General features: G+C 35.4%; 58 protein-coding genes and 1 riboswitch (1 of these 59 running past the window's edge). Of the genes, 36 read left to right on the top strand and 22 right to left on the bottom strand.

What is annotated here, in order from left to right; translation table 11 throughout:
* The 3 genes from FLUTA_RS00285 to FLUTA_RS00275 form a co-directional block, all read right to left on the bottom strand.
* Positions 1–330, bottom strand: the 5' portion of a protein-coding gene (locus FLUTA_RS00285; protein ID WP_013684843.1) for a hypothetical protein. 213 nt of this gene lie to the left of the window's left edge; the window shows 330 of its 543 coding nt (coding positions 1–330); it begins with the start codon at positions 328–330; the stop codon falls past the left edge of the window.
* A gap of 156 nt (positions 331–486) precedes the next feature.
* Entirely contained in the window at positions 487–1,281 is a 795-nt protein-coding gene (locus FLUTA_RS00280) for a T9SS type A sorting domain-containing protein (protein ID WP_013684842.1), read from the bottom strand.
* Positions 1,282–1,402: 121 nt separating this feature from the next.
* Positions 1,403–1,873, bottom strand: coding sequence for a DUF4199 family protein (locus FLUTA_RS00275; protein WP_013684841.1), 471 nt, complete (start codon positions 1,871–1,873; stop codon positions 1,403–1,405).
* Positions 1,874–2,029: 156 nt separating this feature from the next.
* Between FLUTA_RS00275 and FLUTA_RS00270 the strand changes: the two genes are divergently transcribed.
* Complete coding sequence (locus FLUTA_RS00270) at positions 2,030–3,190, top strand: tetratricopeptide repeat protein (protein WP_013684840.1); 1,161 nt, start codon at positions 2,030–2,032, stop codon at positions 3,188–3,190.
* Here the strand turns inward: FLUTA_RS00270 and FLUTA_RS00265 are convergent.
* From FLUTA_RS00265 to FLUTA_RS00255, 3 genes are all read right to left on the bottom strand, one after another.
* Positions 3,187–3,828 (bottom strand): DUF2306 domain-containing protein, encoded by a 642-nt coding sequence (locus FLUTA_RS00265; RefSeq protein WP_013684839.1) that lies wholly within the window; start codon positions 3,826–3,828, stop codon positions 3,187–3,189. The genes FLUTA_RS00270 and FLUTA_RS00265 overlap by 4 nt on opposite strands.
* A gap of 13 nt (positions 3,829–3,841) precedes the next feature.
* Positions 3,842–4,642, bottom strand: a complete 801-nt coding sequence (locus FLUTA_RS00260) for a hypothetical protein (RefSeq protein WP_013684838.1) — start codon at positions 4,640–4,642, stop codon at positions 3,842–3,844.
* Positions 4,643–4,755: 113 nt separating this feature from the next.
* On the bottom strand, positions 4,756–5,613 hold the full coding sequence (locus tag FLUTA_RS00255) for a hypothetical protein (RefSeq protein WP_013684837.1): 858 nt from the start codon (positions 5,611–5,613) through the stop codon (positions 4,756–4,758).
* Between the two features lie 174 nt (positions 5,614–5,787).
* Between FLUTA_RS00255 and FLUTA_RS00250 the strand changes: the two genes are divergently transcribed.
* Genes FLUTA_RS00250 through FLUTA_RS00235 form a run of 4 tightly spaced genes read left to right on the top strand, consistent with a single transcriptional unit; the run spans position 5,788 to position 8,827 of the window.
* On the top strand, positions 5,788–6,450 hold the full coding sequence (locus tag FLUTA_RS00250; RefSeq protein WP_013684836.1) for a DUF4290 domain-containing protein: 663 nt from the start codon (positions 5,788–5,790) through the stop codon (positions 6,448–6,450).
* Between the two features lie 2 nt (positions 6,451–6,452).
* Positions 6,453–7,760 (top strand): UDP-N-acetylglucosamine 1-carboxyvinyltransferase, encoded by a 1,308-nt coding sequence (gene murA / locus FLUTA_RS00245; protein ID WP_013684835.1) that lies wholly within the window; start codon positions 6,453–6,455, stop codon positions 7,758–7,760.
* Positions 7,761–7,768: 8 nt separating this feature from the next.
* Positions 7,769–8,284 carry a TlpA family protein disulfide reductase gene (locus FLUTA_RS00240; protein WP_013684834.1) on the top strand — a complete coding sequence of 172 codons (516 nt, stop codon included), beginning with the start codon at positions 7,769–7,771 and terminating at the stop codon, positions 8,282–8,284.
* Positions 8,285–8,338: 54 nt separating this feature from the next.
* Positions 8,339–8,827, top strand: a complete 489-nt coding sequence (locus tag FLUTA_RS00235) for a methionine-R-sulfoxide reductase (protein WP_013684833.1) — start codon at positions 8,339–8,341, stop codon at positions 8,825–8,827.
* A gap of 185 nt (positions 8,828–9,012) precedes the next feature.
* Here FLUTA_RS00235 and FLUTA_RS00230 read toward each other — a convergent pair whose 3' ends face one another.
* Positions 9,013–9,903 (bottom strand): LysM peptidoglycan-binding domain-containing protein, encoded by an 891-nt coding sequence (locus tag FLUTA_RS00230; protein ID WP_013684832.1) that lies wholly within the window; start codon positions 9,901–9,903, stop codon positions 9,013–9,015.
* 200 nt (positions 9,904–10,103) lie between these two features.
* Here FLUTA_RS00230 and prmC point away from each other — a divergent pair, with 200 nt between their 5' ends.
* From prmC to ligA, 4 genes are all read left to right on the top strand, one after another.
* Positions 10,104–10,958, top strand: a complete 855-nt coding sequence (gene prmC / locus FLUTA_RS00225; RefSeq protein ID WP_013684831.1) for a peptide chain release factor N(5)-glutamine methyltransferase — start codon at positions 10,104–10,106, stop codon at positions 10,956–10,958.
* Positions 10,959–11,003: 45 nt separating this feature from the next.
* Positions 11,004–11,435 carry a (4Fe-4S)-binding protein gene (locus FLUTA_RS00220; protein WP_013684830.1) on the top strand — a complete coding sequence of 144 codons (432 nt, stop codon included), beginning with the start codon at positions 11,004–11,006 and terminating at the stop codon, positions 11,433–11,435.
* Positions 11,436–11,564: 129 nt separating this feature from the next.
* Positions 11,565–13,250, top strand: a complete 1,686-nt coding sequence (locus FLUTA_RS00215) for an RluA family pseudouridine synthase (RefSeq protein ID WP_013684829.1) — start codon at positions 11,565–11,567, stop codon at positions 13,248–13,250.
* A gap of 208 nt (positions 13,251–13,458) precedes the next feature.
* Positions 13,459–15,471 (top strand): NAD-dependent DNA ligase LigA, encoded by a 2,013-nt coding sequence (gene ligA, locus FLUTA_RS00210; protein ID WP_013684828.1) that lies wholly within the window; start codon positions 13,459–13,461, stop codon positions 15,469–15,471.
* Here the strand turns inward: ligA and FLUTA_RS00205 are convergent.
* Complete coding sequence (locus FLUTA_RS00205) at positions 15,463–15,789, bottom strand: hypothetical protein (RefSeq protein ID WP_013684827.1); 327 nt, start codon at positions 15,787–15,789, stop codon at positions 15,463–15,465. The two genes, ligA and FLUTA_RS00205, sit on opposite strands and share 9 nt — an antisense overlap.
* Before the next feature lie 166 nt (positions 15,790–15,955).
* Between FLUTA_RS00205 and dapA the strand changes: the two genes are divergently transcribed.
* The 16 genes from dapA to FLUTA_RS00125 all read left to right on the top strand — a co-directional run bounded on the left by dapA (position 15,956) and on the right by FLUTA_RS00125 (position 30,041).
* Positions 15,956–16,831 carry a 4-hydroxy-tetrahydrodipicolinate synthase gene (dapA, locus tag FLUTA_RS00200; protein WP_013684826.1) on the top strand — a complete coding sequence of 292 codons (876 nt, stop codon included), beginning with the start codon at positions 15,956–15,958 and terminating at the stop codon, positions 16,829–16,831.
* Positions 16,832–16,878: 47 nt separating this feature from the next.
* Positions 16,879–17,742: a hypothetical protein gene (locus FLUTA_RS00195; RefSeq protein ID WP_013684825.1), complete on the top strand. Its 864-nt coding sequence runs from the start codon at positions 16,879–16,881 to the stop codon at positions 17,740–17,742.
* 10 nt (positions 17,743–17,752) lie between these two features.
* The gene (locus FLUTA_RS00190; protein ID WP_013684824.1) at positions 17,753–18,223 is read left to right on the top strand and encodes a hypothetical protein; all 471 of its coding nucleotides are present in this window, start codon (positions 17,753–17,755) and stop codon (positions 18,221–18,223) included.
* Positions 18,224–18,345: 122 nt separating this feature from the next.
* Entirely contained in the window at positions 18,346–19,353 is a 1,008-nt protein-coding gene (locus FLUTA_RS00185) for a DHH family phosphoesterase (protein ID WP_013684823.1), read from the top strand.
* Positions 19,350–19,862: an FKBP-type peptidyl-prolyl cis-trans isomerase gene (locus tag FLUTA_RS00180; RefSeq protein ID WP_013684822.1), complete on the top strand. Its 513-nt coding sequence runs from the start codon at positions 19,350–19,352 to the stop codon at positions 19,860–19,862. The genes FLUTA_RS00185 and FLUTA_RS00180 overlap by 4 nt, the downstream gene beginning before the upstream one ends.
* Positions 19,859–20,731, top strand: coding sequence for an FKBP-type peptidyl-prolyl cis-trans isomerase (locus FLUTA_RS00175; RefSeq protein ID WP_013684821.1), 873 nt, complete (start codon positions 19,859–19,861; stop codon positions 20,729–20,731). Before FLUTA_RS00180 ends, FLUTA_RS00175 begins: the two co-directional genes overlap by 4 nt.
* 183 nt (positions 20,732–20,914) lie before the next feature.
* The gene (locus FLUTA_RS20375; protein ID WP_013684820.1) at positions 20,915–21,868 is read left to right on the top strand and encodes a M23 family metallopeptidase; all 954 of its coding nucleotides are present in this window, start codon (positions 20,915–20,917) and stop codon (positions 21,866–21,868) included.
* Between the two features lie 84 nt (positions 21,869–21,952).
* Positions 21,953–22,768 carry a patatin-like phospholipase domain-containing protein gene (locus FLUTA_RS00165; RefSeq protein ID WP_013684819.1) on the top strand — a complete coding sequence of 272 codons (816 nt, stop codon included), beginning with the start codon at positions 21,953–21,955 and terminating at the stop codon, positions 22,766–22,768.
* Positions 22,769–22,971: 203 nt separating this feature from the next.
* Entirely contained in the window at positions 22,972–23,760 is a 789-nt protein-coding gene (locus FLUTA_RS00160) for an outer membrane protein assembly factor BamD (RefSeq protein ID WP_013684818.1), read from the top strand.
* 22 nt (positions 23,761–23,782) lie between these two features.
* On the top strand, positions 23,783–24,100 hold the full coding sequence (locus FLUTA_RS00155) for a DNA-directed RNA polymerase subunit omega (RefSeq protein ID WP_013684817.1): 318 nt from the start codon (positions 23,783–23,785) through the stop codon (positions 24,098–24,100).
* 9 nt (positions 24,101–24,109) lie between these two features.
* A complete protein-coding gene (coaBC, locus tag FLUTA_RS00150; protein ID WP_013684816.1) occupies positions 24,110–25,312 on the top strand; it encodes a bifunctional phosphopantothenoylcysteine decarboxylase/phosphopantothenate--cysteine ligase CoaBC in 1,203 nt (400 codons plus the stop codon).
* Positions 25,305–26,204 carry a type IX secretion system protein PorD gene (porD, locus tag FLUTA_RS00145; protein WP_043023535.1) on the top strand — a complete coding sequence of 300 codons (900 nt, stop codon included), beginning with the start codon at positions 25,305–25,307 and terminating at the stop codon, positions 26,202–26,204. The genes coaBC and porD overlap by 8 nt, the downstream gene beginning before the upstream one ends.
* A complete protein-coding gene (recN, locus tag FLUTA_RS00140; RefSeq protein WP_013684814.1) occupies positions 26,204–27,850 on the top strand; it encodes a DNA repair protein RecN in 1,647 nt (548 codons plus the stop codon). Before porD ends, recN begins: the two co-directional genes overlap by 1 nt.
* An 85-nt stretch (positions 27,851–27,935) precedes the next feature.
* A complete protein-coding gene (locus FLUTA_RS00135) occupies positions 27,936–28,334 on the top strand; it encodes a DUF423 domain-containing protein (RefSeq protein ID WP_013684813.1) in 399 nt (132 codons plus the stop codon).
* Positions 28,334–29,107: an MBL fold metallo-hydrolase gene (locus tag FLUTA_RS00130; RefSeq protein ID WP_013684812.1), complete on the top strand. Its 774-nt coding sequence runs from the start codon at positions 28,334–28,336 to the stop codon at positions 29,105–29,107. The genes FLUTA_RS00135 and FLUTA_RS00130 overlap by 1 nt, the downstream gene beginning before the upstream one ends.
* 124 nt (positions 29,108–29,231) lie before the next feature.
* Positions 29,232–30,041 (top strand): enoyl-ACP reductase FabI, encoded by an 810-nt coding sequence (locus FLUTA_RS00125; RefSeq protein ID WP_013684811.1) that lies wholly within the window; start codon positions 29,232–29,234, stop codon positions 30,039–30,041.
* A 60-nt stretch (positions 30,042–30,101) separates the two neighbouring features.
* Here the strand turns inward: FLUTA_RS00125 and FLUTA_RS00120 are convergent, their stop codons facing one another.
* A complete protein-coding gene (locus FLUTA_RS00120; RefSeq protein WP_013684810.1) occupies positions 30,102–31,028 on the bottom strand; it encodes a hypothetical protein in 927 nt (308 codons plus the stop codon).
* A gap of 83 nt (positions 31,029–31,111) precedes the next feature.
* On the opposite strand from FLUTA_RS00120, the gene FLUTA_RS00115 reads away from it, so the two are divergent.
* On the top strand, positions 31,112–32,053 hold the full coding sequence (locus FLUTA_RS00115; protein WP_013684809.1) for a hypothetical protein: 942 nt from the start codon (positions 31,112–31,114) through the stop codon (positions 32,051–32,053).
* Positions 32,054–32,072: 19 nt separating this feature from the next.
* Here FLUTA_RS00115 and FLUTA_RS00110 read toward each other — a convergent pair whose 3' ends face one another.
* From FLUTA_RS00110 to FLUTA_RS00070, 9 genes are all read right to left on the bottom strand, one after another.
* Entirely contained in the window at positions 32,073–32,840 is a 768-nt protein-coding gene (locus FLUTA_RS00110) for a YdcF family protein (protein WP_013684808.1), read from the bottom strand.
* Positions 32,841–32,929: 89 nt separating this feature from the next.
* Positions 32,930–34,879, bottom strand: coding sequence for a T9SS type B sorting domain-containing protein (locus tag FLUTA_RS00105; RefSeq protein WP_013684807.1), 1,950 nt, complete (start codon positions 34,877–34,879; stop codon positions 32,930–32,932).
* A 7-nt stretch (positions 34,880–34,886) separates the two neighbouring features.
* On the bottom strand, positions 34,887–35,342 hold the full coding sequence (locus tag FLUTA_RS00100) for a hypothetical protein (RefSeq protein ID WP_013684806.1): 456 nt from the start codon (positions 35,340–35,342) through the stop codon (positions 34,887–34,889).
* A gap of 311 nt (positions 35,343–35,653) precedes the next feature.
* Positions 35,654–36,481: a thiol-disulfide oxidoreductase DCC family protein gene (locus FLUTA_RS00095; RefSeq protein ID WP_013684805.1), complete on the bottom strand. Its 828-nt coding sequence runs from the start codon at positions 36,479–36,481 to the stop codon at positions 35,654–35,656.
* 68 nt (positions 36,482–36,549) lie between these two features.
* Positions 36,550–37,047, bottom strand: a complete 498-nt coding sequence (locus FLUTA_RS00090) for a GbsR/MarR family transcriptional regulator (RefSeq protein ID WP_013684804.1) — start codon at positions 37,045–37,047, stop codon at positions 36,550–36,552.
* 46 nt (positions 37,048–37,093) lie between these two features.
* On the bottom strand, positions 37,094–38,074 hold the full coding sequence (locus tag FLUTA_RS00085) for a T9SS type A sorting domain-containing protein (RefSeq protein WP_013684803.1): 981 nt from the start codon (positions 38,072–38,074) through the stop codon (positions 37,094–37,096).
* Positions 38,067–39,128 carry a YncE family protein gene (locus tag FLUTA_RS00080; protein WP_013684802.1) on the bottom strand — a complete coding sequence of 354 codons (1,062 nt, stop codon included), beginning with the start codon at positions 39,126–39,128 and terminating at the stop codon, positions 38,067–38,069. The genes FLUTA_RS00085 and FLUTA_RS00080 overlap by 8 nt, the downstream gene beginning before the upstream one ends.
* Positions 39,118–41,052: a TonB-dependent receptor plug domain-containing protein gene (locus FLUTA_RS00075; protein WP_013684801.1), complete on the bottom strand. Its 1,935-nt coding sequence runs from the start codon at positions 41,050–41,052 to the stop codon at positions 39,118–39,120. Before FLUTA_RS00075 ends, FLUTA_RS00080 begins: the two co-directional genes overlap by 11 nt.
* Positions 41,053–42,000, bottom strand: a complete 948-nt coding sequence (locus tag FLUTA_RS00070) for a DUF4465 domain-containing protein (protein WP_013684800.1) — start codon at positions 41,998–42,000, stop codon at positions 41,053–41,055. It lies immediately after the preceding gene.
* Between the two features lie 145 nt (positions 42,001–42,145).
* Positions 42,146–42,342, bottom strand: a riboswitch (cobalamin riboswitch).
* Between the two features lie 248 nt (positions 42,343–42,590).
* Here FLUTA_RS00070 and FLUTA_RS00065 point away from each other — a divergent pair.
* From FLUTA_RS00065 to FLUTA_RS00050, 4 genes are all read left to right on the top strand, one after another.
* Entirely contained in the window at positions 42,591–43,223 is a 633-nt protein-coding gene (locus FLUTA_RS00065) for a tetratricopeptide repeat protein (protein WP_013684799.1), read from the top strand.
* A 9-nt stretch (positions 43,224–43,232) separates the two neighbouring features.
* A complete protein-coding gene (ribH, locus tag FLUTA_RS00060; protein ID WP_013684798.1) occupies positions 43,233–43,724 on the top strand; it encodes a 6,7-dimethyl-8-ribityllumazine synthase in 492 nt (163 codons plus the stop codon).
* 66 nt (positions 43,725–43,790) lie between these two features.
* Positions 43,791–45,176, top strand: coding sequence for a phosphoglucosamine mutase (glmM, locus tag FLUTA_RS00055; protein WP_013684797.1), 1,386 nt, complete (start codon positions 43,791–43,793; stop codon positions 45,174–45,176).
* Between the two features lie 197 nt (positions 45,177–45,373).
* Positions 45,374–47,044, top strand: coding sequence for a DUF4139 domain-containing protein (locus tag FLUTA_RS00050; RefSeq protein ID WP_013684796.1), 1,671 nt, complete (start codon positions 45,374–45,376; stop codon positions 47,042–47,044).
* A gap of 100 nt (positions 47,045–47,144) precedes the next feature.
* On the opposite strand, the gene FLUTA_RS00045 is transcribed toward FLUTA_RS00050, so the two are convergent.
* Positions 47,145–47,456, bottom strand: coding sequence for a DUF983 domain-containing protein (locus FLUTA_RS00045; protein WP_245545460.1), 312 nt, complete (start codon positions 47,454–47,456; stop codon positions 47,145–47,147).
* A gap of 359 nt (positions 47,457–47,815) precedes the next feature.
* Here FLUTA_RS00045 and FLUTA_RS00040 point away from each other — a divergent pair, with 359 nt between their 5' ends.
* The 3 genes from FLUTA_RS00040 to FLUTA_RS00030 all read left to right on the top strand — a co-directional run bounded on the left by FLUTA_RS00040 (position 47,816) and on the right by FLUTA_RS00030 (position 51,760).
* A complete protein-coding gene (locus FLUTA_RS00040) occupies positions 47,816–50,035 on the top strand; it encodes a C25 family cysteine peptidase (protein ID WP_013684794.1) in 2,220 nt (739 codons plus the stop codon).
* Positions 50,036–50,152: 117 nt separating this feature from the next.
* Complete coding sequence (locus FLUTA_RS00035) at positions 50,153–51,376, top strand: BaiN/RdsA family NAD(P)/FAD-dependent oxidoreductase (RefSeq protein ID WP_013684793.1); 1,224 nt, start codon at positions 50,153–50,155, stop codon at positions 51,374–51,376.
* A gap of 3 nt (positions 51,377–51,379) precedes the next feature.
* Positions 51,380–51,760 carry a hypothetical protein gene (locus FLUTA_RS00030; protein ID WP_013684792.1) on the top strand — a complete coding sequence of 127 codons (381 nt, stop codon included), beginning with the start codon at positions 51,380–51,382 and terminating at the stop codon, positions 51,758–51,760.
* On the opposite strand, the gene FLUTA_RS00025 is transcribed toward FLUTA_RS00030, so the two are convergent.
* Positions 51,761–52,699 (bottom strand): M20/M25/M40 family metallo-hydrolase, encoded by a 939-nt coding sequence (locus FLUTA_RS00025; protein WP_013684791.1) that lies wholly within the window; start codon positions 52,697–52,699, stop codon positions 51,761–51,763. It lies immediately after the preceding gene.
* Positions 52,683–53,315: an IMPACT family protein gene (locus FLUTA_RS00020; RefSeq protein ID WP_013684790.1), complete on the bottom strand. Its 633-nt coding sequence runs from the start codon at positions 53,313–53,315 to the stop codon at positions 52,683–52,685. Before FLUTA_RS00020 ends, FLUTA_RS00025 begins: the two co-directional genes overlap by 17 nt.
* Positions 53,316–53,567: 252 nt before the next feature.
* Here FLUTA_RS00020 and FLUTA_RS21495 point away from each other — a divergent pair, with 252 nt between their 5' ends.
* The 3 genes from FLUTA_RS21495 (at position 53,568) to FLUTA_RS22010 (ending at position 56,146) form a co-directional block, all read left to right on the top strand.
* A complete protein-coding gene (locus FLUTA_RS21495) occupies positions 53,568–53,726 on the top strand; it encodes a hypothetical protein (RefSeq protein WP_013684789.1) in 159 nt (52 codons plus the stop codon).
* Between the two features lie 119 nt (positions 53,727–53,845).
* Positions 53,846–55,450: a S41 family peptidase gene (locus FLUTA_RS00015; RefSeq protein WP_043023532.1), complete on the top strand. Its 1,605-nt coding sequence runs from the start codon at positions 53,846–53,848 to the stop codon at positions 55,448–55,450.
* Between the two features lie 117 nt (positions 55,451–55,567).
* On the top strand, positions 55,568–56,146 hold the full coding sequence (locus tag FLUTA_RS22010; RefSeq protein ID WP_083800516.1) for a thiopeptide-type bacteriocin biosynthesis protein: 579 nt from the start codon (positions 55,568–55,570) through the stop codon (positions 56,144–56,146).
* Between the two features lie 55 nt (positions 56,147–56,201).
* On the opposite strand, the gene dnaA is transcribed toward FLUTA_RS22010, so the two are convergent.
* Positions 56,202–57,632, bottom strand: coding sequence for a chromosomal replication initiator protein DnaA (gene dnaA / locus FLUTA_RS00005; protein ID WP_013684786.1), 1,431 nt, complete (start codon positions 57,630–57,632; stop codon positions 56,202–56,204).
* Positions 57,633–57,671: the final 39 nt, after the last annotated feature.

Below are 57,671 nucleotides of genomic sequence, written 5' to 3'. Positions count from 1 at the left end.
GAATAAACCTAAATGAGGTAGTAAGCCTATTTTCATTTCGCTTCTCCAATATCCGATATCGAATGAGATTCGTTGGCCAAAATGAGTTGAATAATTCCTGAAATAAGTTACTCCATTATAGCTTAAAGAATAAATGCAACCTGTTTTTTTAGTGAGATTTGGAACGGTTACCATGTTTACTCCTAAATTCAATTCGTTGGCTATTCGATATCCGTAAGATAACTCTCCACCGAAGTTTAGTGATCGAATTTTAGGCTCTTGAGCATTAGATATTCCGTTGAATGAAACGACAACTAAAATAGTTAAACTCAATTTGGTGTAAATCATCATTCAAATGGCATTTTATAGATTTCAAAGTATAAATCTACTTCGAACCCAGTTATTAAAGCCATCGAAATTGTAAAACAATGTAAAAGTCATACAAAAAAAGCCAAATGAATCTTGAATTCGTTCGGCTTTTTTGATTGATTAGGGGTTAACGAAATATTATTCGAGATGTATCCTTCTGCGGGTAAATCGTCCGCTTTTGTCTGTGATTTGAACGATGTATATGCCCGTTTCTACTTCCATTGGAAGCATCTGTTTTCCACTGAATGATTCTTGAAACACATTTATTCCTTGTGAATTGAATAAATGAACGACGAAGTTTGAATCTTCATTTCCAAGATCAATGTGAAGTTGATTGGCAGATGAATAAATGATTGCATCAAGATTTGATAAAGGAGGAACATTCAACATTTGAGTAGTGTCGACTTCAATTCGCACATAATTGAACCAAAGTAGAACAGAATCTCCACGCAATAAGTTCGCATAGAAATAGAGGGAATTGTGACCTTCCAAATTGGAGTAGGGAATGGTAATGCTTAACTGATCGGAGGCAAATTCATCATACAATGAATGATTAAGGCTATCTGCAAATAGTCCATCTGAAAATGCGGCATAATGGATTGTTCCAACACTATCTGGGAGATTCATTTCCAAATAAATACGAACCGAAGCATAGTTTTCCAAACCAGCAATTTGCTTATACATACCAGCACTTCCCGCGCCAAAACCAGATTGGTAGTAAAGTATTTTTAGTTTATTGGAATCATTCCACGCACCTGTTATACAGATGTTGTTATTTGTACCTGGAGCACTAGAGAAATAATGACGTTCTTCCCAGTCTTCGTCTAAGCTGTTACTTGTGCCTGCACCTCCTTCGTAAAGAGTTACCCATTGGGAATAACCTGAAAAATTGAAAGAAAAGATGAAAGCGATGATGTAGGTAATTCTAGTCATAAACAAAAAAAAATGTTGTTACAAGTCGTAACGAACAGTCTTCGATTATGGTTGGGAAACAGGCATAAAAAAACCGAGTGAATTTGATACATTCACTCGGTTTATTCTTGTTTTAGCTAGTTTATTCTTTCAGTGCTTCTACTGGAACACAGGTATTATCTGGTCTTCTCTCATTCCAATACATCACAACGATAAACGATACGGCTAATGCAGAACCCATTCCCTCAAAGAACAAAACTGCTGCTGCTTGATCAATCGTAACGTCATTGTTCCAAAATATTCCTCCATCAAAATGGGTTATAAAATCGGGCTGAATGAAATTGGCATAAATGACAAAACTCACCACAGATAATATGACCGTTATGGCATTGGCTAGAATCAAGGAGCCAAAAGCATAGAGATAATTGTCGTCTGGTTCAAGCTGACGATTTCTCTTAGCCAGTTTATTGGTGAAATAAAACACAATAAAGACATTTAATAATCGTAGATAACCTACATTTTCTAATGAGAATAATTTCACTAGTAGAAATAGTATTGCAATCCCAGCAAAACTATAGATCCCATATCTGATGGGTTGATATCGAGTGTTCATAACCTTACTATTTTGAATGAGTTAAGAAATTACACAAAAAGGAGCTGGTATCCAATTATTTAACATTTTAAAACAGTTTGTAGGATTCATCAATTTTCGAAGTTTTAGGGTTTCATCACTAAAGATTTTCTTACATTAGTACCTTAATTCAGTACCATGAAAACCTTCAGTTTGATCTTTCTATTCGGCGCAATTTTGTTTTCTTGCGGTAATCCAGCAACGAATAAATCAGTGGGAAACACGCTTTCTAATCCAATGGAACAAATTCGTTTAGGTAAAAGCGATTTATTCAATGGGGAGAAAGTACGCTTGTTTTTATATCAGAATCCTACTGAAAGTAAAGAATCGAACAAATTGTTTTTAGCTGCTTTGGACGAATTCAAGAACAAGAAGAATTTAATTTCAGCTAGTGAAGGTTTTATGGCTTCCATTGCAGCGTATCCAAATGCGAAGTCTTACTATGAATTGGGAAATGTCTACATGGAAACGAAAAATTACCAAAGAGCTTTGGATGCTTATTCCTTGGCTGAAAAGTTGGGATATGAACCTTTTGCTAAAGTGATGTTCAACGTTGCGTGCGCTTATTCGCAATTAGAAAACTTTCCCATGAGTGCAGATTATTTGCAATATGCTATTCAAGCGGGATATTCCAATATCGATAACATTGAAAAAGATACCGATTTAGCGAAATTAAGAGAAGAAGATCCTTCGTTATTCAAACGCAATTTGGATTTGGCTTTAGCAGGAATGTCTGACATTGAGAATTTACTTTGGTTGCAGTTTAAACGCAATTTTATACAAGCTACTTTTCCATTGAATATGAATTCGGATCAAGGGAAAATGGTTTTTGATGATAAGAATCGTATTTCGTATGATTTCGAACGATTTGTTGCTGAAATGCGTGATGAACGTTTCTCGCGAGAAGTCAGTAAAGGATTCTTTCATTTTGTGCAAGTTGCAGATAAAAAAGACTTTGTAGCATTGATTTATATCGTAAGGGATGAATTTAACGGAGACGATTCTCCACTGACCTATCGCTTGGTGACTTTCACAAAGACGGGAAAGATTATTGATAAAAAGGAAATTGCGGGACGAGAAGATTATTCGGAACTGTTGAAGACGTGTGTATTTCAAAAAGATCTTTCGTTTACCATTACCAATTACGAAACGACGTTCCAAAAAGACCCAAACGAAGAGGGGTATTATGACAATCCGATTGTTTCTAAAAAGAAAATCGATACAGAGAAATACCGAATTGATACATCTGGAAAGATTGTTTTCATCGAAGGAAAGCCGCTTGCAGAAACTCCAGCTTAATGATTTGAAAGGATACAGTTTACCAATCCGCGTTTAATCAAGATCTCTGCTACAAGTAGATTTGGAATCCAGCTTGCCCAAGAAAGTAAAATGTATAAGTCAACGGGGTTTAGAGTCAACTGAAAGACATTGAAGAGATAAGAATAAAGACGCAATGAAACTGCTGATAAAGTGAGTGCATAACTGCGAACCATCCATTTTCCATGTTTTTCGTATTCCTTTTTCCGAAGGTAATAATACCCCAAAAAGGTGCTTCCCAACCAAAGAATACTCAGAAGAACAAAACTAGTTTGTGCTGGATATCCTCCATTTGCATAAAAAGACATCACCAAAGCCGCAGGTCCTGAGATTAGAAGAGTTGTTACGAGGTAAACAAATCCAGAAATTCGATGAATTCGAGTGTATTTGTTTAAGATTGTTTTACTGAATTGAAACAACCCGCTTATAATGATTAAAATACTACTGAAAACATGAATATAAAAGCTATATCGCCAATGTTTGATGTGATAAATCAATTGTTTGGTTTTCAGAAAATCAACTCCACGGCTTATTTCCAGGTACGGAATCGACAATAACAGCAAAAGATAAGAAGCATACAAAATTCCGATGACGAAAAAGATCCATGCTGTTTTTTTCATTCAAGGGCTAGGATTAAAAGATGTCAGGATAAATAATGAGTTCATTCGGACCTTCAAAACTAGGTATATTGTCTTCGTCCTGCTTTAGTTTGAATTTCATACTGCGTTCCTTGAACAAAGCGTTTTTAGACCATTCGATCACCAGGGTCTTTTTGTCCGTAAACTTCCAGGATCCGTTGATGATTTCCAGCTGCTCATTTTCCTGTCCTTCCGGATAATAGGAGAAGCGTACAATGCCGTTTTCTTTGAATTCCACATTGCCGACACCCAGATTGGCATAAGAGAAAAACTCCATGAAACTGTTTTCACTGAATTCGCCACCCTCGTAAATGCTTTTTGAGTCATCATTTTTGGTAATTTGCTGCTTTTTTAGCTTGAATTTTTTAGATGAAATCTTCGGGTTGTTCGCTGTCCAGCTTGCATTTACACTGCCGTCTTTCTTCGAAATAGTCAGAACAAAAATTCCGTCATATTGATTGTCTCCGGGCTCATTTAATGTCAGTTCGAAGGCTTCTTTTTTTTGAACAACAGATCCGCTGATATTCCGCTGCAATCCCTTGTGAATGTTATAACCGATTGCTTTTTTGTCATTCACATACGTCAGAACAATATTGATAAAACCATCACCAAAATCGCCTGTATACATTCCGCGTAGTGTATCAAAATTTGTTTCTGGAAACCATTCTTCCACTTTTAGTGAATCTGCAGCATTTTTTTCAACAGTTGAAGTTGTTTTAGTTTCTGTTTCGGAAGAACAAGAAACGGCTAATAACAAAGAGCTTATTCCAATAAATAGCGCGAAAGTTGTTTTCATAATGCAATTAATTAGGGCTAAAATAACCTTTAAAATGAAATGTTATAACTTAATAAAAACAAAAGTCGGAATTAATATTCCGACTTTTGTTAATTCATGAGTGAGCTATAATGTTACCCTTCAATATAAAAACTTAATGTAGCATAGGATGGCATAAAAGGATCTACAAGTGATGAGCCATATCCACTTGTGATTTTATCTTGATCGATATATCCTGAGGGCATTGCTGGGCCCACATAATTCACAGCTTTTCTATAATAAATTATATCTGCTCCTGACGTAAAGTTCGGGAAGCTAGCATATGATCCTACTGGCATTTTGAAACATCTCACATCCAAGTTGTTTTGGTAAGTCATTGTTTCACTAAAAAATTCTCCACTAGCATTTTTAAGAGTCCACTTACAATTGTTTGCTCTCAAATAGTATAAACATCCAGGATTCCAATACCTGTAAGTACTATAAATACTAACTATTGCAACTGTACCTCCAATATCGAATTGATGAACATTACTCAAGCTGTAGAAGAAAACTGTTGATTTAGTTTGAACTTTATCCTGAATTTTGAATTCATACCTTTTCCCTTTCTGGCGGTCAAAAGTGAAATCTGTCCAGTCAAAAAACATTCCTACAGAAGAAGAGGATTCTTCTTCTAAGATGGGATGTAAATCTTCTTTCTTAGAATCACTTGAAGTAATTTCTTCCAGGATAATTTTCATTTGCTCAAGTTTTGCAACATATTTATTTAAATAGGCTTCATCATTTGAAGTCACTTTCAGTGTTACAAAGCCATTTTTAGCTGATTCACCAGGGATTTTAATCGTTTTAGAAAATTTATCTTGACGAACCTCAGGATCATGATTTTCTGTTTGTATGATAGGTTTATTTGCTTTGATTTCTTCTTTTTTACATGAAGATAATAACATGGTTGGAATTGCCAAACAGACAATCCCCTTGATTAAGGATGTTTTCATTATTATTGATTTTATAATTAGGAAACAAGATTAGATTAAAAAGAGAAGTTGTAATAACCAAATAATGATTATTACAACCAAATGGTTTTTATTACAGATAAATCTGAAACTCCGTTTTTTCAGAAAAGGATATTTCGATTTAAAAGCTTATTTTTGATCTTTCGAAGAAAATTTATGGAATACAACACCACGAGACCGAAGTTATTACTTCCGGAGTATGGTAGAAACGTACAAGAAATGATTTCTCATGCTATGGAAATCGCAGATCGCGATGAACGAAACAAAGCATCTAGAGCAATTATTGAAGTAATGGGACAATTGAATCCGCACTTGCGTGATGTCGATGACTTTAGACATAAGTTATGGACGCATTTGTTTGTGATGTCTGACTTTAAGTTAGATGTAGATTCTCCTTATGAAATTCCGAAGCCTGAAACACTTTCAAGTAAGCCAGATCGTATGATTTATCCGAAAGGACGTATCAAGTTTGGACATTACGGAAAATATACACAAGAAATCCTAAGAGATTCTGTAAATATTAAAGCGGCAGATGAACGTGATTATTTGAAGATTACGATGGCTAACTTTATGAAAAAGCAATATGTTGCTTATAATAATGATGCTGTTGAAAATCATGTCATTGCAAATCAATTGAAAGATTTGTCTCAAGGAGAATTGATTTTGGATAATCCGGATGAATTGATGAATACAAACCTGATTTTAAAATCATTTGGCATTCAGCCTAATAAACGTCCGAAAAAGAACCAAAAGAATCAGAAAAACAACAATTTCAAAGGTAAAAATCAGAATCAAAACCAAAATCGTAATAAGAATTAAGTATGTCATCTTTTGAAATTTACGGAGGAAAGAAGTTAAAAGGCGAACTAACAGTTCAAGGTGCTAAAAATGAAGCTTTACAAGTTTTATGCGCGCCTCTATTGACAGCTGAGAAAGTAACAATCTCAAATATTCCAGATATCGTGGATGTAAATAAGTTGATTGACTTATTGCAAACGATGGGAGTGAAGATTGAAAAAGTAGAAAGAGGAACGTATGTCTTTCAAGCAAAAGAGATTGATTTAAGTTACTTAGAAACGGAAGATTTCAAAAAGAGAGCAGGTTCTTTGCGTGGTTCTATTATGATTGTTGGACCTTTGTTGGCTCGATTTGGAAAAGGATTTATTCCAAAACCAGGTGGAGATAAAATTGGTCGTAGAAGATTGGATACACACTTTGATGGATTTGCCTTATTGGGTGCTAAATTCAACTACGATGCCGGAGAGCATTTCTATTCCATCGAAGCAAAGAAACTGAAAGGAACTTACATTCATTTGGATGAAGCTTCCGTTACAGGAACTGCAAATATTATTATGGCAGCCGTTTTGGCCGAAGGAACAACTACTTTCTACAATGCAGCATGTGAACCATACATTCAGCAATTGTGTAAAATGTTGAATTCAATGGGGGCGAAAATCTCTGGAATTAGCTCCAACTTATTGACGATTGAAGGAGTGAAAGAATTGGGAGGTTGTTACCACCGAATTCTACCTGATATGATTGAAATTGGAAGTTTCATTGGTTTAGCTGCTATGACTCAGTCTGAAATTACAATCAAGGACGTAAGCTGGGAAAACTTAGGAGTGATTCCAAATACGTTCAAAAGACTCGGAATTAAATTAGAGCGAAGAGGTGATGATATTTTTGTTCCTGCTCAAGATTCATACGAAATAGATACATTTATTGATGGATCGATATTAACGATTTACGATGCTCCTTGGCCAGGATTTACACCAGATTTGTTGTCGATTATTTTAGTCGTTGCAACGCAGGCAAAAGGAAGCGTTTTGATTCACCAAAAAATGTTTGAATCGCGTTTATTCTTCACCGATAAACTAATCGATATGGGCGCTCAGATTATTTTGTGTGATCCACACAGAGCAACTGTTATCGGATTGGGAAGACAACATAAATTACGTGGAATTCAAATGACTTCACCCGATATTCGTGCCGGAGTTTCTTTATTGATTGCAGCACTTTCAGCTGAAGGAAAAAGCGTCATTCACAACATTGAACAAATCGATAGAGGTTATCAAGATATCGATATTCGTTTGCGAAATATAGGAGCCGATATCCGTAGAATAAACTAATTAGGATCATGAAAAATTCAATTATCATTCTTTCAACGTTACTTTTTGTAAGCATTGGATTAGTATCATTCAAAAGTTCTAAAGCTCCACTAGTCGGTTCTAAAGCTCCAGAAATTGCTTTAACGGGAGTTGATGGTAAAATTGTAAAACTTTCAGCGTTGAAAGGGAAGATGGTTTTGATCGATTTTTGGGCTTCTTGGTGCGGACCTTGTAGAAAAGAAAATCCAAATGTGGTAGAAGCTTACGGGAAATATAAGAAATTGAAATTCAAAAATGCCAAAGGATTTGAAGTGTTTTCGGTTTCTTTGGATCGCGATGAAGCTAAATGGAAAGAAGCTATCAAAGCAGATGGTTTAATCTGGAAAAACCATGTTTGGGACAAAGCAAACGAAGCTGGAAAAGCGTATAGTGTACAATTTATTCCGAGTGCTTTTTTAGTGGATGGCGAAGGTAAAATCGTTGCATCTGGCGAATCTTTGAGAGGTTTGGGATTACATGTTGAATTGGATAAATACAAAAAATAAGGTTCTTCAAATCCAAAGTTTCAGAATCAACGTAAATGGTTCAAAATAGAGATTATGAAAAACATATTGATTATTTGCAGTTTAATGTTTGCATTTGTGTCTTGTTCCCAAGAACCATCAAAAGCGGATAGCACTTCTAATAAGAAAGAAATCAAATACAATAAGTTAACTCCACAAGAACAGAGTGTAATCGTTGGTAAAAATACCGATCGTGCATTCACTGGAGATTATTATCAAAAAACGGATAAAGGGGTTTATGTCTGTAGACAATGCAACAATCCGCTTTATCGTTCCGATGACAAATTCGAATCTCATTGCGGCTGGCCAAGTTTTGATGATGAAATTAAAGGTTCAGTTGTCAAAGTGCCAGATGCAGATGGAATGAGAACTGAGATAATTTGTGCAAACTGCAAAGGACATCTCGGGCACGTTTTTACAGGAGAAGGTTTTACAGATAAAGATACGAGACATTGTGTCAATACGAGTTCTATTCAGTTTTATCCTTCCAAGGATCTTAGTAAGATTCCTAAGGTTATTAAGTAGAAGATATCCCCAAGGCGGATTGATTTGCTCGCCGTCATTGACGGAAAAGACTCAAATTGAAAGTATTTAGAAAGTCTTTTGCCTCGGCAAAGGACTTTTTTGTTTTGGTCAATATTAGGAGATATTGATTTATTAAAGAGAAAATCATTGAACCATTGAACAATTTATCCTTTTGAACCTATTTTCTACCTTGGAATCTTCAATGTTTGTCCAACGCGAATCAAATCAGAACGCAAACCATTCGCTTTTTTAATTTTCGCAGGGCTTGAGTGTTGCTTTTGAGCTATTTGTGACAATGTATCTCCTTGTTTGACAGTATATCGTTTATAGCTTTTAACAGGAGCCTTTGTTGGAGCGCTAACCAACACAAAAAGCATTTCAGCATCTTTTTGTGCTACTTCAGCAAGAGTTACTGAACTTCCAATTTGTGGATCGTAATATTTATAGAAATGCTGTTGAATATTGATGGCATGTGTCACAGTATCCAATTTTACTCCGTCCCAATTATAGCATTGTAGTACGTTATCATTAAACTCCAATTGTTTCACTGGAATCAATTCTGAATGCAATCGATGCATACGTGGACATTGTTTTTGAACTGCAGGTAATCCGCCTCCTGCCGAACCACGACTGTCGACATGCATATAACATCTTCCATCTAAACTAGGTCCAACTACTGCTGTCCAATGAACGGTTAAGGTTGTAGGGTCAATTTGAATGTATAATTTCTTTAAATCAGAAGGAAAACCTTTGCTGCGAATTTCGGCTAAACCAGCATTAATCTTGTCATTCAAAAATCCACCAAAACCATCCATTCTTCTGCGATTGAATGAATGCAAAGCATCATAAACATAAGGTTGTCCAAGTGCAGTGTATGAATCTGTAATAATCAAATCGTTCTCGGAAAGCTGAATGGTATCTGGATTGTATTTCCGAAACTCAGGAACGTGCAGTATTTTTTTTGGAGTAGCTACAATAGAATCAACTGATTCTGCTTCCAATTCGCTATCTAATTGTGCATACAGTGTTTGACTGCTAAGTAGAATTCCGAGAAAAATGATTTTAAGATATCTCACTTTTTTGTTGTTTATTTCTATGTAACGCGTCTAAATTTAACAAGTTACATTTAGAATTCAAAAAAAAATAGCCGAAAAGCCAAATTAACCCGATGAAAAGTGGTGAATAGATTTAAAAATTGCCAAATTGAAACCTGCAGTTTCAGCTGAAATACATAATTAGGCATTCGAAATTCGGAATTCGTAATTATCTTTGAACCATGCGGGATTTCAAAGAACTTACCAGAGTTTGGTGTGATAATTTAAAGGAGATTTATTCTGAAAGAGAAGCCCGTAATATTCTAATGCTTACTCTCGAAGATGTTTTCAACTTCAATAGGTCAACATTACTAGTTTCCAGTGAAATTAACATTTCAGAAACTGATTTGAAAGAATTGAGTCAAATTTCGTCACGTTTGAAAACTGGCGAGCCTTATCAATACATCGTTGGCTTCACTTATTTTGATGATCTAAAAATTAATGTCGCACCTGGAGTTCTTATTCCGCGACCAGAAACAGAAGAACTAACAGCTTGGATTCAAGATACGATGCAATTGAAGAACCCCATTATTGAAGATTGGTGCACTGGTTCCGGTTGTATAGCATTCGCGTTAAAAAATCGCATCCCCAATGCAATTGTTAGTGGATTTGATATTTCGGAAGAAGCTTTAGAGATTGCCCGGAAAAATGGAAATGGATTGAATTTAAACGTTCAATTTGAAAAACGAGATGCATTAAGTATTCTTGTTTCTGGCAATGAAAAAGTGGATCTCATTGTTTCCAATCCGCCTTATATTCCATGGATTGAAAAAATGGAAATGCATCAAAATGTAACAGCGTTCGAGCCCGACTTAGCGCTTTTTGTTCCAAACGAAGATCCTTTATTGTTTTACCGAAAACTAGCTGATTATGCATCTGCTTCACTAAATACAGATGGTTATTTATTTTTCGAGTTACATGAAAATTTTGCTACTCAAACTAAGGAAATGGTTGAAAAATTAGGTTTCCATCCAGTAGAAATCAGAGAAGATTTGCAAGGTAAAAGTCGCATGCTAAAAGCTCAATGGATTGGATAAGTAATTGAATCATTTTACTTAATTTAGATTAATCAAAGGAGAATCATGTCAGACAAAGAGGTTGTAAAAGAATATTCAAATGGAGAAGTAACTGTTGTTTGGAAGCCTGGAAGTTGTATACATTCAACGATTTGTTGGAAAAAAGCAACTGGACTTCCAACTGTTTTTCAGCCAAGTACAAAACCTTGGATTAAATTGGAAGGAGCGACTTCTCAAGAAATAAGGAATCAGGTAGATAAATGCCCAAGTGGCGCTTTGAGTTACCGATTAAATGAAGAGAAACCAGAAGTTCTTGTTTCCAATGTGGTTGAAACTTTACCAAATGGACCTTTACTAGTTTATGGCAATATAACGGTGAAACATTCAGGGCATGAAGAATCCAAAGTGAGCAAAGTGACAGCTTTTTGTAGATGTGGAGCCTCTTCGAACAAACCTTATTGCGATGGAACACATGTGAAAATTAATTTTTCTGATTAGTGACGTAATATTGCGGAATTACGTCATGATTTTTGATATAATTTAAAAGTCAAAACAGATTTCCTTAAACACTTTTAAACTTTCTGACGTTCTCAATTTTGAATTACCTTTGCATTCTATAAAAGAAGCATGTCTCCAAAAAATCCAAAGTTCATTTCCTTCAAGTCTGATGTTTCTAAACTTTCGAGACCAGAGAAATTTACTTTTCCATTTTATTATGAACCACATGAGTTAGCATTTCATGCAATGGATCAATTACAAGATTATTTGCTCACTCAAAAAGATTGGATTCACAATTTCGGATTGGATGACCAGTTGGACGGATTAATCATTGGAAAAATGTTTGGCGTTTTGGTAGTGGAAGATAAACAGGGTGATTTAGGTTTTTTAGCTGCGTTTTCAGGAAAGTTGGCAGAATCGAATGACCATGATTATTTTGTCCCACCTGTATTTGATTTACTCGATTCTCAAGGTTTTTTTCGGAAAGAAGAAGTCGTTATTAATGATATGACGATCACCATTTCGGAATTGGAGGAAAATGAAGCGTATTCAAAAGCTAAAATAGAATTGCAAAAAACGATTACAGACTATGGATTAGAACTTCAGAATTACAAGAAACAGATCAAAGAGTCCAAAGCTGAACGAAAACAGATTCGAGAGACATCAGCTCACTTAGAAGGAGCCGCATTGGAAGAGCTTCTGGAGGATTTGAGAAAGAAATCCATTCAAGAACAATATTTCCTAAAAGACTTTACACATTCAAACAAGCAAAAAATAGCCGTTTTAGAGGAGGTGGTTACTGCTTTTGAAACAGAATTGAACGAGCTGAAGGAAAAGCGCAAGTCAATGTCTAACACGCTTCAGAAAGAGATTTTCGATTCTTATTACTTCGTCAATTCAAAGAAAGAAAAACGAAGCTTACAAAGTATCTTTCAAAACACCATTGATCACAAACCACCAGCTGGAGCCGGAGAATGCGCTGCTCCAAAACTTTTACAGTTTGCTTTTGAAAATGAATTGAAACCAATTTGCTTGGGCGAATTTTGGTGGGGGGCTTCTCCAAAATCGGAGATTCGTTTGCACAAACAAGTTTATCCAGCATGCAGAGGAAAGTGTGAACCAATTTTGGGACACATGCTTGGTGAAACAGAGATGGATGAGAATCCAATGCTTTTAAATCCAGCAGAAAACAAGGACTTGGAAATCGTTTTTGAAGATGATTATATAGTCATTGTAAACAAACCCGCCGAATTTTTATCCGTTCCAGGAAAATCTATTTCAGATTCTGTTTACACACGAATGAAGGAGAAATATCCGCATGCTACAGGTCCGCTGATTGTACATCGTTTGGATATGTCAACTTCAGGACTTTTAGTGATTGCGAAAGATAAAATCGTCCACAAACATTTACAGAAACAGTTTATTAAGCGAAATGTTCAAAAACGCTATGTGGCATTGTTAGAAGGAATAATTTCAGAGCGATTGGGAACGATTGATCTACCTTTGCGAGTTGATTTAGATGATAGACCACGTCAATTGGTTTGCTACGAACATGGAAAACGTGCGGTAACCAAGTGGGAAGTTATTGAGCACAGAAACAATCAAACACTCATTTACTTTTACCCAATTACTGGAAGAACGCATCAATTGCGTGTTCATGCGGCACATACTTTAGGCTTGAACGCTCCAATTTTGGGTGATGATTTGTATGGGAATCGCGCAACACGGCTTCACTTGCATGCACAGTTTTTGCAGTTTACACATCCGATAACTAAAGAAGCAATCAAGATTAAAGTGGATGCGGAGTTTAGTTAAGTTTCACTCCGTAATCATTAATAATTTTACATCCGTGTTCTTTTGTATTCGTTAGTGGGAAATAAAAAAACGAATTCGTAACTCGTTCCACCACGACGGAAATCAAAAGCTTGCACTTCTCCTAAATCATTTTCGTACGAACGATTGTCATGATTTAATCTTCAAAAGCTTGCACTTTTTCTTATTTTTGACCATCGAAATTTTCCTTATGAATCTGTCTGAAGCACAACTTAAAATAGAACAATTAACGAAAGAGTTAACTCTTCACAATCACAACTATTATGTGGAAAGCAATCCAACGATTTCTGATTATGAATTCGATGTGCTTCTGAAAGAATTGCAGGATTTGGAAACTCAATTTCCAGAATTAGCTTCAGATTTAAGTCCTACAAAACGAGTTGGTGGTGATATCACTAAAAAATTCGCAACGGTGGTTCACAAATTCCCGATGCTTTCTTTATCAAATTCCTATTCGGAGGAGGAAATTATCGAATGGGAACAACGCTTGAAAAAACTAGCAACTGGACCGATTGAATACGTATGCGAATTGAAATACGATGGAGTTGCCATTGGAATTCGCTATGTGAATGGAAAGTTTGCACGGGCAGTAACACGTGGCGATGGAACAAAAGGAGAAGATATTTCGGCAAATGTGAAAACAATCCGAACGATTCCTCTGACGCTGAAAGGCGATTATCCAGATGATTTTGAAATTCGAGGTGAGATCTTTTTCCCAAAAGCAAATTTCGAAGCAATGAACCGACAACGCGAAGAATTAGGAGAACCCGTTTTTGCAAATCCGCGTAATTCTGCTTCTGGAACTTTGAAATCTCAAGATTCTAAAGTCGTTGCAGAAAGAGGTTTAGATTGTTTTTTATACGGAGTTTATGGGGATGATTTGTTGATGGAATCTCATTTGGAAAGCATTCAAAAAGCACAAGAATGGGGATTCAAAACTCCACAGGAGAAGAATAAATACATTTTAAATACTTTTTCCATTGAAGGAATCATGGAGTTCATTCATTACTGGGATAAGGAACGCTATAATTTGCCTTTTGAAATTGATGGAATCGTTATAAAAGTCAATAATTACGATCAACAAGCGGATTTAGGATTCACTGCGAAGTCTCCACGATGGGCAATTGCATACAAATTTAAAGCTGAGCGCGTATCGACAACCTTGAAAGAAGTCACATATCAAGTTGGTAGAACAGGTGCAATTACTCCAGTCGCAAATTTAATTCCAGTTCTTTTGGGAGGAACTGTTGTTAAGCGAGCATCTTTACATAATGCTGATCAAATTGAAAAACTGGATTTGTACTTGGAGGATTCTGTTTATGTCGAAAAGGGAGGTGAAATTATTCCAAAGATAGTTGGTGTCCAAACCGATTCTCGTCCAGTAAATGCAGAGAAGGTAATTTTCATTGAACGTTGTCCAGAATGTAATTCTGAATTGCAACGAAGAGAGGGTGAAGTACAACACTATTGTTTGAATGATTTGGTTTGTCCACCGCAAGTAAAAGGTCGGATGGAGCATTTTATTTCTCGAAAAGCTATGAATATTGATGGTTTGGGAGCGGAAACAATTGATTTGTTATACAAAGAAGGTTTAGCAGATAGTATCGCCGATTTATACGATCTGACCTTTGATCAGGTGGTGAACTTAGAGCGCATGGCTGATAAATCTGCGAATAATTTGATTATTGGAATTCGGAATTCGAAAGAGATTCCGTTCGAGCGGGTATTGTTCGCACTAGGAATTCGCTTTGTGGGTGAAACCGTCGCGAAGAAATTGGCTTATGCATTTAACAATATTGATGCTATTTCAAAAGCAACTTACGATGAGTTAATTGCTGTGGATGAGATTGGAGAGAAAATTGCCATTGCTGTCCAAAAATTCTTTCAAGACGAGCGCGCTATTCAAATTATCGAGCGATTAAAAATTGCTGGAGTTCAATTTGAAGTAGAAGAAGTCGCTCTTGACTCGAATTCATTGGAAGGAAAATCGTTCGTTGTTTCTGGCGTTTTCTCCAAATTCAGCAGAGACGAGATCAAAGACTTGATTGAAAAGAACGGAGGAAAGAATGTGGGATCTATTTCTGCAAAAACGACGTACGTTTTGGCTGGAGAAAATATGGGACCCGCGAAATTGGAAAAAGCGAGTTCTTTGGGAATTCCTATTATTTCAGAGGAAGATTTTATTCAAATGCTCTCAAGCTAGAAAATCAGCAATAAGTTTCAGCCAGTCCGTGGTTAGTTCTGTCTCAATACGAGTCATTGCTTCATCGTTGAAGTTTACGGATGATGCATTCCACGTTAAATTTCCTTCCGCGAAATCCCGAATTTGTTTGCCTTCCAATTGATCCATGGACTGAAAAGTGAGTTGCCATATTTGACCAGAGCTTTTGTCGATGTGGAGCCATTTGTAAACAAGACTCTTATCTTCCGATTGAATATCCGTTCGTTTAATCTCTGTAATCAGTTTGAATTCATCCTCAAAACAAAAAAGCACTTTGAATGGAAATTGATTTGTTACCATGGTACAAAGCTAGTGAATGCACCTGATTTTTGGTCGTAGGGACAGAAAAAATTCTACTGCAACTACAATCTGTTTTTTTAAATTCGGAATTCGTAATTAGGCATTCGGAATTAGCAATTGATTTCGTAATTTCGTGCAGACTTTTTACTGTTTAAAAATAATTACAATGAATCTATTTAAAGGAGCTGGAGTTGCATTGGTTACTCCTTTCAATGCAGATATGTCAATTGATTTTCCAGCATTGCGTAGATTGGTACAAGAGCAAATTTCTGGTGGTACCAATTACTTAGTTGTTCAAGGAACGACAGGTGAATCTCCAACATTAAATAGTGATGAAAAGAAGCAGGTTCTTGAAACAGTATTGGAAGAAAACAATGGAAAGTTGCCAATCGTTTATGGAGTTGGCGGAAATAATACCTTGGCTGTTGCGGATGCATTTAAGCACATTCCAAAAGGAGTTGATGGAATTCTATCGGTTGCGCCCTATTACAATAAACCAACTCAAGCTGGATATATTGCACATTACAAAGAGTTGGCATCTGCTACAGATTTGCCCATTATTTTGTACAATGTTCCAGGTAGAACAGGTTCAAACGTCTTGGCAGAGACGACTTTAGAATTGGCTGAAATCAAGAATATTGTAGCGATGAAAGAAGCTTCTGGGAACATGGAGCAAATTATGGAAATTATTCGTTGCAAACCAGAAGGATTCTTATTGCTTTCAGGTGATGACGCGATTACGTTACCAATCATTGCCGCTGGTGGAGACGGAGTAATTTCTGTTGTTGCCAATTCTTTCCCAGCTCATTTCAGTAAAATGGTTACAAGTGCCTTAAACGGAGATTTTGAAACAGCAAGAAAATACCATTACGATTTGTTACCGATTACCAAATTGCTTTTTGCAGAAGGAAATCCAGGTGGAGTGAAAATTGCTTTGGAAGAGTTGGGTTGGATGAAACCAACTATGCGACTTCCTTTGGTTCAAGTTTCAACTGAATTGAAAGCAAAAATTTGTTCGGAGACAAAAAAGTTGATGAAATAATCTCGTGATTGATTGAAAATTAATAGATTCGCATTAAATACTAGAAAATGAAAAACAAACTAATCTTAGGTGGCGTCTTGTTGATGATGGCATATGCTTGTGGCTCTGGTGAAGAGAAGCAAGAAGTGGCAACTGTCGTAGAGCAAGAAACAGTAGATGCTGCTAACGTAAACTACAATATTCCATCACCGTCTGAGCAATTTGCATTGATTTCAAAGATGGATGCGGTGAAAAACACGAAAATTTTACACGATCCAGCTTTGGCTGATAAATATTCCAATTCAGCTCAAAAAGCATTGAACTTTGGAGTTTACACGGCAGATGTTGCTTATTTGACTTCATTTAACGAAACCAACAAATATTTGAGCTATTTCGGGAAAATGGAGAAATTGGGTTCTGATATTGGTGTTGCGCAAGTTTTCGGAACTGAATTGGGCGAATTGGCTAAAAAATGGGATGGAAATGCAGATTCATTGTTCAAATTGAGTGACGATGTGTACAATCGTACTTTCCAACGTTTAATCGAAATTGATAAAGGAGAAGAACTTTCTTTAATGCTTGTTGGTGGATGGATTGAGTCGATGCATTTGATGATTGGAAGTTCGAAAGGATTTGGTAAATCACCCAAATTAGATCAAGCGCTTGCAGATCAAAAATTAGTTGCTGAAAACTTATTGGAGTTTTTGGTGAGCTACCAAGATAACGCAACAGTTAAAGAATATTCTTCAGCAATTGAAGAAGTAATCAATGCCTTTGAAGATTTGGATTGTAACTCTGGTGAAACGAAAGTTCAAAATACCAATGGGAAATTGACTTTTTCTGGAGGAGAGAGTTGTAAAATGACTCAGAAATGTTTCGATAACTTGTCGAAAAAGATCAAAGAAATCCGTACAAAAATTATTACTGCTTAATATTAGAGATATGAAATTTATTTTAACATCAGCCTTATTATTTGGTTTTGTCTTTAGTTTTGCTCAATGCCCTGCTCCTGAAGCTTTTTTAAAGAAAAAGAAAGAAAAAGACGAGTATAATTTAAACTCTCAATCTCGTGCAGGAGCAATTGCTGCAGATGAGACGTATGAAATGTCGTTTATAGCACATCAAGGATTAGATTATCGTTTGTCAACTGTTCTTGGAGAAGGAAGCGTTGGAACGTTAAACTACGAAATCTATGAAATGGTTGTAGAAAAGAAAGTAGCTGACGGAAAAGAGTCTTTCAAGAAAGTAAAAAAAGTATTGGCTTCTTCAGGAGTAGCTGAAGCTTTAGAATTTACTTCTGATAAAGCGCGCAAAATATTTGTAAATGTTTCTATTACAGGTGGAGATAAAAAGAAACACGGATGTGTTGCGGTAGTTATTGAGACAAAAAGAACTGTAAAAACAGGATTTTAAATCTTATTTTAAATATACTAATAAAAGCCTCGTAAATTTGCGAGGCTTTTCTTTTGGAATAAAAACATCGAGTGGAAAAGGGTTCACATGACCTCTTAAAAATGAATTCATAATTTTATAAAATGCATCAGTTGTCAAAAAAAATACTTGAGCTTGTGGATCAATCTCAATCAATTGTTATTACTTCTCACAAATCTCCAGATGGCGATTCTATTGGAAGTTCGCTGGCGTTGTTTCATGTATTGAAAAAATGGGGGAAACAGGTAGATGTTGTTCATCCTGATCCATCTCCGAGCTTTTTACATTGGGTTCCAGGTCAAGAAACCATTATTGATGTAGAAACGAAGCAAGAACTAGCATTTCAAAAACTTCAGGATGCAGATCTTATTTTCTGTTTGGATTACAACGAACCATCAAGGGTTGGAGATTCCATGAAAAATGCATTGGTAGAATCGAAAGCGAAAAAAGTGATGATTGATCATCATCTTCATCCAGCCGATTTTTGTGAAATTGTCATTTCAGAAACATCGGCTTGTTCTACGTGCGAATTGGTTTATAAATGGATTAAAGATGTAAATCTATTGGATGATTTAGATGAGGTTTCTGGAGCTTGCTTGTATTTGGGAATCATGACAGATACGGGTTCTTTTAGGTTTCCTTCTGTGAGTGCTGAAACGCATGAGATTATTGGCGATTTAATTCGAAGAGGAGTCAAACATTATTTAATCCACGAAGCTGTTTACGATACCAATACAGTTGATAGAATCAAATTGAGGGGATTCGCTTTGTCGGAAAAATTGGTTTGCTTGAATGATATTTCCGTTGCTTTTGCCTCACTTTCAGAATCTGAGTTGAAAAAATACAACTATCAAAAAGGAGATACAGAAGGATTGGTCAATCAGATTTTAGGAATTCAAGGAATTAAAATGGCTGTTTTATTTGTTGAAAAAGATGGAAAAGTCAAGATTTCATTCCGATCAAAAGGCGATTATTTTGTCAATGAACTTGCTAATACACATTTTGAAGGTGGGGGACATGCATATGCTTCTGGAGGGATTTCTTCCGAATCTTTGGAGAAAACAACTGAAAAATTTGTAACATTTGTAAAAGATTTCATTCCTAAAGTATGATAAAAAGAGAATTTATTTTTTGTTTATTGATTCTATGTTCTTGTACTGAAGAAGTAAAACCTCCAAAACCAATTGATTGGAACATGGAGAAATCTTCCAAAATGAATAAGGAATTAGCGATTGAACAAGATTTGGATATTGATTTGTATTTTTCGCAACATGAAAACTGGGACATTGAGGTAACAGGAACTGGTTTGAGAATCGTTATTTTGAAAAAAACAGATGGCGAATTCCCTAAAGCTGGAATGAATGCTCGAACACAATATAGAGTGAGTTTATTAGACGGTACAGAAGTTTATAAAACAGAATCTGATGAAGAAGATGTTTTCTTGATTGATGAGAGTGATTTAGAATCAGGTATTCATGAAGGTATAAAATTGATGAGAGTAGGTGAGAAGGCAAAATTGGTTTTCCCAAGCTATTTAGCGCATGGCTTGGTCGGAGATATGGATAAAATCCCTCCTCTTTCACCTTTAGTTGTTGATATTGAATTAATTGGAATAGAATGAAATTAATAAACTGCATACTTATTGGATTAGTATTATCTGCATGTACTTCAGGAGTTGATACTCCTACGAATAATGGCACGAAAGCTCCATCAACGACTGATCCCGGAAATCAAATGTCTGAAGCTGAAAAGTTAATCGAACCCAAAAAGACAATCGCTGATAAAAAAAGCTTTCCGAATGGTTTGCGAATTCAATGGTTTGAAAAAGGAACAGGTGAAGCGGTAAAAGATGGTTCAGTCTATGAAATTAACTTCAAGACAAGATTGAAAACGGGTGAAATAATTGATGGGAATTACAAGCTTCAACGAGATATGTTGCCTTATTTGGTGGGATATGGAATGCAAACTCCTGGATTTGATATTGCAATGAAAGAATTGCATGTTGGTGACTTTGTAGAGATCTTCATTCCAGGTCAATTAGCGCGTGGTGAAAAAGGGATTCCAGGTATTGTTCCACCCAATTCTCCTAATATTGTCTTTTTGCGTATTGGAAAAGAAATTCCTCCCACAAAAGTTGTTGATGGAGTTCGTGTATGGAAATTGGAAGAAAATCCTGAAATAAAAGATGCTGGAATTACAGCTACATCAAATGTGGCGATTCATTATTTCGTAGGAACAAAATCGAATCCGAGGTATGATAATTCGTATCAAAGAAATACTCCTTTTGCCTTTGGAATGAAAGATGCATCGTTGATTCCAGGTTTGAGAAAAGCAATGATAAATGCTAAGATGTATGACAAATTATATATTTTGGTTCCTGCTTCTGAGGCTTATGGAAGTAAGGGGTATGTAGATTTGGTAAAACCTAATGAAGATCTTTTTTACGATGTAATTGTAATGGATGTGGATGGGAAATCAGTCCAGAAGTAATTAAAAATTAAAAATTAAAAATGCAGAAAAAATAGGTCTCAAAATTTTTGAATTTTGCATTCTAGATTTTGAATTATCAAAGATATGAACTTGTGAATGTTGGAATTAACGTTTTTTGACAGGTGAATTTCCTTATTTTTTTGTTAGTTTTGCAACATCTAAAAAATCCCAAGATATTAAACTATGAATAAGTTTTTTTATTTCTTCCTATTTATTTTATCATTTTCAGGATATTCTCAAACTCCAATTGATACCGTAAACACGGATAAAGGGAAAATGGTACTTTACTCCAATCGAACATGGAAATTTTTACTAGATGAAGAGTTTGATGGGATCATGAATGAGGCATTGTTTAATAGAATCCAAGCTGATACAAATTTAAATTTGATGCAAACGTGGGACAATGATTTGTGCTTTACATCTGAAAGAAACAATGATTTGTCTCGAATGAACGATACGCTGTGGTTGTGTTTGGTAGATGATTTGCATAAAGATTTTGTGGCGCCAGTACCGGGAATAGTGACTTCTCATTACGGATATAGAAAAGGAAGATATCACAACGGTACCGATTTGAATTTACGAACGGGAGACACTGTGAAAGCGGCGTTTTCAGGTCGTGTGAGATATGCAAAATGGAACGATGGTGGTTTTGGTAATTTGGTAATTATTCGTCACCATAACGGATTGGAAACCTTTTACGCTCACCTTTCAAAGCATTTAGTTGCTCCTGATCAGGAGGTGAAAGCGGGTGAACCAATTGGACTTGGAGGAAACACTGGACGTTCTTTTGGTGCGCATTTACACTTTGAAGTTCGTTTTTACGATGTCCCAATGAATCCAGAAGAAGTCATTGATTTTACCAAAAAAGAATTGAAGGATGAAAACTTGCTTGTTCAAAAGAATCTTTTCAGACCAGGTGCGAAACCAAGTGATGAAGAAATTTCTGGTGAATCAATAGCTGCTGTTCAAGCAAGAACAGAAGCAGCAGGCGCTCGAAAATATTATAAAATTAGAAGTGGAGATACACTTTCTCAAATTGCTTCTAAGAGTAACACCACCGTTTCTCGACTGTGTAAATTGAATGGAATACGACCTACGACACTCTTGCAGGTTGGTCGACAAGTACGCGTAAGATGACGACAAACGAATTAAATAATTCGTTTAACTACATTTTATGTTAAAAAATTTGCTTCGTATAAGTGATTGTATTAAATTGCTTTTATGTCGTGCAACTATAGAATTGTTTTAGTAACAGATGGAGGCTCAGATGCTTTACTCGTTCCAATTGTTGGATTGAGTTCCTTGTCTCGTAGAATTCATTCCGTAGATATCGACAAATCTCTTTATAATTGGATTGACTTATTAGTTGCCTCAGGAGACAGCGTTCTATTAGCTAGCCTTTTAGCAAAACAGCAAATTTCGTTGATTGAAGAATTATCCGCTTTGGAAAAATTGCTTCAATATCAAAACAACGGTTACAGCAAAGAAATGGTTTCTCGGCTTTTTGATGAGGAGGACACTTTATTTACACTTCGTAAGCATTTTTTATTCATGACTTATGATGTCGATTCTGATGAGTTATTTCATTTTTCAGATAGCAGGCCTACGCAACAATCAATTAAGCTAGATTCGGTTTTAAAGGCTTGCATGGGGAATCCTAATGAGCAGCAATTTATAAAATTGGGGTATCGTAGATTGATGAATGCAAGTCAATTTGCTCCGAACCCTATTTTGCAAGCCATGCGATATGCCGATTGTTTGTATCAAGAAGATTCTGTAGTGATTGTAAGTATTGGTTCTGGAAAGCATAGAGATGCTGATTTAGAGCAGCAATTTTCAGAGCAAGCTCAATTAGAATTTGAAAAAGAAATTCGCAACCATAAAAAATGGCATTATTTCCGATTTAACCCCGAATTTGAAAGAAGTGATTCGATAGAAGACAAAATTGAAAAGACACGAGTCTATTTCGAAGATGAAGCCCCAGCAATGGATCGATTATTGCGATTAATGGAAATTAAGTCAGGGAGATTTGTTTAAGATGTTCAATAGTTCAATAGTTCAATAGTTCAATAGTTCAATAGTTCAATAGTTCAATAGTTCAATAGTTCAATATATTTTACATAAACACCTTTGAACCCTTTGAACCCTTTGAACCCTTTGAACCTATTTTTTTGTTAAGAATTCTCAAACAATATTTCCTAGAGGTTTTTCGTTATCCAATTTCTCCTATTTTTGTTGATATGAAATGGACTTTCTTAATTCTTACTCTTTTAACGCTAATTAGCTGTAATTCCTATAACCGAATTTTAAAATCGGATGATTACGAAGCAAAATTCAAAGAAGCAAATAAACTTTATGATGAGGGCAAGTACGAGCGCTGTGTAGCTTTGTATGAACAAGTTTATCAGAGAAGTCCGAGAACGCCACAAGGAGAAGTTTCTTTTTATCGTTTAGGAAAAGCATGTTATAATGTAGAGGATTGGTACTTGGCAAGTTATTATTTAAGTGCTTTTCAAGCGAAGTTTCCGTATTCTCCAAAAGTAGAAGAAACGATGTTTTTGGCTGCATTATGTGCAGTTGAGAATAGTCCTGAAGCTTCTTTGGATCAACACGAGACAGATGTAGCGTTGAATGAATTACAAAGTTTTGTTTCGCGTTTTCCAAATTCAGAGCGCTTAGACACATGTAATTTTGTCATGGATAAATTGCGATTAAAATTGGAACATAAAGACTTCATGAATGTCAAACTGTATTCAAAAACGGAAAATTACCGTGCCGCAGTAGTTAGTTCTCAGCAGTTTTTAGATAATTATCCACGATCTTTAAATCGAGAAGATTGCTGGGCTATTTTGATTAGAAATTCCTATCATTTAGCGATTAATAGTATTGATGCGAAATTAGAGGAGAGAATTGACCAAACAATCGAGCGATTTAATATTTTTCTTGTAGAATTCCCAAATTCAAACTATCTTCGCGAATTCGAAGGATATGTTGAGAAAGTAAAAAAGATCAATATTCCAACAAACTAATTAAGTAAATAAAATAGAAGAAATGGGCTTCAAAAACAACAATGCTGAGCGTTCAACTGTAACGCGTGATACAATAGATTTAGAAGAAACAACTGGTAATATCTATGAATCGATTGTAGTATTGTCTAAGAGAGCAAATCAAATTAGCTCTTCGATGAAAGAAGAATTGACTGCAAAATTGCAAGAGTTTGCTTCATCTACGGATAACTTGGAAGAAATTTTTGAAAACCGTGAGCAAATTGAAATCTCTCGCTTTTATGAGAAACTTCCTAAACCAGTTGCGGTTGCAATTGAAGAATTGAAAGAAGGTCAAATTTATACTAGAAAAAACCAAGAGTAATTCACTCATATGTCTTTACTGGGAAAAAAGATTCTGGTTGGTGTAACTGGCGGAATTGCAGCTTATAAAATTGCTTCCTTTGTGAGATTATTAAAGAAACAAGGGGCAGAGGTCAGATGTATGATGACTCCTGCCTCTTCTGATTTTATTACACCTCTAACGCTTTCAACCTTATCAGAATCACCAGTTGCTATTGAATTTTATAATTCTAAAACAGGTGAATGGACTAATCATGTCGAATGGGCTTTATGGGCTGATTTGATGATTTTTGCACCAGTTACTGCGAATTCACTAGCAAAAATGGCTCACGGATTTTCTGACAACTTTCTGCTTGCAACTTATTTAAGTGCCAAATGCCCTGTTTTTGTCGCTCCTGCAATGGATTTGGATATGTATCAGCATCAGACAACCAAAGATAATTTAGAGCGTTTACAATCATTCGGACATCAAATCATACCAGCAGAAAGTGGGTTTTTAGCAAGTGGCTTGGAAGGCCAAGGAAGAATGGCTGAGCCAGAAACTATCTTGCAAGTTCTTGAGGATCATTTTTGCTATGATAAACGATTTGTTGGAAAGAAAGTTTTGGTTACCGCTGGTCCAACCTATGAAGCATTAGATCCTGTAAGGTTTATTGGAAATCATTCCTCAGGGAAAATGGGATTTGCATTGGCTGAAGCAGTTGCTGCATTAGGTGGAGATGTTGTTTTAATTACTGGTCCAACCAATCAAAAAGTAAAACACAAGCAGATTCAAGTGATTCCTGTTGTGTCAGCGAATGACATGTTGGAGAGTGTTCAAAAAAACTGGAGCCAAATGGATATGGGAATTTTTGCTGCAGCAGTGGCAGATTATCGACCAGCTCATTCAGAAACTCAAAAAATTAAAAAAACACAGGATCAGTTGGAAATTATTCTCGAGAAGAATCCCGATATTTTATCATGGGCTTCAGCGAATAAAACAGATCAAAAAGTTGTTGGGTTTGCTTTAGAAACTCAAAATGGCATAGAATATGCTCAAAATAAGCTTGAGAAGAAACAACTAGATGCAATTGTTTTGAATGAAATTGGAGAACCAGGAGTTGGATTTGGGACTGACACAAATTCGGTGAAATTGATTTTTAAAAACAATAAATTGCGTAGCTTTGAGTTACAATCTAAAGAACAACTCGCATTCTCTTTGTTGAATGAATTGATGACAAATTTGTATGAATAAAATTATAACAGGTATTTTCTTGATGCTTCTTTTTAGAGGCTATTCGCAGGAATTGAACTGCCAAGTAACCATTATTACGAATATTAAAACAGAGGTTACTTCTGCAGAAAAGGAATTGTTTGAGCAAATTAAGCAGGTTGTCACTGATTTGATGAATAACACGAAATGGACTGACGAAAAGTTCAAAGTAGAGGAACGCATTAATTGCCAGCTTCAATTGCAAATAAACTCAATCAACAACGGAGAGTTTAGTGGAGCGATTCAAGTTCAATCCAGTAGACCAGTTTACAATGGTTCATATAATACGACTTTGTTTAATTTTCAAGACGATAATCTAGATTTTACATACACCAGAAATACAGTGATTCTTTATGCCAAGAATCAATTTAGAGACAATTTATCTTCTGTTTTAGCATTTTATGCGTATTACATGATTGGTTTAGATTTTGATTCTTTTTCAAAACAAGGTGGAACGAAGTATTTTCAAGAGGCTCAGCAAATTGTTACGAATGCACAAACAGCTTCAGGGAAAGGCTGGAAATCTAATGAGCAAGGAAAGAAGAATCGTTACTGGTTAGTGGAGAATCAATTGCAGCAATTGTTTGAACCATTAAGAGAATGTTCGTATGAATACCACCGATTAGGAATGGATCACATGTATGACAAACCTGAAGATGCGAAAAAAGCAATCTACAACGCTTTGGATAAATTGTCAAAAGTTTCTGCAGCAAGGCCAAATACGATTAACATCATCAATTTCGCTTACTGTAAGTTGAATGAATTGAAGAATTTATATGCTACTGCTAAACAGGAAGAGAAAACCCAGATCGTTGCCGTATTAAAAAAGATAGATCCTACGAATTCAACGAAGTACGAAGAAATTTTGAACTAATGTTGAAATCCCTATCTGTTCAAAATTTCGCTTTAATTGAACATGTTTCGCTTCAATTTCACGATGGTTTACATGTCATAACTGGTGAAACAGGATCTGGAAAGTCGATCTTATTGGGAGCGTTAAATCTTATTTTAGGCGAACGCTCAGATTTTTCAGTCATTCGGAATCCAGAGAAAAAAACGGTAGTTGAAGCTGTTTTTGATTTGAATGAGTCTTTCAAGAATTGGTTTATCCAAGAAGATATTGATTGGGAAAGTGAAACCGTTATTCGAAGGGAAATTACTAGTCAAGGAAAATCGCGCTCATTTATCAATGACACTCCTGTTCAATTAACTCAATTGAAAGAATTAACAGAGCAGCTAGTTTATATTCATTCGCAGCATGAGACTTTAGAGATTAAGAAGAGTAAATTTCAGTTTGATTTATTGGATTCTTTCGGCGATTGTTTGGAGTTGGCTCAAGAAGTTTCTGTAAATTATCAAAAAATTCAACGACTTAAAGGAGAACGAAATCAACTTGCTTCTGCTCAAACAAATCATTTGCAGGAGCTAGACTATATTCAATTTCAGTTGAATGAAATTCGAGGATTGGATTTGGAATCGGTGAATTACGAGCAATTGGAACAAGATTTCAATAAATTGTCTCAATTGGATAATTTGAAAGAAGCATATTCTTCCGTTATCAATGCCATCGATCAAGATTCTGGTGCTTTAGATTTGCTAAGACGTGTGAAAATCCATATTGATAAATGGAAAAATGCAGATCAGGATTTGAATACCATTTCGGAAAGATTTCAAGCAATAATTGTAGAGTTGAGCGATATTTCGAAGGATTCTGATAGGCAATTGAATCAATTGGAAAGCGATCCTGAGGCTTTATTTCGTTTGACAGAATCTTTGGATAATTTCAACAAAATAGTTAAGAAACACCAATTGGCAACTCAAGATGAATTGGTTGCTTTTCGTGATAAATTGGATCTTCGAATCAATGAATTGAATTTTTCAGATGAACGAATCAATGAATTGACTATTGAAATCGAGAAAAATGAGATTGCCTTGCGCGAAATTTCGACTAAACTTTTCGAAAAAAGAAAGTTGAAGATTCCTCAATTGGAAAAATACCTTCTTGCCATTTTATCTGAATTGAAAATGGAACATTCGCAATTTAAAATGAATCTCAATCAGGTAGAAAAATTGGATGCGAACGGAGGAATGACGATTCAAATTCTGTTTTCGGCGAATAAGGGCTTGGAATTAAAACCAATTGAGAAAGCGGCGAGTGGAGGTGAGTTGTCTCGTGTTATGCTAGCTATACAGTTGATTATGAGTGAGAAAAAATCTCTCCCAACATTGATTTTGGATGAGATTGATACAGGAGTATCTGGGGAAGTTGCCTTAAGAATGGGGAAATTGTTGAAACAAATGGGGGAAAACCTGCAAGTATTTGCAATTACTCATTTACCACAAGTAGCGGCAAAAGGAGACTATCATTTCGAAGTTTCTAAATCACATGAAAATAGTCAAACAATTTCGCAAATTAAGGAGTTAAGCAAAACAGAGCGAATCGAATCCTTGGCTAAATTAATCTCTGGAGAACAAGTGACCGATTTGGCACGTTCTTCTGCTATTGAATTGATGAACTAACAATCAGCCAAAATTCAAAAGTTTTAAACGCTTAATGCATTTTTGAATTTTTCATTTCTAATTTTGAATTTTCTTCTATCTTTAGATGATGGAGAAGAAATGGATAGTAAGTGGCCTTGTAATAATCATTTTAGCAATTATTTTAGGCGCATTTGGAGCTCATGGACTGAAAAATGTAACTTCGGATGAAGATATACTTGCTGCTTTTGATACAGCTACCAAATACCAGTTCTTTCAAGGTTTAGGTTTTCTAATCATCCCATTTATTGCAACCCGGTTTTCTATTTCAGCCAAAGCTATTTTTTGGTTGATGATTTTTGGCACAGTATTTTTTTCTGGAAGTATTTATGGATTAACTTATTCGAAAATCCATACAGGTGGATCTTTATCGAAAGTTTTTGGTCCAATAACTCCAATTGGGGGACTTTTAATGATTCTCGGTTGGACTTTATTGTTAATACAAGTAATTCGGTCTCGTAATTAATGAAGTTTTCAGCAACGATATTAGGTTCAGGTACGTCTCAGGGAATTCCAGTAATTGCTTGTGATTGTCATGTTTGTACTTCTCAAAAAGTGGAGGATAATCGATTGCGTTGTTCTGTTTTGTTGGAAATCGAAGGAAAGAATTACGTCATTGATGCTGGTCCAGATTTTAGACAACAAATGCTGAAATTTCAAGTGAAAAATTTGGAAGCAGTTTTGTTTACGCATGAACACAAAGATCACATGGCTGGATTAGATGACGTGAGAGCATTTAATTTTAAAGAATCGAGGGATATGGACATTTACTGTACAAAAGCCGTTGAGGAAGCTTTGAGACGTGAATATCATTATGCTTTTGAGGAAGACAAATATCCAGGAATTCCGCAGTTGAATATTATTACGATTGAAAACGAGCCATTTAGGCTTTCCAATACAATTCCGATTGTTCCAGTTGAAGTGATGCATTATTTTATGCCGGTTCTTGGATTTAGAATTGGAGACTTTGCCTATATTACTGATGCTAAAACGGTTTCTGCGAAGGAAATAGAAAAGTTAAAAGGAGTGAAGGTCTTAATTGTGAATGCTTTGCGAAAAGAACCACATATTTCACATTTCAATTTGGAAGAAGCCTTGCATTTTATTCAGGAAGTGAAACCTGAAAAAGCTTATTTGACACACATTTCTCATTTGTTTGGAACACATGCCGAAATTGAAAGTGAACTTCCAGAAAACGTCTTTGCTGCTTACGATGGATTGAAGTTTGACTTTGAATAGAAAACCGATTCTTCAGAAATTTGACGGAATGATTTTCATTTAGTGCCGTTTGTCTAATTCTGCATTGAAATATTCCTTGTCGATATGAAATTAAATTCTAAATTTGTCCCCAAATCAAATGATTATGTCAAAATTACTAGAAGGAAAACGTGGAATCATTACTGGAGCTTTAGATCAAAACTCTATTGCTTGGAAAGTTGCTGAAAAAGCACATGAACACGGTGCAACTTTTGTACTAACGAATGCTCCAATTGCAATGCGAATGGGAGAAATCAACGAACTAGCTGCGAAAACTAATTCAAAAATTATTCCAGCTGATGCTACTAGTACTGAAGAATTGCAAAAACTTTTTACAGAAGCTCAAGAGATTTTAGGGGGTAAAATTGATTTTGTACTTCATTCAATTGGAATGAGTGTTAATATTCGCAAGAATATCCCATATCAAGATTTGAACTACGATTTTTTCCAAAAAGGAATTGATGTTTCTGCTTTGTCTTTGCATAAAATGCTTTCTGTTGCTAAGAATATGGATGCAATCAATGAGTGGGGAAGTGTAGTTGCTTTGACTTACGCTGCGGCGCAAAGAACGTATCCATTCTATACAGATATGGCTGACATTAAAGCAATGTTAGAATCAATCGCGAGAAGTTTTGGATATCATTATGGATTGGAGAAGAAAGTAAGAATCAATACTGTTTCTCAATCTCCAACTAAAACAACTGCAGGGTCAGGAATTAAAGGATTTGGTGATTTCTATGATTATGCTGATGCAATTGCTCCATTAGGAAACGCAAGTGCAGAAGATTGTGCAAATTATTGTATTTCACTATTCTCTGATTTAACAAGAATGGTTACCATGCAGAATTTGTTCCATGATGGTGGATATTCCACAACTGGAGTAAGTGATGTAATTATGAAAAAATTCGGAATCTAATTCGAAAAATATATTGTAAACCAAGAAGGGGCGTAAAATTTTACGCCCCTTCTTGGTTTTTTATCCACCCCAGTCACAATTTTGTTCTGGATCTGAACAATTGAATTGCAATGCAGGATCTTCCTGATCTTTTTCGATTACCTTTCGAAGTCCAGTTATTTCTATGATTTCTTTTGGCAATAGAATCTTCGATTTGATGATTCGATTGATTTCGGATAAAACGGCTTCTTTTGAAAACATATAAATGCGGTGTTTCATTGTTTCAATAACACTTTCACGAATTGCTAGAATGTCTGTTTTAAAGAGATCACTTTTTTGAAGACTTTTGAAAGATGATTCCATAAAATTAAAAATTGCACTATCTCCAAGCAATGAACCGCCGCCATAATCCCATGTGCGTTCGAAAAAAGTCAACCATTGTGGATCAAGTCTTCCAGATTCTCCTTCAGCCGCAATTTTAAGTTTAATAAACTCGTCATCTGCATTTCCTTTGGTGAATTTCGCCAATTTTTGAAGGTCTAAAAAATGATAGTTCATAACGAATTCAGTGCATTCAGCTTCACAAGAAGATCTGAGAGCAAACGATTTGTCAATGAATTTCATCGCTTCCATGGCATTGTATCCATTATCTGGAAATTTCCGATAAACGTCTTTTTCGATTGCATCAAAGAGTTTTCTTCCAGTGTGATATACGCGTGCAAAATCAAAATCTGTTTGTACTGTTGCAAAGTTATTATTGAATAAAATGATGTCATCTATCGTTTTTTGATTCACTAATTGCTTCAATTTTTGAATTTGAGTAGCACTCAACTCTTTTACCAACGGGTTTCTTTCTAAGGTATCACCAATTGAATCAGTTTTCGGTTTTAGATCCGAGAGTTCTGTTTTATCAGTAATTTTATTTGTTGCTTCTTTTTCATCTGGATTGGAATTCGTACAAGCAGCTACTGGTAAGCCAATTAAAATAGAGAGTAAATACTTCTTCATAAGATTAATCGTTATCTTCATTCTAAAATTACATTAATTTTAATTTCGCATCATAAAAGATTCATTGAATCGTTAGAATAAGAATGAATAGTTCTAAAGCACATTTCAAAATTCTCGTCATAACTTGCTTTTGCATTGCAATTAGTTTTCCATCTTTTGGATCGCCTAAAAAACAAGAGTTTTTTATTCTAGATTCATGGGTAAGCGGATTTATAGCTGGTTTAGCAAAGAATAAGGAAGAGCGATGGAAAAGTGCATTTAAACGAGCTAATTTGAACGCGAAAAACGATTTGAGAATTTGGGGAGGTTTATTTGTCACAGATTCAAATTCAACGAATGGAAAACGATTTTTAGAATTAGGTTCTCGTTTCACATATCAAGGGCCACAAACAGGAATTGGTTTTTTTATGTCTCATTTTTACAATACAGTTTTATGTCGGGTAAATACGGTTAGTCATCCCAATGGAAGTACTTTATTGAATATGAATGTTGCTTGGACGGGGATTTGTTTTGGAAATTATATTTTAGCAAAAAAAGCTAGTGATCCAGATCCGAATAATCGCATTTTTCAGCACGAGTATGGACACTATTTGCAAAGTAAAAGAATGGGAATGGCTTATTTAGTACGTGTTGGATTGCCTGCTATTATGAGTACCGGAATCCACGATGAACATCCTGTTGAAGTAGATTGTAACCGTGAAGCCTTTATCTATTTTAATAGAATTGATCCAAATTTCCAAAATGATTCTGCCTTTTTTGATAAGAAAGGGTGGGATTTTCTATACAATCCATTTCCGGATACGATAGGAGTGAAAGTCGTATCAGGAAAAACATCTTTTCAATATTTGAACTACAAAGATAGTGCTGATTTACAAAAAATAAACTTGTTGAAAGTGAAGGCTAAATGGTTGGATTATGTGGGATGGTTTGCTTTTCCAGCGCCTTTAATTATTGGAGTTTGTAATTCATCTGTTTACAATGAAAATCAAGAAATAGAAGAACTCAAAAGAAAAGCGAGTCATTGAGTTGGTTTTTAACTCAGGATTATATTTTTCCAGTCATATCATAGGCAATATAGCCAATCATTTCTTTCAGTAAACTATGCCAATCGCTCATAGTGCTTACATCTGGAATAATGAGTTCGTCAAATGTGAAAGAGCGATTAGGACCAGTGAACAAATCGGTAGAATAGGTGTCGCACTTCAGTCCCAATTTATTAAAACAAGCTCTAGCTCGCCTCATGTGTCTTCCAGAAGTGACTAATAAAATGGCATTCGAATTCGGAAAAAGACGATTTACAATTTTTTGAGATTCAACGGCATTTTCATACGTGTTTTTTGATTTTGTTTCAGTAATAATCACATGTTCTGGGATTCCCCATTTCACAAGTATTTCTTTTAATTGTGTAGCTTCATGCAATCCTTTATCTATTAGGTATCCGTGATCGCCACTAATTAAAATACGATCAATTTTTCCCGCTTTATACAAGGAAATCGTTTGCCAAATCCGATCAATTCCTCTTCTTGCACTTAGAACTTGTAAATCATTGTTGTATTCTGCCATTCCTGTAAGAACGATCGCAACATCATAGTGTTTTACTTGGGATATTGGGGTTCCAAAAATTTCCCATTGTCTGCAGAATTCTTTATATATGAAAGTGTTGCTGAAAAATAAAGCAATAAAAATAGCAGCATATTTTGCTCTTTTAGCACGAACAGTTTTTTTTGAAAACAAAGCAAAATAGATTGCAATCAATAACCAAGTATAAGGACTCAGTGTAAAAAGCAATATTTTAGAAAGGATAAAAAACATCAAGGAAATTTGAACAAAATTTGATTCTTCAAAAATAAAAAAAAGCGTCTATCAACCGACAGACGCTTTTCAAAAATATGTAGTGCAAATTAACGTACCAAGTGAACAAATGTTTGTCCTTCGTAAATTTTGTCTGCTTTGATATTTGTGATTTTGAAGGTTACAAAGAATACTCCATCATCAGCAAGGGTTGAATTAATCTTCCCATCCCATTTCGGATTCAGTCCAGAACCTTGATAAACTAGATTCCCCCAACGGTTTACAATTGTAAATTCGATATTTGAATAATTAATCGCCTCAATTTCGAAATAATCATTGTTTGAATCTCCATTTGGAGTGAAGATGTTTGGAACATTATAAACTGGTTGAGGGTAATTACACGATCCATCGTTTGCAACGGCTGTTGGATCATAATTTTCTGCTAATGGATCTGTACAACCACATATTTGAACGGAAACACTTATGTAAGTAGTATCTGAACAATTTGTTGCATCATAAGCAACTAACATGATTTGAGCATCCGAAGAATATGTATGTGTCTGAGAACTTAAATCATTCGTTGTAACAGATGTTCCGTCTCCAAAAGTCCACAAGTAATGAGTTGCATTTTGGCTATTATTTTGAAAAACAACATCAAAAGGATCACAACCAGCAAGTGGGTTTGCGCTAATTACAGCCATTGGTGGATTTTTGGGCTCAACTTGAACACTGTCATAATCAGTACAAACATTATCTGTAACTAGAAAATAGTACCATCCTGGAGAGCGATTTGTCCAAACAGTTGAGTTAATGAAACTAGGATTTGTTGCTCCTGGTCCATTCCAATGATAAATAGGTTGAGTTGGGATTGTTGTTTGACCAGATACATAAGCTACAACTGCTCCGTCATTGTTACAAGAACTTGCATTGTAAGGGACTAAAGAATCAATGTTTAGTAGCTTATTGACGATTAAGATAACACTATCTTGTCGATTGAATCCACATCCATCAGCAATTGTTACATGATAAGTGATAGTATCGTGTTCTGCTCCACCAGTAGGCAATGCCTGAGGATTATTGGTACTTGGAATATCTGTCCAGTTTACAGTATATGGAGGAATTGCTCCTGTAATATTTGTTGCTTGTACAGAAGGGTTTGTTGTAGGACAATAAGAATAAGCGTAGTCTTGTAAGTTATAGCTTAAATTATCATCATAAACATGGATCGTAATAGGAGCAGAAGAACATTGGTATACACCATTTGTGTCATAAACAGCAATCGTAAAGGTTGAATCTGATCCAGGCGCTCCTGATATAAGAGTATTAGAATCCCCTGTTAAGCCATTACTCCATACTAAATCAACGTTGTCAGAACAGCTTCCTCCCATAGCATTAATCACAATATTATCTAATCCCCAGTTATCATAACCATTTCCTGATGTGTTTTGCTGAAACCATCTGAATCTTGTATTGGTAGTGTTTGCTGCTGGAGGAATAGGAACTGTATATGACCCCCAACTAGACATTGATGTCGTACCTGAAGCTCCAGGAGTTGTAGCTGTAGGTATACTCGTTAAGACTGTCCCATTCCAAGTATAATAAACAATTGTTGTCCATGTTCCACCATTATTTGTACTGTATTGTAAAGCAACGCCTTCATTCCATTGATCAAGTTGCTCACAAGGTGATGTAAAGGTATTCGCATAAATCATTTCAAATGTAACATATCCACCTGGACAGTGAATATCAAATGAAGCAGTGGTGATAGCTGGAGTAGATGAAGTTGTCGAAGCCCAATAAAAAGCAGTTCCATCAGGTGAAGCAGGAGCGCACGGAGGTGCAAATCCAAGACCTCCGCTAGTTGTCCAACCTGCAGGAATGGAACTCGTATTAAAATTAAATGATTGATTGGAATTCAAAAGAGATGCCATTGCTGTTACAGATACAGGAGAACCTGGACAAACAGTGGTGTCCATTGGAGTTACAGTAATAAAACAGTTTTGGCTAAATAACTGGCTCGAAGTAACGAGAATTGAAATAAATAGTACTAATTTTCTCATGGCAAATTTATTTAATGATCAGGTTTTCTGTGCTAATGAATAGAGGAATATAACTATCCTTCTGATTATGATTAATTAGTAATGTAGCTACAGGTGAAAATCCATCTGCAGTATTTCCTGTAACGGACGAGTTAGAAGGAATTGCTATCTTTTTATTATTCTCGCTAGAATTACAACCTTTACATCCTTCTGCATAATGAACTGCTAGAGAATATGAAACACTAATTTCTTTATTTGTAGTGTTTTCTAATTTAACAAGAGCATAATCCACATTATTAGAACCTCCCTCAGCTTGATGGATATCTTTTTTAATGTAGAATTTAACTCCTTTCACCTCTTGAAAAAGAGTCCATTCTGTAGTAATTTTTTCGACAGGTAGTTTTTCCTGTGAAAATAAGTTACCTGTGATGAGGAAAATTCCCAAGATCGACAGGGTTAGTTTAATTAATATTTGTGACTTCATAAACCTAAAATTTTTATTCGTTAATTCTAAAACGAAACAACTAATTGATTCGTTGCATGAAGATAATATTATTTTTATACTTTATTCATTATCAGTGTTTTTATAGCCGATTATTTGATTTTTTCTGTTATGGGACATTAAATAACGGTAAAAATAAACATTCGTTAATTTACGTTTTTTTTGAAAACAAGATTCAATTGTTTTATCGTTGAATCGAAATCCTTGTTTCACTATGATTTATAGGAAATAGACAGTTTTTTTCAAAATGAGTTTATAGTTTCAGCAGTTAGATTTTTTATATATCACCTAGATTAAAATTGGAAAACAAGTGGATAAATAAGTACTCGAAATAAGATCCAGCTCATACTCAATTTCGAAGACCATTCTTTGAGGCTAATTCGTCGTTTGTGCTCAATAAACATAAAGCAGAAGGTGATTCCGTAGCAACTGATTGCTAAAAAATCTGTTTGAACTCCAATATTAGCAAGCAGTTGGAGTCCTAATCCAAAGAATAAAAGAACCAGAGATCCGAGAAAAGACGTGAATGCAAGATGTCCCAAATAATCATAACTGTTTTCTTGTTTGAATAATAAGAACGCAATCCACTGAAATACAATTTGACCTACAAGCAGAATTAAATCACTTACCGGATTTTGGATTAAATAATTTGAAAAGAAATGATGAAAATAGAATGTGACATTTACGTGGGTAATCCAGCTAATAATAGCGATGAAAGCAATTCTCCAAAAAAATGACTTTGCAGGTTCGCAAGAGCAGTTGAGATCTTTCTTTTTACTTGGTGCAATAATTTTTCGGTTGTAGCTGATAAATAAGTAGAGTAGTTGGAGTAGACCGTGAATTGGTTTGAAGTTTCCGATTAATTTAATAAATCTAAATCGTTGACCTAAAATCAATAACAAACTGTCTATTCCGTATTTCACTTCATGTGTATCTTCATTTATACAAGCTATTTTTGTTTGAGCTAGTTCAGAATCTACGACTTTTGGATGTTCATTCACATAAACGGCATAAGAGATTCTTCCATTTGCAGGAAGCAGATTGTATTTCACAAAGATTTTGGTGTACCAACGGCATAAAGGACAATCTTCATCGTAAAGAAGGGTGAGATCTGCTTTCATAATCTAATTATTATTGTTGTTTTGAAAGTTTCAATAATATTTGAAAATTAAACTCAAAAAAATAGAAATTACTTAAATAAGTTTAATATTTTCCCAAAGAATGCGTGTTCATCTGCTTTCATTAATGTGCCAGATAACGAATCTAATCTGGACACTAAGCGTTCAATGTTTTCAATGGTTGCAACAAATGAAATCGATTCATAGGATTGTTCCACTTTTTTAAGTTCAGCCAAATGTTGTTGAAGCGGTTCCAATTCACGTCTTTTACGCTCCTTTACAATGCGTTTAGCAACTTCCCACATATCTTTCTCTGCTCTGAAATATTCCTTGCGATCGCCTGCAATACTCTCTTTGTAGATTAAATTCCAGTTTGCTAGTTCCCGAATATTCATGTTGGCATTCCCTCTAGAAATAGAGAGTTTACTCATGACATCTTCTGTGCATTGTGGACTATCACTGACAATTAATAGTGCGTGAACTTGAGCCATAGAGCGATTTATTCCCCACTGAGTACCAAAGTTTCCCCAAGTTTGAATAAATTGCTTTTTCGCTTGTTCTAATTCCATGATTTAAATGTAATCAAAACTTTCAATAATTATTGAAAACTGGAAGTTATTTTTTCAAAATCCGTAAAGTGTGTTGTGCATTATCTTGAATAACAACTAGGTTATACATTCCTTGGGCAAAATCACTTAAAGAAATAATCGTAGAATCTGTATGATTACTTGTTTGAATAGGTCTACCATCTTGAGCGTAAATTTTCAGAAGAGCTTCCCCTGAAAGTGTAACCGTTAGTTGATCTGTTGCTGGATTTGGGAATGCTTGAACGTTTAATAATTGGAAATCAGTTATTCCGAGGGTTGCATTGATGATGCCTATTGCTTCCAAATCAAAGCCTCCAGATTCGAATGGAGTAGGGAAGGGATCGTTAATGATTGTACCAAATTGGTCTGTCGTAGTATGATTTCCACTGATAGCTCCAATGGCATCAATTATACGGACATATTTGATGGCAAATTTGTCCAGATTCACATCATCGCTGATTTCGCTTATATTAAAAGGAGTTCCATAGCCTGCTTTGTATTTTCCAGCCAAATTATTCAGCATTCTGCAATCGGAAAAGGAAGCGTTACCTATTTGAGTGTCCAAAGGAACTTCTGTTGTGGAAGGAAAACGAAAAAAGTGAATTCCGTCAGAACTGATTTCTACGTGTGCTATTTCGATGTAATTATCTGTAAATCCATTTTCAAATACCGCGAAATCATATCCTGGACCGTCCATAATAAATTGGTCGAAAGTAAGTGTTGCAACTCCGCTATCACCCAATGAAAGAACATGAGTTGTTGAACCTGTAGCTGGACCTAATGCGTTATTTAAATTTCCAAAACTTGCTTTATTTGAACCGTCAAATTCAACAGTTGTATCTGAAATATTTAAAAAACCACGAATAACAGTTCCTCCAGTTGCCCAGCCAACAAAACAAGAACTATCTTTCTTAATAGCATTTGAATTTGGATCTCCAGGAGCTGGATGAAAGCTTTGAGCATTCAAAAATAAAGGGAAAAGTGCGGTGATGAATAAGAATTTAGTCATAAATTAAAATTTTGCTGGGGTTTAATCCCACATTGTAAGTTGTTTCAAAGATTCCTGAACTGGAGTAGACATGAATTTGACCTGTAACAGTGTAATTCTTAGCATCCATGCAGTATATTTTATGGGTAATGGAGGAATAATGTATTCCATACAAGGTTTGTATTCCTGCAGTGGAAATGTATTGAGGGTTAATCAAGCTTTCAGAATTCGGGTCGAAAAGTGCTATTTCATTTTCGCCAGAAGCAAAGTCGTGATACGAAATTAAAAACTGATTATTGAATGGATAAATTCCACCTGCATCAAAGTTAAAAGATTGAACAAGTGTATTCGTGTTTGGATTTACACGATGCATGCGTGATGGAATTCCAGCGTAATCTCCTCTTGAAATGACGTAAATTTCTCCATTCGCATCTTTTTGAACAGATCCAGGATTTTTTCCGACCGTAATCCGAGTAATCTCCTGGTTGCTTCCTAAGTCAATGACTGAAAGTGTACTATCCACATTGGGGAAGTTTAAACCTCCTGAATTGGCTACGAATAATTTCCCGTTGCTCACAGCGAGCCCTTCCGGATTTGCTCCTACTGGAATGCGTGCAGTGATACTTAGAGAAGTTGTATCTAAAACATCTACAAATCCATCGTAGCAAGTTATGTAGGCCTTTGAGCCTGAAAAAACAATACTTCGAGGTTGCTTGGGAGTTCCGTTGGCAATCATTGAAATTTGATGGATACTATTTCCAGTGTATCTGTCTAAAATTTCAATTGTGCTAGAAACATTTACAATGATGTATATTTTTCCTCCGTAGACATCAAGATCATTTCCAGTATCACCCAAAGAACGATCTGTTTTTTGCTCGAAGAAATTACTGGTATACGAATTGTCTGAAAAATTCAGCCATCCCAAAGTAGAGTTATTCTGTTGGAACAAGCCTTCGTTCAGAACAAGCATTCCGTGTTGTAATGTTTGCGGTACTTCTGGTTCCGGTACTTTTTTCTTTTTACAAGAGATGAAGAGCAGTCCAAGGAATCCTATGAAAATCAATTTATAGCGCATATTGAAGTCTGATATTGAAGTGAGTTCCTGGCATTACAAAGTAATTGATGTAATTGTATTGCTGATTGGTAATATTGTTAACTGTCAAACGAATAGTGAGTTCATTTTGTTTCAATTGTTGGGTATAAGCAACTCCGGCATCAAGTAACAAATAATCATCTAATAAATTCGATGGAATGTTTTGATTGAGTGCATATCGTTCTCCAAGGTAGGAGAGAAGTACAAAGCAGCTAAATTTCTTCCAGGAATAATCCAATTCCAAGCTCCCTGAATGAAGTGGAGAATAACTCAAAATATCGCGATAAGTCGAACTTTTTGAATCACTCAAATCTTGGGTATATTGAAAGGTGTAATTCACACGAGCTCCCAAAGTATGATTCTTGATTTTTTTCTGAATAAATTGCGTGAATTCGATTCCAGCAGCATCTGATTTCCCAATGTTTTGAATGCTCCAGATAAACAGATTTTTGGTCGGAATTGCTAAAATTTTGTCGTTGATATACGAGTAAAAGGGTTGAATCATCGTTTGTGAAACACCTTTTTTGAATGGAAGTACTAATTCATACCGAATAGAAGCAATGTGGGCTTTTTCGGTTCTTAATTTCGTATTTCCAATTTGTTGGTAATAAAGTTCACTAAAAGTTGGCTGTCTACAGGTGTATCGATAAACCAAACTGAGTTTGTTTTTTTTTCCTAAATCAAAACTCCATGAAACAGCTGGAAGTAGATTCCATTGGGTTTTTAGAATAGAATCTCGTTTTTCAAAAATTCCTTGTGCGCCAACTTGAGCAAGTATTCGACCAACAGCTTTCCATTCAAATCCAATAATGCTTTCTGAACTATTTCTAAAAGGATTTCCATTCAGTGATTTTCCATCCAAAGATTCTGAAATGAATGAGCTTCCAAGAAGGATATCTATTTTTTTTGTAATGGAATAAGCGACTTGTGATTGAAAATCAAGTTGCGTGGCATAAAAACGTTGATCCAAGTAACCCAAAGAATTGAGGTAGGTTGAATCTAAGTATTGAAGGTTGTTTTTTTGGTAATTAACGGAAGAAAAGACACTCCAATTATTTTTTTTAAAGCGATGATTTAAAGAGCCGTTTAAACCGTAGCCATTTAAATATTGCGCTGCATTGCTGTTGTAAAAGATGACTGCTCCAGCTAATTCTTTTTTATAGTCGTTTCCAGAGATACGAAGTTGAAATTGGTGGTTTTGATTGGGTGAAAAATGAATGGACCCTGTTCCGAAATATTCCAATAAGCTATTGTTCTGCCTATGCTCTCTAGTGGTGGTATTTCCGTTTAAGTAAGTGTATGGATAAGAACCTCCATAAGATCTAATTTTTCCACTAAGAGTTCCTGCCCATTTTTTGAATCGCTTCTGAAGCATTAAATAACCTTCATATTGATCGAAAGAACCTGCTTGGGCTCCAACAATAATCTTTTTCTGATTCATTCCAGAATAGGAGTGAACTGATTCTACATTGACAACAGCACCCGCTAGTTTTGCGTGAATAGGAATATCTGTTCGGGTAGGTGAAAGCGTAATTAATTCTATTTTCTCCACGAAATCTGCAGGAATATTACTTAAATCTGCTTGCCCGCTTTGAGTGGTTGAAAGGGAAGTGAAATCTTGGACTAAAGCAGTATGTCCAGCTCCTAGACTTCGAAAACTGACTGTTTTTAATCCGCCAACATCTCCGTAGTTTTTCACTTGTAATCCAGGAAAAAGAGTTAGCAGTTGTCCAAGGTCGTTGGCCAATTTATTTTGAATTTTATCTGCAGATAATTCAATTACAATACTGTTTTCCTTTTCGTTTCGAGGTGTAATAATGACCTCTTCAATTGGTTTAACCTCTTGCCCAAAAACAGGACAAGAGGTTATTATTAAAAGGGTTGGTATGGTAATTTTTAGAATCAATTAGATTTTACTAATACGAGTTCTTGCAATACCATTAGACGAACTTGTTTCAACAAAATAGATTCCTGATTTCATGTTGTTCAAATCAATTTCTTGGATTCCGTTTGTTGTTTTCTCTAGTACTAATTCACCGGAAGAAGCAAAAACTTTAATTGTTCCAGTTGCAGATTTAACAGTCAATTTACCAGTTGTTGGATTTGGATACACTTCTTGGTTCAACAAACTCAATTCTTTCACAGAAGCAGTTCCGTAAACCAAGTTGTCAAGTGCAAAATAAGCTGGAGTATTGATTCCAAAACCGCCTTCATCTGAAGATTGTAATTCAAATTCTAAGAATTGAACCTCGCCAAGTGGTGTTAAATCAACAGTTTCCCATGTGTTTACAATGTAATCTTGGGTGTTGTTTGCAAAACGGTAATCAGCTAAGTAGAAAATAACAGTATCTGTTACAGCACTTTGAGCATCTTTTCCAATGATCAATAAGCGGAACCAATCTTCTCCGTTTGTACCGTCAGGATTTCCATCTGGACCGTTAATAGAACCAAAAACTTTCGAAAACTGATTACCATTTAACATTACAAGGCCAGCGAAAGTTGTATTTGTTAATTGAATACTCGTTAATACTTTTTCTGTTCCAAAATCGAGATTTCCACCATAATTCACCGCGTAATTAGAGCTTCCGTTAGCTCCAGTACCTGCGTAGGCCGAAAAATCATTTAGGTAAGTACCTGTAGTTACATCTGTTGTGTTAGAGTAAATAAATCCACCAGCCCAATAGCCAGAATAGGTGTTTTCGAAATGGACACCTCCAGATGTAAATCCACCTGATTGATCAGAACCATTCCAGTGTGTGTTTGTAGCTAACGTTAAATCGTCAAAAGTAACTACGGTTTGAGCTTGTGTGTATTGGATGCAGAATACACTAACTGCTAGTAACATTTTTTTCATTGCTTAAAGCATTTAGAAATTAATAATAGAAAGCGCAACTTTTTTAAGTGAACACTTCCGAAGCTTAGCAAATGAAAAAATCAGAGAATAAGAACAAACTGAGAGAAAGACTCCCATTTCGAACTCGACTTTAATCTGAAGTCTTCATTCATTCTTGTTCAAGGCAGGTATTCTGACTTCTCTCCGGTTACTTCTCCTTCCCACCCCGCACATGCAGGACAGTGGATTTGTTGAAGACCGTTTTAATTAAGAGTTACAGCTGCAGATACAGTCTCGGATTTACACCGAATTCCCTTTTGTCTTTTGTAAAACTACAATCGAACCTAAAACTGACGCAAAGGTACTGATTTATTTTTAGTAGGAATATAATGTTCAAATGTTCAAATGTTCAAATGTTCAAATGTTCAAATGACTTTTCTTAAGCAATTATAATTAAAGCTAATTGGGTAAATGAACTTTTCAATTTACCATTCTCAATTTTTTGAACCCTTTTTGAACTAATTGAACCTTCTCCACAACAACCTTTTAATAAGTTTCAATTCCTAATTCGAAAAAAAGATTATTTTTGCAACGCTTAAATAAATATACAAATGGCAGGAACTACCAGTTTTAATGATATTAAACGTCAATTCAAAGAGAATAAGAGACTTCGCTTAATCACAGCAGTAGTGATTGGACTAATAGTAGGTATTCTTGGATATATCCTTTACAAACAATTCATTTATGCTCCAAAGAACTTGAAAGCGAATGAAGGTTACTACAAAGGGTTAAACTTGGCTGCGAAAGATTCAGTAGATGCTGCAATCACAGAATTAGAGCCTTTTGTAAAGAAAAATAGTGGCTACCAAGGTGGCGAAGTTGCTAAGTTTACATTGGCTCGTCAATATATGGCGAAAGGTGATTTCAAAAAAGCATTGAAATTGTTGGAAGATGTTTCTTTAGAAGATACTTACGGACCGTCTTTGGTTTTGGGTCTTCAAGGAGACTGTAACAGTGAAATGGGTAAATACAAAGAAGCGTTGGATTTATATGTAGATGCTGCTGATTCCGATGAAAATGATTGGACAACACCAACTTATTTATTCAAAGCTGGACAAGTGGCTGAAGAAATCAAGGATTTTGCGAAAGCAAAAGAATTGTATGAGCGCATCAATAAGGATTATTATCAATTTGGTTCTCAAAAATCAATTGACAAATATATTGCTAGAGTATCTAACAAATAAAAAATTAACGTGGCTACAAGTTTAAAAAACTTATCAGCGTTCGATAAAGATTCAATTCCAAATGGTGCCGATTTTTCAATCGGCATTGTTGTTTCTGAATGGAACGATCACATCACTTCTAAATTACTAGAAGGATCCGTTGAAACATTGTTAAGCGCAGGTGTGAAAGAATCGAATATTCAGATTCATCAAGTGCCAGGGGCTTTTGAATTGCCTTTGGGAGCTCAATGGTTTGCCCAAAATGACAAAATTGATGGGATTATCGCCATTGGAGTTGTTATTCAAGGTGAAACAAGGCATTTTGATTTCGTGTGTTCAGGAGCAACTCAAGGAATTGTAGATGTTACCTTAAAATACAACAAACCAGTTGGATTCTGTTTATTGACAGATAATACGGAGCAACAATCAATCGATAGAGCAGGAGGAAAGCATGGAAATAAAGGTGTAGAAGCTGCCGTGACTGTTTTGAAGATGATTGAATTAAAAAAGACACTAGACTAAAGACGAAAGGACCGAAGACTAGAATCTGTCTTTTGTTTTTTCTCTTTCGTCTTTAATCGAATAAAGATGACATTAATCAAATCAATTTCAGGAATCAGAGGGACAATTGGTGGCTCACCTGGAGATAATTTAACGCCCATTGATGCGGTTCAATTTGCTGCAGCTTATGGAACTTGGTTGAAATCAGTTTCAAATACAGATAAATTAAAAGTAATCGTTGGTAGAGATGCCCGACTTTCGGGAGAAATGATTTCCACATTGGTTATTCAAACCTTGGTTGGATTAGGAATCGAGGTCGTTGATTTGGGATTATCCACCACACCAACGGTTGAAATGGCGGTTCCTTATCACCATGCGAATGGAGGAATTATTCTTACGGCTTCCCACAATCCGAAACAATGGAATGCATTGAAATTGCTAAATAGCAAAGGGGAGTTTATTTCTGGTGCGGAAGGAGAATTGTTATTAAAAATAGCAATAGAGGGAAGTTTTGTTTTCGCTGAAGTAGACGATTTGGGGAAAGTAACTCAAGATACGGAAGCAATTGAAAGACATATCGAAGCAATTTGTAAGCTTTCAGATGTAGATATTCCTGCAATCAAAAATGCCAATTTCAAAGTGGTAGTGGATGCGGTGAATTCTACAGGGGGGATTTCTGTTCCACAATTACTTCGTAAGCTTGGAGTAAATGATATTATTGAAATGTATTGTGATCCAACGGGTCATTTCCCACATAATCCAGAGCCTTTAAAAGAACATTTGGTAGAATTATCAGATCGCGTTGTTTCCGAAAAAGCGCATGTCGGAATTACAGTTGATCCTGATGTAGATCGTTTGGCTTTGGTGAATGAAGACGGATTCATGTTTGGTGAAGAATATACCTTGGTTGCTGTTTCTGAATACATTCTTTCGAAGAGAAAAGGAGCTACCGTTTCCAATTTGAGTTCTACAAGAGCGCTGAGAGATATTACAGAAGAAGTTGGATGTACGTATCACGCTTCGGCTGTTGGTGAAGTAAATGTGGTGGTAAAAATGAAAGAAACCAATGCCGTTATCGGTGGAGAAGGAAATGGTGGAATCATCTATCCAGAATTACACTACGGAAGAGATTCTTTGGTTGGAATTGCGTTGTTTTTATCTCATTTAGCACATAAAAACATGAGTATGACGGCACTAAGAGCTTCCTACCCAAATTATGAAATGGCTAAGAAGAAAATCGACTTGACTCCTGGAATTGATGTGGATGCAATTTTGGAGAAAATGGCGAAACGCTACGAAAATGAAGAAGTGGATACTGTTGATGGAGTGAAAATTTATATCGGTAAAGAATGGGTTCATCTTCGAAAAAGCAATACAGAACCAATTATCCGTGTGTATACCGAAAGTAAAGATGCGCAGGCTGCTTCGGATCTGGCCGATCGTATCATTACTGAAATTAAAGAATTAATCTGATATAATTTACCGCAAAGAAACGGAGGTCGCAAAGTTATATTAACAACTCTTTGCGCTCTTTCACTCTTAGCGTTTAAATAAGTTTACGATTTGATAATCATAAAGGTACGTTCATTTTGAATGTGCCTTTTTTCTTTTTGTTAAAATCCAGTTGAACGAAAATAGAGTTGAGAAGTACTGCAAGGAAATTGATTCCTATGAAAAAAGTAGTTATTCTCCTATTGGCGATTCTCCCAAGTTTTCTTTCACTTGCTGCCAATGACAAAGAGATTATTAAATCTTCCATCAGCGAAGTAACCGTTTATACAAATGGCGCACAAGTTTACCGAAAAGCAAATTTCAATGTAAAACCCGGAATTACGGAATTAATCATTGAAGGAGTTAGTCCAAATATCGACCCGAAAAGTTTACAAGTAAAAGCATTTGGAAATGTGGTTCTAATCGACTCGAAATACCAAGTTTATTATCCAGAACCCGAAAAACCCAAATTGGAAGGACTTCCTTTAAAAATCAGAAAGGATATCAATGTATTACAAGATTCCATCAATAATGTGTTATTTGATCTCAAAGAAATTCAAGATGAAATTGATGTCTTGAATACTTCTAAAACTATTTTGTCCAATAACGGAGCTATTCGCGGACAAGGAAAAGTGAATGATTCGATTCAATTGTTGAAACAGGCAATGGAGTATTATCAATTGAAAATGAATGAGATAAATAAGAAATTACAGGTTCTAAACAAGCGATTGAAAGCGAAGAACAGCACGGTACAAGAAATGAATACCCGCATGAGTGATTTACAGAATTATCAGTCTTCAAACACTCCAAAGATTCCTACAGGTCCTATTCATCGAATCATTGTGACACTTCAATCAAAAGAAGTCGTAGCAGGAAAATTGAATATTTCTTATTTGGCTTCAGGAGCTTCTTGGATTCCATCTTATGATATTCGCAGTGAAATTACTTCTGGAAAGGTAAATTTAGCTTACAAAGCAAGTATTCAGCAAAATACAGGTGAACTTTGGGATGATGTGCAATTGACTTTGTCTACTAACGATCCTTACCAAAACAAAATCAAACCAGATTTGCATCCTTGGTACGTTGATTACTACAATTTCGGAGCGATTAATGGAAGAATGAATAGTTATAGTATTAGTCCATCACCTTCTGTTGCGTATGAAAAGAAAATGACTGCAGATTCAGGAATAGTTCTAGAAGAATCAGAAACTGCAGCAAATTTCACGACGGTTATCAACCGCGTTTTGTCTGCAGAATACAAGATTGATTTGCCTTATTCGATTGAAAGTGATGGAGAAAGTCATTTGGTTTTAGTTCGAAATTTAGATTTGACGGCAAATTACCGTTATTATACCGTTCCGAAGATAGATCCAGGAGTTTTCTTAGTAGCAGAAGTGCTCAAATTGGAAGATTTGCAACTCGTTCCTGCTACTGCAAATATTTTCTTTGATGGAACATATATTGGAGAAACATATATTGATCCAACAGCAATGAATGATACGTTGAAATTGAGTTTAGGTAAAGATCCAAATATCATTGCGAAACGAATTCTGTTGAAAAAAGAGTACAAAGAGAAAGTGATTGGAAACGATATTGAGCGCACGTATGCGTATGAAATTTCAGTTAAAAACTTGAAAGCGAATACAATTGAATTAGTTATTGAAGATCAAATTCCTGTAACCAGTAATGGAGAAATCGTTATAGAAGCGATCAACACGGATAAAGCGAATTATGATAAAACGACAGGGAAATTAGTCTGGACGCTCAATTTGAAAACCAAAGCAGCCGATAAAATGACCTACTCGTTTAAGATTAAATATCCGAAAGATCGAAATGTCATCCTTCAATAATTGTTTTGTAGTTTGAATGTGATCCCTCAGTTTGCCGGCTGGGGGATTTTTTTTTCAAAAGTTCAAAAGTTCAAAAGTTCAAAAGTTCAAAATGAACCCATTAAACCGTTTGATCCCTTTTGAACTTGTCTATAGCTTCCGGATCATAAGAAAAGAAAAGGTTTGCCCAAATAATCTTCGACAGCGCGTACAAATAGGGGCTCAATAAAATGGAAAGCCCAGAAATAACAGCAATTTGAGTGAAAACATTTGCGTTTGGAAAAAATAAATTGATACTTACCCAGCATGCAACAAATAAGGCTACTCCTAGGGCATAGGAGACATACATTGCCCCCATGTAAAAACCAATTTCTTTCTCGTATTTCAATCCGCATGAAGGACAGTTTTTATGCGTTTTACCAATTTTTTTCATCGAATAAGGATGTGAAATAAAAAAATCACCTTCTTGACATCTAGGACATTTCATCCTGAAAACACTATTCAACCTTGATCCTTTACCGATTAACATCGTTTACTTATTTTATAGATGTGTAAAGTTAGATACACCAATTGGAAGAAAAGTTGACTTGGATCAGTTTTTATTTTATTCCTGATTTTTTTTGAAACCTTTTAGTACTTCTAGCGTTAAAGAAATCAACGGATCAATTATTAACATCTACAGGTTAATGGTGGAGAGGCTATCAGTCAGTTGACTGATGGCCTTTTTCTTTTGTTAAATAGTTCGGTTTATCCAAATTGAATTTCTAAATTGTGAGAGCTAAAATGATGTAAATGAAAAAAACTCTCCTTTTTTGTTCCATTTTGGCAGGATCTTTTGTTGCTTATGGTCAAAATTTCTTGCTAGAATCCTCCAATTCTAAAACGATTGAGTTCACTCATCGATTAGATATAAAACCCTTTGAATTCATTCAAATTGACGGGAAATCGATGATTGATTTCTCAAAAACATACAAGATTCTTTCGAAAGAAAAAGGTTCTCCAGAATTACCCTTATTTCACGAAACGCTTCAGCTTCCAGCTCATGGAAATCCGCAAGTTGATGTGACTTTTGAAGAGGTCGTTATTTTTGAGGATGTGTTAGTTGCTCCTTCAAAAGGTGTTTTAAAAAGAAACGTTTCTCCGAATTCAACTGCATATTCTTTTGGTGAAACATACAACATGAATTCACTTTATCCAGCTACTATTGCGAATATAAAAACGCCCTTTATTTGGCGATCTATGCGTGGAGTAGTTGTTGAGGTTTCGCCTTATCAATATAATCCTGTCACAAAACAATTGTTTTTTTACAAAGGAATTCACATTTCTTTAAAAACGAATACTCAGTTGCAAGGAGTAAATGAATTAAGTGGGCAAATGGATCCAGTTATGAAGTCTATGCAACAGAAAATAGTCTTAAATCCAACAATCGAAAAATACACTCCAATGGAGGAAAGTGGAAGTATGTTGGTTATTTCTGCGCCTAATTTGATAGAAGAAATCACACCACTGGTTCATTGGAAAAACCAAAAAGGAATTCGTACGGAGTTGGTTTCTACAACAACTGCTGGAACTTCGGATGCTGACATCCATACGTTTATTCAGAATTATTATTCCACACATCCGGAATTAATTTATGTTCTTCTTGTTGGAGATGATGCCGATATTCCCGCTCATACTTACGGTTTGTCTGGAGGAGAACAATTGTATTCAGACTCTTATTACGGTCAATTATCAGGATCAGATTACTATCCCGAAGTTTTTGTAGGTCGTTTTTCTGGATCAGAAGCCAATATTACGACAATGGTAAATAGAACCCTTGAGTACGAGAAAAATCCACTAGCTGGTGATTGGATGGAAAAAGCAATTGGTTTGGGATCGGATGAAGGAAGTGGAATAGGAAATGATGATGAGCCAGATTGGCAACATTTAAGAAATATCCGTTCGGTATTAATGAGTTCTGGTTATTCCGAAGTTTCTGAATTTTACGATGGCTCTCATGGTGGTTCTGATGTATCAGGTAGTCCAAACCCAGGGATTATTTTGCCAGTTGTAAATAATGGAGTGGGTTTGTTTAATTATACGGGACATGGTGATGTGAATTTATGTGTAACGGGGAATTTTCAAAGTTCAAATATCAATCAAGCTACCAATAATGGAAAATACCCTTTTGTGATTTCGGTAGCTTGTAACAATGGAACATTTACTTCAGGAACCTGTATTTCTGAAGCTTGGACCAGAGCAGTTAAAAATGGAACTCCTTCAGGAGCTATTGCAGCTGCGGGTTCATCTATTTTGATGGCTTGGGCAGAACCCATGCAAACACAAGACGAAATGGCTGAAATTATAGCTGAAACAAATCCTGTGAATCAAAAAACTACTTTGGGAGGACTTTTCTATAACTCTCAGTTATCCATGTTGGAAGAATACCCTTCTGGAAGTGGAGAGGAAGTGATGCAAACATGGATTTTATTCGGAGATCCTTCTGCTCAGTTTCGAAACAAACAAACATTGCCATTATCAGTTGTTCATCCGGGAAATGTCCCATTGAATACAACATCTGTAACTGTATCTTGCACGGTTGATGGTTCTTTGGTTGCAATTTCGCAAGACAATATATTACTAGGATCTGCTATTTCTACAGGAGGTCAGGCTGTGATTTCAATCCCTGTACTTGCATCAAATGATTATTTGTTGGTGACAGGAACAAAGCAAAATTATGCAACATACCAGAATTCAATTCAAGTCGCTGATGGACCTTTAGGTTTGACAGAAATAGGATTGGAATTCGCGATTTATCCAAATCCAGCTTCCGATTTATTGGTGTTGGATATTACTAATGGAAATGCTCAAACTATTCGAATCATTAGTTTAGATGGTAAAGTTGTTTTAGAACAAGAAGTTAGCGGTAATCAAACGACATTAAATACAGCAAGTCTTCGTTCTGGATCATATATTCTTGAAATCAATTCGAATACTCAGAATGTACGTAAAAATATTCAAATATTGCACTAATAAAACGCGCTGAAAGCTAGTATTCAAGAGGGCTGTTCGCAATATCGCGAATTCGGTAACCAAATCTAAAAAGACCTTTCTATTCGGAAGGTCTTTTTTTGTCATTACTTTTGATTTATGAAAGAATTCGACGTGTTGGTAATTGGAGCAGGAGCAGCAGGGTGTTTTTCAGCGATTAAAGCATCTGAAAATTTCAAACACGCAAAAATTGCAATCTTAGAAAGAAATGCAAAGTCTTTAGCGAAAGTCAAAATTTCTGGCGGAGGAAGATGCAATGTAACCAATGTTATTTCTGAACCCGAAGAATTATCCAAGCATTATCCAAGAGGTGAGCGCTTTCTAAAAAAAGCATTTTATCAGTTTTCCAGCTCAGATATGAAAGCTTGGTTAGAAAGCCGAAATGTTCCCTTGAAATTATATCCGGATGGATGTTATTTCCCCCAGAGCAACGATTCACAAACCATTATTGATTGCTTTCTAGATGAATTAAAGAAAAATCGTGTCGAGTTATTACTAAATCACCGAGTTGAATCTATGAAGAAACTAGATTCTGGTTTATTTGAGATTCAAACTCCTGAAGAAACGTTTCATTCCAAAGCAGTAATTGTTACTACAGGTGGACAACCGAAAATATCAGGCTTCGAATTCTTGAAAGATTTTGATTTGAAAATGGTTTCGCCAGTTCCTTCGCTTTTCACATTCAACATGCCCAACGAATCAATCAAAGAATTGATGGGAATTGTTCAGGAAAATGCATTGGTGAAGATAATCGGTGAAAAATGGACGTCCAATGGACCTTTGTTGATCACGCATTGGGGAATGAGTGGTCCTGCAGTTTTGAAATCCTCTGCTTTTGGTGCGCGAATTTTAGAAGGGAAAGGATATAATTCACAAATTTCGGTCAATTGGACTGGAGAAGAGAATCAGGAAGTTGTTAGAGAACTAATCAAGGAATTTGTCAAATCCAATAAATTAGTAGTAAATACTCCAGTTTACAGTATTAAATCGCGCTTATGGAATTATTTAGTTGAAAAAGCAGGAATTCCCAATCAGTTTAAATGCTCTGAATTAACAGCCAAGCATCAGAATAAATTACTGGAAGTGTTGGTGAATGATTTGTATGTGATGGAAGGAAAAACTACCTTTAAAGAAGAGTTTGTGACAGCTGGCGGAGTGGATTTGAATGAAATTAATGTACAAACAATGGAATCCAAAAAGTATTCTGGACTCTTTTTTGCTGGAGAAACTTTGGATATTGACGGAGTAACAGGTGGTTTTAATTTTCAAGCGGCTTGGACAACGGCAGCAATTGCTGGAAAAAATGCATTAAAAAACAAATAGAAAATGATGAGAATTATTTTATTTCTAGTACTTGGATTGCTTTTTTCATGTAAATCTCCTAAGAATACGGTTGCAGAAACGACTAGTAAGGAGAAAACGCCCAAGTCAGTAGTGAAAGTACCAGAACCTGAAATGCCTTCAACTGATGAAGAAGCACCTGTAGATTCTTATTCTTTGGCAGAGGTGAAAATATGGAATTGTGGACCAGTAATTGAAATTTATGGCAGAAATGGGATGCAAATTACCTGTAGTCCGAAGAATCTTGAATCGAGATTTCAAATAGATGGATTACGCTTGAAGTTGAAATACAAGGAAATTGAAAGATTAGATACTGGATGTCTCAGGACTGCAATTGAAATAATTGAAGCTTTTGCTGTCCGTTAATTATAATTTATCCATCAATACTTTGTACAAATCAATCATTGACTCAATGTCTTTTTTGTAAACCTTCTCTTGCGGAGTATGCACATTGTCTTCTGGAGCTCCAATAAAGCACCAATCAATCGGTAAATCTGATTTTTGAAGTACAGAACCATCGCTTCCACCAGCAGATTCTACTTCTAATTGATATTTAACTCCTGATTCTCGAGCAATAGAAAGAATTTTGTTCAGGTATTTTCGACGTGGCAGCATACTGTCTCGCATAGAAACAGCAACTCCTCCTTTGTGTACAACACCGTGTGTAACCCAAGTAATATCACAGATTAGTGCTTGAAAGACATCGTAATTATTTAGCAAGTATTTAGCGCAAGCTCCAACGGAATTTCCGCCATGTTCTTCATACGTTGAAAATACAATCGCCCCGTTTTCCATCGTTTCTGCCAATTGAAGAGCGACAAAAACTCCCAATCGATTATCCATGTAAGGCGATTGAATATATTCTTTCGTTTCTTTGAAATTCGGTTTGAATGACAGTAATGTACCACGATCAATCACTCGGTCGCTCATTAATTGAATGCGTTGTTGGTTGTATTCGTCTTCAAAAATCATCAATTCGCCTTCTACTTCACCATTAGAGTCTGATCCGACGAGTATTGTTCCATCTATATTTTTTGGTCCACCAACACGAATCAACTCATTTTCATAGCCAACAGAATAACCAATGGTATCCATGTGTGCATAAACAGCCGTTCGAGGATTTCCAAAGACCAAAATTAATGCGTCTTGAAATCCTAATCCATCAATAATGTGTGGTTTCGTTTTCCAAGCAGAGGAATTTTTTAAAACGTATTCTTTTACAAAAGATTTGATGCGCGATTCGTCGCTTGCTAATCCTTGGATACTGATGAGTTCTTGAAGTAATTGGCTATTGGATAATTCCATGATTTTCTATTGTAATGTGATTTTCTTCGGGAAGAAGAAGGTTTAATTCTGCAATTTGCTCCATGATTTTTAATTCTGAAACAGGAACATGGATGCTTAATTTGCAAGATAATTGAAAATCTTGTTCAATTATCTTTGCTGTACTATTTTTCAAAACGCTCATTACTTGAGGCATTTCGTTGTATTTGTAAAGAAGTGTAATAAGAGCTTCGTCTTCTTGATCGATGATTGTTGCATTCTCTAGAGCTTCTTTGGAAGCAGTTCTGTAAGCGTTTATCAATCCACCAACGCCCAAATTCACTCCACCATAATAACGCACAACTGCAATCAAGATGTTTGTTAAGTCAAAAGATTGTATTTGACCAAGAATAGGTGCTCCAGCAGAATTGGAGGGCTCTCCGTCATCACTTGCGCGGTATCTTTTTTTATCGCTTCCTAAACGAAATGCTGAACAAACATGAACTGCTTGGTAATGTTCTTTCCGTAATCGCTGAATGTGTTCTTTGATTTCTTCTTCTGTTTTACACGGAAATGCAAAAGCCAAGAATTTAGACCCCTTTTCTTTGTAGAATCCTTCGCTTAGTTCTGAAATAGTTTTGAATTTACTGCCTTGCATGAGTGATTGCAAAGATAAGAAGAATGAAGACAGTTTTAAATCAATATTGATTTTATCAAATCAGAGAGATTAATTACCATCGATTAAAATTAGTATTATATTGCATTCTCTAAATCTAAATCAAGTTGCAACAAGTTTAGTAGAAGGTTTATTTGGTTGTTACCATAAGAAACAGCTTTTAATATTTAAAAAACTAATAAAATGAAGTTATAATTAAAGAAATCAACCATTTAGAAACTTAGCGGAGACCAAATGAGTAATATCTTTGGAGGTATGGAAGAAGATGGTTGCCGAAAAAAGAATTCAGATCCATTCAGATCAAAATCATGTGTGTCTAAAGACGAAACAAACGTTGAAGTTACAACTGTTATTAAGTGTACTAAAGCATCTTACGATTTAGATATCGATTAAAAATGAACAAAAGGCTCATTATATTATAGTAATGACCCTTTATATTGTTTAGTGATTCTTTATACTATACGAATGTGTTAAAAACAATATTTTACTTTCTGTTTTCATGTTGGCTATTGATGAATGTTAATAGTCAATTATTTGCTCAAACATTGAGTAAAAATGAAAAACTTGCAACTCTTTGTAAGGCTTGGGGGGTGTTAAAATACCAACATCCACTCGTTGTAAAAGGTCATTTTGATTGGGATAAAGTACTTATTGAAAAGATAGGTGAAGTCGAAAAAGTAAAAGATCTTCCTGAGTTAAGACAATTTTATTCCAAGTGGATCGACGAATTGAAAAACTACAAACCCCAAAAGAAAAACAACGTCCTTTTACCTGAGCAAAAAGTAATGTTTTCAAAGTGGGAAGCAGATTCAATAATTTATGGAACAAATTTCATCAATGAGGTTCACGAAATGATGTTGATGAAACGAAATCCTGAAAAAATGTTTTATGTTACTCAAGCCCCAGCTGGTCAATATTTACCTAAAAATGAAAACACTTATTCAGAAATGACTTATCCCAATGAGTCATTTCGTTTGTTGGGATTATTTAGGTATTGGAATGTTATCGAATATTTTTATCCGATTAAAGAGGATTTGAATTGGGATGCTAGCTTAATCAAATATATTCCGCTTTTAATCCATTCAAAAAGTCAAATTGAATATTATTTAGTCCTAAATCAATTAATTGTTGAAATTCAGGACGGACATGCATATTTACATACTCCATTCCCAAAAATGGTTTCAGATCACTTGTATAAGTATCAAATACCATATGTTACTAAACGATTTGAAGATTTCGCTATAGTTACCCGCTTGCATAAAGGTAATTTTGACTATAAACTCGCTGTTGGAGATAAAATAATTGCTGTTGATGGTATAAAAATCAATGATGTTCTAAACAAGATAAAGGTATTGATACCTGTTAGTAATGAAGATGTTTTGTTAGAATCGGCTCACCCACTTACATTTAGTGGAAACACTGACAACTTTCAAGTGACAATAATTAGAGATAATGATACACTTGATGTTGTCGTAAAACGATATTTAATTGAAGAATTTCATTTCGATGACCCTGTAAAAAATGAAGTTGTTAAAATAATCAATGACAGTGTTGTTTATGTTGACCCGAGAGAAATTGGAGCAAAAGAATTTGTAAAGGTTTTGAAAGATGTAAAACAGTTTAAATCCCTCATTATCGATATGAGAGGATATCCCTTAATAAGACATCATAATTTCACAAACTTCATTTCACCAAATGCCAGAAAATTTTTGTCATTACGAGCTCCAAAAATTGATAAACCAGGAACCTTTTTTGAATTTGACGACTTTACAGGAAAAAAGAACAAAAACTATTACAAAGGAAACATATTTGTATTAGTCAATAGATATACAAAAAGCGCATCAGAGCACACTTGTATGGCAATGCAGGCATATGATAATGTCAAAATAGTTGGAACAACAACATCTGGTTCTGATGGTAATGTAGCTGACATAATCTTTCCAGGGAATGTTGAAACTATCTTTTCAGGTTTGAATGTAATTTATCCCAATGGAATTAGTGCGCAACATGCAGGAGTGAAAATTGATTACAAAGTTGATATCACACCTGAAGATGAAATAACAGAGACTGACAAAATTCTCAAAGAAGCTATAAGGATTGCAAATGGAAGATTATGAAGAATCAATTGAAAAAATAAGAACATTTATAATTCAAAATGAAGGAAATTATTCTGGATTATTTTATGGAATAGCGGGACAGCTTTTATTTTTTAATGAAATTTACAGAGCAAAAAAATAAGCGCATATTATCAAGATATATACAAGCGCGAAATTGAAAGATATGGAGAGGAAACCATTGAATTTTGTGAAAAATGGTTTGAATATGATAGTATTTGCACCATCAAGGCATTATCAAGAAAACAATTTAAAGATAGGTGGGAATTTGCTATTCTTTCAATAGATCGGCTATTAACAGATTTTCAATTATCGGATGAGAATAAAGTTGAATTTTTATATGACTTGTCAAATAGATTTAATGCTGAATTTAAAGTTGATACTCCATTAAATCAAGGGTTAAATGTAAAGTACAGAAATTATAGTGCTAGAATATCTGAGTTACTTAGTGAGGGTGAAATAATTTGGGATAAAGAACTAAATATACGAAGCCCTCAATCCGTGAATTTGATTCGTGATATTTTAAAAGTAGATCAAAATCCTACCACTAGGATATTACCATCTTTAGTTCACGTGCTTATGAACCGTGTGTTTTTAATGAATCAAAGAAGGTATGAGATGATTGTATACCATTTTTTGCATAAATATTACAAATCAAGTTTAGCTCGAAAAATTAAAAATGGAGATTTTGGGAGGTAAATTCAACTCTTTGACTGAAACAAAAATGGCTGCCTTTTCAGACAGCCATTCGATATTATTGAATAGTCAATTTCTTTTCAAGGTCTTCCAAGTAAACTCGGAATTGTTTGTCTGTCTCTGAAAGATTCAAAACCGTTCTACAAGCATGAAGAACTGTTGCATGATCTTTTCCTCCACAATGTGCTCCAATACTAGCCAATGATGATTTAGTCATTTTCTTAGAGAAGTACATGGAAATTTGACGAGCTTGAACAACCTCACGCTTACGTGTTTTTGATTTCAACATCTCAATTGGCAAGTCGAAATAATCACATACCACTTTTTGGATGTAATCAATAGAAACTTCACGAGCTGTGTTTTTCACGAACTTATCAATCATTTGCTTCGCCAAATCAAGCGTAATTGCTTTTTTATTTAAAGAAGCTTGAGCAAGTAGGGAAGTCATAGCGCCTTCCATTTCACGAATGTTTGTATTGATACTGTATGCCAAGTATTCAACAACCTCTCGAGGAAGTTCAATACCACTACCATACATTTTCTTTTCCATGATAGCAATTCGCGTTTCTAAATCAGGAGTTGAAAGGTCAGCAGACAATCCCCATTTGAAACGAGACAACAAACGTTGCTCCATTCCTTGCATTTCAACTGGCGGTTTGTCCGAAGTTAAAATAATTTGTTTTCCATTTTGGTGTAAATGGTTGAAAATATGGAAGAATACGTCTTGTGTTTTTTCTTTTCCAGAGAAGAACTGCACATCATCAATGATTAAAACATCAATCATTTGATAAAAATGAATGAAATCATTCGTAGTTTGATTACGAACTGCATCTATAAATTGGTGCGCAAATTTCTCTGAACTAACGTAAAGTACCGTTTTGTTTGGAAATTGATTTTTCACACCAATACCGATTGAATGTGCCAAATGCGTTTTTCCTAACCCAACTCCGCCGTAGATTAACAACGGGTTAAAAGCTGTTCCTCCAGGTTTATTTGCTACCGCATATCCAGCAGAACGAGCCAAACGGTTGCAATCACCCTCTACGAAATTTTCAAAAGAATATGCAGGATTCAAGTTTGAATCAACATTTACTTTCTTTAGTCCAGGAATGATAAACGGATTCTTAATTGGATTGTCACTGATGTTCAAAGGCATATTCATAGGTGCATTCTTAACCGCTTTCTTGTTGGAAGCTGGAAGTTTCACCGTGTAAGGATTTGAATTACTAGCAGAATTTTCCATCACAATGCTATATTCTAAATGTCCCTCTTGCCCGAGTTCTTTTTTAATTACTTTTTTCAATAAAGTAATGTAATGCTCTTCCAACCATTCGTAAAAAAAGTGAGATGGAACTTGTATTGTCAGAACGTTGTTTTCTAGTTTAACTGGTACAATTGGCTCGAACCAAGTTTTGTAAGCTTGAATCGGCAAATTGTCTTTGATAACTTTCAGACAGGAATTCCAAATAGCGTCATGGTTGGCACTCATTTGCAGGGTATTTTAAAGTTTGTAAATAATATGTTAATA

The sequence above is a fragment of the Fluviicola taffensis DSM 16823 genome (assembly GCF_000194605.1).
In the GTDB taxonomy this organism is placed as follows: domain Bacteria; phylum Bacteroidota; class Bacteroidia; order Flavobacteriales_D; family Crocinitomicaceae; genus Fluviicola; species Fluviicola taffensis.
The sequence above is the reverse complement of the archived record's forward strand: the minus strand, read 5'-3'. Positions and strand labels throughout refer to the sequence as shown.

Bases quoted from the DNA above. Each gene is read 5' to 3' on its own strand.
- FLUTA_RS00280 (WP_013684842.1), bottom strand. From the start codon at position 1,281: ATGACTAGAATTACCTACATCATCGCTTTCATCTTTTCTTTCAATTTT.
- FLUTA_RS00275 (WP_013684841.1), bottom strand. From the start codon at position 1,873: ATGAACACTCGATATCAACCCATCAGATATGGGATCTATAGTTTTGCT.
- FLUTA_RS00270 (WP_013684840.1), top strand. From the start codon at position 2,030: ATGAAAACCTTCAGTTTGATCTTTCTATTCGGCGCAATTTTGTTTTCT.
- FLUTA_RS00265 (WP_013684839.1), bottom strand. From the start codon at position 3,828: ATGAAAAAAACAGCATGGATCTTTTTCGTCATCGGAATTTTGTATGCT.
- FLUTA_RS00260 (WP_013684838.1), bottom strand. From the start codon at position 4,642: ATGAAAACAACTTTCGCGCTATTTATTGGAATAAGCTCTTTGTTATTA.
- FLUTA_RS00255 (WP_013684837.1), bottom strand. From the start codon at position 5,613: ATGAAAACATCCTTAATCAAGGGGATTGTCTGTTTGGCAATTCCAACC.
- FLUTA_RS00250 (WP_013684836.1), top strand. From the start codon at position 5,788: ATGGAATACAACACCACGAGACCGAAGTTATTACTTCCGGAGTATGGT.
- murA (WP_013684835.1), top strand. From the start codon at position 6,453: ATGTCATCTTTTGAAATTTACGGAGGAAAGAAGTTAAAAGGCGAACTA.
- FLUTA_RS00240 (WP_013684834.1), top strand. From the start codon at position 7,769: ATGAAAAATTCAATTATCATTCTTTCAACGTTACTTTTTGTAAGCATT.
- FLUTA_RS00235 (WP_013684833.1), top strand. From the start codon at position 8,339: ATGAAAAACATATTGATTATTTGCAGTTTAATGTTTGCATTTGTGTCT.
- prmC (WP_013684831.1), top strand. From the start codon at position 10,104: ATGCGGGATTTCAAAGAACTTACCAGAGTTTGGTGTGATAATTTAAAG.
- FLUTA_RS00220 (WP_013684830.1), top strand. From the start codon at position 11,004: ATGTCAGACAAAGAGGTTGTAAAAGAATATTCAAATGGAGAAGTAACT.
- FLUTA_RS00215 (WP_013684829.1), top strand. From the start codon at position 11,565: ATGTCTCCAAAAAATCCAAAGTTCATTTCCTTCAAGTCTGATGTTTCT.
- ligA (WP_013684828.1), top strand. From the start codon at position 13,459: ATGAATCTGTCTGAAGCACAACTTAAAATAGAACAATTAACGAAAGAG.
- FLUTA_RS00205 (WP_013684827.1), bottom strand. From the start codon at position 15,789: ATGGTAACAAATCAATTTCCATTCAAAGTGCTTTTTTGTTTTGAGGAT.
- dapA (WP_013684826.1), top strand. From the start codon at position 15,956: ATGAATCTATTTAAAGGAGCTGGAGTTGCATTGGTTACTCCTTTCAAT.
- FLUTA_RS00195 (WP_013684825.1), top strand. From the start codon at position 16,879: ATGAAAAACAAACTAATCTTAGGTGGCGTCTTGTTGATGATGGCATAT.
- FLUTA_RS00190 (WP_013684824.1), top strand. From the start codon at position 17,753: ATGAAATTTATTTTAACATCAGCCTTATTATTTGGTTTTGTCTTTAGT.
- FLUTA_RS00185 (WP_013684823.1), top strand. From the start codon at position 18,346: ATGCATCAGTTGTCAAAAAAAATACTTGAGCTTGTGGATCAATCTCAA.
- FLUTA_RS00180 (WP_013684822.1), top strand. From the start codon at position 19,350: ATGATAAAAAGAGAATTTATTTTTTGTTTATTGATTCTATGTTCTTGT.
- FLUTA_RS00175 (WP_013684821.1), top strand. From the start codon at position 19,859: ATGAAATTAATAAACTGCATACTTATTGGATTAGTATTATCTGCATGT.
- FLUTA_RS20375 (WP_013684820.1), top strand. From the start codon at position 20,915: ATGAATAAGTTTTTTTATTTCTTCCTATTTATTTTATCATTTTCAGGA.
- FLUTA_RS00165 (WP_013684819.1), top strand. From the start codon at position 21,953: ATGTCGTGCAACTATAGAATTGTTTTAGTAACAGATGGAGGCTCAGAT.
- FLUTA_RS00160 (WP_013684818.1), top strand. From the start codon at position 22,972: ATGAAATGGACTTTCTTAATTCTTACTCTTTTAACGCTAATTAGCTGT.
- FLUTA_RS00155 (WP_013684817.1), top strand. From the start codon at position 23,783: ATGGGCTTCAAAAACAACAATGCTGAGCGTTCAACTGTAACGCGTGAT.
- coaBC (WP_013684816.1), top strand. From the start codon at position 24,110: ATGTCTTTACTGGGAAAAAAGATTCTGGTTGGTGTAACTGGCGGAATT.
- porD (WP_043023535.1), top strand. From the start codon at position 25,305: ATGAATAAAATTATAACAGGTATTTTCTTGATGCTTCTTTTTAGAGGC.
- recN (WP_013684814.1), top strand. From the start codon at position 26,204: ATGTTGAAATCCCTATCTGTTCAAAATTTCGCTTTAATTGAACATGTT.
- FLUTA_RS00135 (WP_013684813.1), top strand. From the start codon at position 27,936: ATGATGGAGAAGAAATGGATAGTAAGTGGCCTTGTAATAATCATTTTA.
- FLUTA_RS00130 (WP_013684812.1), top strand. From the start codon at position 28,334: ATGAAGTTTTCAGCAACGATATTAGGTTCAGGTACGTCTCAGGGAATT.
- FLUTA_RS00125 (WP_013684811.1), top strand. From the start codon at position 29,232: ATGTCAAAATTACTAGAAGGAAAACGTGGAATCATTACTGGAGCTTTA.
- FLUTA_RS00120 (WP_013684810.1), bottom strand. From the start codon at position 31,028: ATGAAGAAGTATTTACTCTCTATTTTAATTGGCTTACCAGTAGCTGCT.
- FLUTA_RS00115 (WP_013684809.1), top strand. From the start codon at position 31,112: ATGAATAGTTCTAAAGCACATTTCAAAATTCTCGTCATAACTTGCTTT.
- FLUTA_RS00110 (WP_013684808.1), bottom strand. From the start codon at position 32,840: ATGTTTTTTATCCTTTCTAAAATATTGCTTTTTACACTGAGTCCTTAT.
- FLUTA_RS00105 (WP_013684807.1), bottom strand. From the start codon at position 34,879: ATGAGAAAATTAGTACTATTTATTTCAATTCTCGTTACTTCGAGCCAG.
- FLUTA_RS00100 (WP_013684806.1), bottom strand. From the start codon at position 35,342: ATGAAGTCACAAATATTAATTAAACTAACCCTGTCGATCTTGGGAATT.
- FLUTA_RS00095 (WP_013684805.1), bottom strand. From the start codon at position 36,481: ATGAAAGCAGATCTCACCCTTCTTTACGATGAAGATTGTCCTTTATGC.
- FLUTA_RS00090 (WP_013684804.1), bottom strand. From the start codon at position 37,047: ATGGAATTAGAACAAGCGAAAAAGCAATTTATTCAAACTTGGGGAAAC.
- FLUTA_RS00085 (WP_013684803.1), bottom strand. From the start codon at position 38,074: ATGACTAAATTCTTATTCATCACCGCACTTTTCCCTTTATTTTTGAAT.
- FLUTA_RS00080 (WP_013684802.1), bottom strand. From the start codon at position 39,128: ATGCGCTATAAATTGATTTTCATAGGATTCCTTGGACTGCTCTTCATC.
- FLUTA_RS00070 (WP_013684800.1), bottom strand. From the start codon at position 42,000: ATGAAAAAAATGTTACTAGCAGTTAGTGTATTCTGCATCCAATACACA.
- FLUTA_RS00065 (WP_013684799.1), top strand. From the start codon at position 42,591: ATGGCAGGAACTACCAGTTTTAATGATATTAAACGTCAATTCAAAGAG.
- glmM (WP_013684797.1), top strand. From the start codon at position 43,791: ATGACATTAATCAAATCAATTTCAGGAATCAGAGGGACAATTGGTGGC.
- FLUTA_RS00050 (WP_013684796.1), top strand. From the start codon at position 45,374: ATGAAAAAAGTAGTTATTCTCCTATTGGCGATTCTCCCAAGTTTTCTT.
- FLUTA_RS00045 (WP_245545460.1), bottom strand. From the start codon at position 47,456: ATGAAAAAAATTGGTAAAACGCATAAAAACTGTCCTTCATGCGGATTG.
- FLUTA_RS00040 (WP_013684794.1), top strand. From the start codon at position 47,816: ATGAAAAAAACTCTCCTTTTTTGTTCCATTTTGGCAGGATCTTTTGTT.
- FLUTA_RS00035 (WP_013684793.1), top strand. From the start codon at position 50,153: ATGAAAGAATTCGACGTGTTGGTAATTGGAGCAGGAGCAGCAGGGTGT.
- FLUTA_RS00030 (WP_013684792.1), top strand. From the start codon at position 51,380: ATGATGAGAATTATTTTATTTCTAGTACTTGGATTGCTTTTTTCATGT.
- FLUTA_RS00025 (WP_013684791.1), bottom strand. From the start codon at position 52,699: ATGGAATTATCCAATAGCCAATTACTTCAAGAACTCATCAGTATCCAA.
- FLUTA_RS00020 (WP_013684790.1), bottom strand. From the start codon at position 53,315: ATGCAAGGCAGTAAATTCAAAACTATTTCAGAACTAAGCGAAGGATTC.
- FLUTA_RS21495 (WP_013684789.1), top strand. From the start codon at position 53,568: ATGAGTAATATCTTTGGAGGTATGGAAGAAGATGGTTGCCGAAAAAAG.
- FLUTA_RS00015 (WP_043023532.1), top strand. From the start codon at position 53,846: ATGAATGTTAATAGTCAATTATTTGCTCAAACATTGAGTAAAAATGAA.
- dnaA (WP_013684786.1), bottom strand. From the start codon at position 57,632: ATGAGTGCCAACCATGACGCTATTTGGAATTCCTGTCTGAAAGTTATC.